This is a genomic window from Trichocoleus sp. FACHB-90 (assembly GCF_014695505.1).
GTDB classification, from domain to species: domain Bacteria; phylum Cyanobacteriota; class Cyanobacteriia; order Cyanobacteriales; family FACHB-T130; genus Funiculus; species Funiculus sociatus.
The window spans coordinates 1-57,671 of the sequence record NZ_JACJOK010000056.1 but is presented as its reverse complement, the minus strand read 5'-3'; the positions used below and the strand labels follow the sequence as shown (position 1 = coordinate 57,671).

Sequence of the window (57,671 nt, the reverse complement as noted above, 5' to 3'; positions counted from 1 at the left end):
GATTCGGGGACGCAACTACACCCCTCAGGAAATCTCCGCGATGATCCTGCAAAAACTCAAGCAGGATGCCGAAAACTTTCTGGGCGAACAAGTAGATCAGGCAGTAATCACCGTACCTGCCTACTTTACAGATGCCCAGCGGCAAGCCACAAAAGATGCTGGAACCATTGCCGGTCTGGAAGTTCTACGGATCATCAACGAACCCACAGCAGCTGCACTTGCCTACGGACTGGATAAACAAGATCAAGAACAGCGCATCCTGGTATTTGACTTAGGCGGCGGTACCTTCGACGTTTCCGTTTTGCAACTCGGTGATGGCGTTTTTGAAGTCAAAGCCACAAGCGGTAACAACCATCTAGGCGGAGATGACTTTGACAACTGCATCGTCCTCTGGATGATAGAAAACTTCAAAAAGCAAGAGAAAATTGACCTAGCAACCGATAAAATGGCTCTCCAGCGGCTGCGAGAAGCCGCTGAAAAAGCCAAAATTGAGCTTTCCAACATGGGCAGCACCTCCATAAATTTGCCCTTCATCACCGCCGATGACACCGGGCCAAAACATTTGGAGACGGAACTAAGCCGCGCCCAGTTTGAAGAACTGGTAAATTATCTGGTAGAAGGCACAATTGAGCCAGTTAGTCAAGCAATCAAGGACAGTGGTTTAACGCCAAATGAAATTGACCGCATTATCCTGGTGGGAGGTTCCACCCGGATTCCAGCCGTTCAGGATGCTATCAAGAAGTTTTTTGGTGGCAAAACACCCGATCGCTCAGTCAACCCCGACGAAGCAGTAGCACTGGGAGCAGCAATTCAAGGCGGCGTGTTAAGCGGCGAAGTTGAGGATCTGCTGCTATTAGACGTTGCCCCCCTGAGCTTGGGTATCGAAACTTTGGGAGAAGTGTTCACAAAAATTATTGAACGCAATACCACAATTCCCACCACAAAATCCCAAGTCTTTTCCACCGCCACAGACGGACAAACAAGCGTGGAAATTCACGTCTTGCAGGGCGAACGGGCAATGGCTCGTGACAACAAAAGTTTGGGGAAATTCCTCCTAGCAGGAATTCCCCCTGCCCCCAGAGGCGTACCCCAAATTGAAGTGTCCTTTGAAATCGGCGTTGACGGGATTCTCAAAGTATTAGCTCAAGACAAAGGTACTGGGCGAGAGCAGAGTATCCGAATTACCAATACAGGCGGCTTGAGTGCCACCGAAGTTGAACGGATGCGGCTAGAAGCTGAAACCTTCGCCGAAGACGACCGTCGTCGGGTGCAAGTGGTTGAGTTGAAAAACCAGCTTGATAGCCTGTTCTACAGCTATGAATCAACGTTAAATGACAACGGGGATCTCATTAGCGAGGATTTGAAGACGCAGGTGAATCAAAAGGGTATACAGGCACGAACCGCACTGGCGAATCCCTCGATTAGTGTTGAGGAAATAAAACAGCAAATTGAAGAGTTTCAACAGGCGCTGTTTGCTATTGGGGCTGCTGTTTACCAAAAAGCTAACAACGGACGCGAGTCAGTGGAGGATTACGAGAGTGTAGAAGGTGGTATACCCTCATTCCAAAACACGCCTGACGGCACAATAAACGAAGAAGACGATTTCATCAATTTTGATGATGACAATACTGTAACTGCCGACTACGAGGCAGTTGACTAAAAGAGTTAGGAGTTAAGGGCTAGGAATTAATAACTCCTAACTCCTAATTCCTAACTCCTAACTTTCATCAACCCCTATCCCCAACCAAGCAGCGTTCTATGGCCCGCGACTACTATGAAATTCTCGGGGTTTCCCGTGACACAGATAAAGAAGAAATTAAGCGTGCCTACCGCCGTCTGGCTCGAAAGTATCACCCAGACGTAAATAAAGAGCCAGGGGCGGAAGAACGCTTTAAAGAAATTAACCGAGCCTACGAAGTCCTTTCGGAACCAGAGACACGCGCCCGCTACGATCGCTTTGGTGAGGCAGGAGTAGCTTCTGGTGTCGGTGCAGGCCCAGATTTAGGCGATATGGGCAACTTTGCCGATATCTTTGAAAGCTTCTTCAGCGGTTTTGCTGGCGGGATGGGTCAGACAGCGACCAGGAAACGCAGCGGCCCAGTTCGCGGTGACGACTTGCGGTTGGATCTGAAATTGGAATTCCGGGAAGCTGTATTTGGGGGGGAAAAAGAAATTCGGATTCCCCATTTGGAAACCTGTAATGTCTGCAATGGTGTTGGTGCTAAACCGGGAACGCGAGCCAAAACTTGTCCAACGTGCACAGGTTCCGGTCAAGTGCGCCGCGCTACCAGGACACCTTTCGGTAGCTTTACTCAAGTTTCTGTGTGTCCCAGCTGTAACGGCGAGGGGCAGGTGATTGAGGAAAAGTGTGAAGGATGTGGTGGCAACGGCAGAAAACAGGAAACTAAGAAGCTGAAAATTACTATCCCTCCTGGGGTAGATAATGGAACTCGCTTGCGGGTTTCTAAAGAAGGAGACGCTGGTTTGCGCGGTGGCCCTCCGGGAGATTTGTACGTTTATTTGTTTGTCGAGGAAGACGCAGAGTTTCAGCGCGATGGGATTAACGTCCTGTCAGAAATTAAGATTAGCTACTTGCAGGCGATTTTAGGTTGTCGTCTGGAAGTTAATACAGTTGATGGGCCAGTAGAATTGACGATTCCGTCTGGAACTCAGCCGAATACGGTGCAGACGCTGGAAAACCACGGTGTGCCTAAGTTAGGAAACCCGGTGAGTCGGGGCGATCAACTGATTACTGTGGGAATTGATATTCCGACTCGGATTACGGCTGAGGAAAGGGAACTGCTGGAGAAATTAGCTAAAATAAAAGGCGATCGCACTGGCAAAGGAGGGATAGAAGGATTCTTGGGAGGATTCTTCAAGGGATGAACAATCCAACAGCTTCGCTAGGTCTGCCAGACGAAGAGATGGATTTGCGTGGGACACCTTGCCCGATTAATTTTGTCCGCACTAAACTACGTTTGGAAAAAATGGCACCGGGAGCCTTGTTAGAAGTGTGGCTAGATCCAGGGGAACCGATAGAGCAAGTTCCTGATAGTTTAGCAATGGCAGGCTACACGGTAGAGCAAGTTGAAGACCGTGCTGGCTTTTTTGCGCTGAAGGTGCGTCGTCCTCATGAGTTATGAGTTATGAGTTATGAGTTCTGAGTTAGAAGAACCACTCAGCACTCAAAACTCAGCACTCAGCACTGTGTTGGGTACTGTGCTGGCTGTGCAGGCAAATTTCTATCAGGTGAGGTTGGAGGAGAGTCGGGACGCGATTCAGGAATTGCTGTGTACTAGGCGATCGCGTCTGAAAAAAATTGGTCAGAAGGTAATGGTGGGCGATCGCGTAATCGTTGAGGAACCAGATTGGGCTGGCGGACGAGGCGCAATATCGCAAGTTTTGCCCCGCCAAACGGAACTGGATCGTCCCCCAATTGCCAATGCTAATCAAATTCTGCTGGTCTTTGCTTTGGCAGATCCACCGCTAGATCCCTACCAACTTAGTAAATTTCTGGTGAAGGCAGAATCTACTGATTTGGATGTCTGTCTTTGTCTCAATAAAAGCGATTTAGTCTCAGAGGAGCAAGTCCAGCAGTGGCGCGATCGCTTGCACGGATGGGGCTACCAACCCATCTTTATCAGCGTCCATACTCGCATGGGGATGGACGAACTGCAAGCCCAGCTCAATGACAAAATTACCGTCTTTGCTGGACTTTCTGGAGTTGGAAAGTCTAGTATTGTAAACTATTTTATTGAAGATGTCAATTTAAGAGTGGCGGAAGTTTCTGGGAAACTCAGCCGGGGTCGTCACACGACGCGACACGTAGAACTGTTTGAACTGCCGACTGGTGGACTGCTGGCCGATACTCCAGGCTTCAATCAGCCAGACTTGGACTGTGTGCCTGAGGAGTTAGTCGAGTATTTTCCCGAAGCGCAGAAGCGGCTAGAAGTGGGAAGATGTCAATTTAGCGACTGTCTGCATCGCGATGAGCCAAATTGTGCAGTTAGGGGAGATTGGGAGCGTTACGAGCATTATCTAGGTTTTTTGGAAGATGCGATCGCTCGCAGCGAACATCTCCACCAACAATCCGATCCCGATGCCGCGATGAAGGAGAAAACCAAAGGCAAAGGGCAAAACCAATACGAACCCAGGCTGAACACTAAAAAATATCGTCGTCCTTCCCGTCGCACTCAACAACAAGCGCTACAAGAATTTTATCAAGACCCGGATAATTGACGTGAGCGATCGTTAGGACACCCAACTTGACAGGGATTTAAGAGTTTTCCGTCCCATTACCGCGTCTGTTAAAGACTGGTTAAATATGTTTCAATCCCTGATAGGGATTTAGGAGTTTTCCGGCCAACCCAGCGCACACTCAGATTTAAAGTGGGTACGGTTTCAATCCCTGATAGGGATTTAGGAGTTTTCCGGCTCGTGCATGAGCGATCGCCGTGTTGTTCACCAGCGTTTCAATCCCTGATAGGGATTTAGGAGTTTTCCGGCAGAGTTGATGGAGGTGTGCGAAAGCTTGTACTCGTTTCAATCCCTGATAGGGATTTAGGAGTTTTCCGGCAACGCGATGCGGCAGGAAGCCGCAGCATCGGAGGAGTTTCAATCCCTGATAGGGATTTAGGAGTTTTCCGGCGGACGTATCCAAAATAGGGGGCATACTCAGACTTGTTTCAATCCCTGATAGGGATTTAGGAGTTTTCCGGCAGCAAAACTTAAGAGATGTCCAATCCTTGCCTTTGTTTCAATCCCTGATAGGGATTTAGGAGTTTTCCGGCAAGTGAAGTTACCGCTTGCAATAATGGGCGCGTCTGTTTCAATCCCTGATAGGGATTTAGGAGTTTTCCGGCTAATTATGAAAATACTGGGCTTTCTTTTACTCAGTTTCAATCCCTGATAGGGATTTAGGAGTTTTCCGGCTTGTACGGTTCAAGAATGCGGCGTTATGGTTGTGTTTCAATCCCTGATAGGGATTTAGGAGTTTTCCGGCATTACTTTTTGAGATCCGCCGTAGGGTCTTTGATGTTTCAATCCCTGATAGGGATTTAGGAGTTTTCCGGCCTTGGAGCAAATACGCGATCGCCTCGAAGAACTCCGAGTTTCAATCCCTGATAGGGATTTAGGAGTTTTCCGGCTTGCAATAGTCTTCGTCGAGCGACACAGTTCTATGTTTCAATCCCTGATAGGGATTTAGGAGTTTTCCGGCGCAAGCCTCACAGCTATCAACTAGCGAGTGATTACGTTTCAATCCCTGATAGGGATTTAGGAGTTTTCCGGCTTGTGACTTTCTTTGATGGCATAAATGATTATGTTCAGTTTCAATCCCTGATAGGGATTTAGGAGTTTTCCGGCACTCCCCTTGACCTTCACTCAGACATGAACCTGGGTTTCAATCCCTGATAGGGATTTAGGAGTTTTCCGGCTAGTGTTTTCTCCCTTCTGTACTCTGCCCACAAGTTTCAATCCCTGATAGGGATTTAGGAGTTTTCCGGCGAGATAGTAAGCTTACCTCTTAGTCTTCTAGCTGTTTCAATCCCTGATAGGGATTTAGGAGTTTTCCGGCCGATCGCGGGAATTGTAGACCGGATTGATGGGGTTTCAATCCCTGATAGGGATTTAGGAGTTTTCCGGCTCAGTTTTTTCTTTGAAGCTCTCCCAATCTTCCTGATTGTTTCAATCCCTGATAGGGATTTAGGAGTTTTCCGGCTAAGTTTGTCAAGCTATTAGAGTCCACCAAGCTCGTTTCAATCCCTGATAGGGATTTAGGAGTTTTCCGGCGTTAAATCCCGCATCGCCGCCTCTAGCTTGGCTTTGCGGTTTCAATCCCTGATAGGGATTTAGGAGTTTTCCGGCCAGAGGAAGAGTGGGCATATATTTCTGCTCACCCTGTTTCAATCCCTGATAGGGATTTAGGAGTTTTCCGGCCAAGGCGTACCCAAAATTCGATTAGGTAAGCGTCTGTTTCAATCCCTGATAGGGATTTAGGAGTTTTCCGGCTAAAGGGCGTACCACTTCAAACAGTTTCCCGAAGTTTCAATCCCTGATAGGGATTTAGGAGTTTTCCGGCTTAGTTTCGGGATACCAGCCACCTTCTAAGCATCTGTTTCAATCCCTGATAGGGATTTAGGAGTTTTCCGGCTGTATTGAGTACCTTACATCCGAGTATGTAAGCGTTTCAATCCCTGATAGGGATTTAGGAGTTTTCCGGCCTTCCCATGTATGAAGAAGATCAGATCACCTCTAGTTTCAATCCCTGATAGGGATTTAGGAGTTTTCCGGCTATCCTATAATGTCTGCCAGATGCTTAGAGGGCAGTTTCAATCCCTGATAGGGATTTAGGAGTTTTCCGGCTTGATCCAGAGTATCTAGGTGTAAGTGTTGTAAGTTTCAATCCCTGATAGGGATTTAGGAGTTTTCCGGCGGTATCAAGCCTCTCTACTATCGCTCTGAATGTGCGTTTCAATCCCTGATAGGGATTTAGGAGTTTTCCGGCGCAGCCAAGTTCCACCATTTCTACCTGGCTTTTGCTCGTTTCAATCCCTGATAGGGATTTAGGAGTTTTCCGGCTCTTCCTCTTCCCCCCCCTCCCTTCTTTCTTCAAAGTTTCAATCCCTGATAGGGATTTAGGAGTTTTCCGGCAAATCTAATCTGCATATAACTTAAAGCGAGGCTGTTTCAATCCCTGATAGGGATTTAGGAGTTTTCCGGCGGTTTCGGCTTCTTTCTTGGTTGCAAATCCTCCTGTTTCAATCCCTGATAGGGATTTAGGAGTTTTCCGGCCGCGTAAGCCATTGCAGCATAATCATTATTATCGTTTCAATCCCTGATAGGGATTTAGGAGTTTTCCGGCCCGATGCCAATTGCGTCACGTTCCTGGTCTTTGTTTCAATCCCTGATAGGGATTTAGGAGTTTTCCGGCACCTTGTCTCTGCTGGCTACTCTGATGGCTGCCAACGTTTCAATCCCTGATAGGGATTTAGGAGTTTTCCGGCGCTGAAGGTGTGCGGATCAGCTGCAACAACAAGCGTTTCAATCCCTGATAGGGATTTAGGAGTTTTCCGGCTCGGTGTCAAAGGTATCCGTCGCCTAAAAGATGGTTTCAATCCCTGATAGGGATTTAGGAGTTTTCCGGCACGAATGTATTTCTGTATGTAAGATCCCTTAAGTTTCAATCCCTGATAGGGATTTAGGAGTTTTCCGGCATATGTGTATGCCCACTAACACTCACATATTGCGTTTCAATCCCTGATAGGGATTTAGGAGTTTTCCGGCTGAAATAGTTATGCAGAATCTATGCTTTTTCATGTTGTTTCAATCCCTGATAGGGATTTAGGAGTTTTCCGGCAAGAATGTAGAGATCACCATAGGTGTGGATGGTAGTTTCAATCCCTGATAGGGATTTAGGAGTTTTCCGGCTCAAGATATCTGGTGATCGTATCATTGACGTTGTTTCAATCCCTGATAGGGATTTAGGAGTTTTCCGGCGGCTGGCAGTCCTTTGTTCATCTCAGGGGCTAATGATGTTTCAATCCCTGATAGGGATTTAGGAGTTTTCCGGCTTTCGCTCATGTATCTATAGTAAAGCACTTTATGTTTCAATCCCTGATAGGGATTTAGGAGTTTTCCGGCCTTTTTCCTCTTGAGTCTTAGTTCTGTCAGCTTTGTTTCAATCCCTGATAGGGATTTAGGAGTTTTCCGGCTCAGAGTCGATTTTAATGTCATATCTATACACGGTTTCAATCCCTGATAGGGATTTAGGAGTTTTCCGGCACACCAATACACCTATGTATTGCCGAAAAATTGGGTTTCAATCCCTGATAGGGATTTAGGAGTTTTCCGGCTCGCGTCCATAACAAGAGCCTCGGAAATATCCGAGTTTCAATCCCTGATAGGGATTTAGGAGTTTTCCGGCTAAATCTGTTTTTAATTTTGAGTACGTCTTAGTAGTTTCAATCCCTGATAGGGATTTAGGAGTTTTCCGGCTGTAGGTATTAAATGATATTCAGGAACATCTACGTGTTTCAATCCCTGATAGGGATTTAGGAGTTTTCCGGCGCTGTACCACCAGGAGTTGTTGAACTAAGAAAATATCTACGTGTTTCAATCCCTGATAGGGATTTAGGAGTTTTCCGGCAGCCGCATCACAAAAGCTTGATGCTTGGCTTGGAGTTTCAATCCCTGATAGGGATTTAGGAGTTTTCCGGCGGGATTTAGTGAACGTCTGTCCCAAGTAAGAATGTTTCAATCCCTGATAGGGATTTAGGAGTTTTCCGGCTCTTCAGGATCAGATTCTCTTAAATATTCCCTAAGGTTTCAATCCCTGATAGGGATTTAGGAGTTTTCCGGCTCTGTTGTCAGGAGATTCCTCATAATTATAGTAGTTTCAATCCCTGATAGGGATTTAGGAGTTTTCCGGCTCGTGGTGGCAATTGAGACTGGGCTGGGCTGGTGTTTCAATCCCTGATAGGGATTTAGGAGTTTTCCGGCTGACTCATCGCCCCAGTGTTGGTCAGGTGGGTTTCGTTTCAATCCCTGATAGGGATTTAGGAGTTTTCCGGCTGCACTCGTTCAATTTCGGCGGCGAAGTTTTTGTTTCAATCCCTGATAGGGATTTAGGAGTTTTCCGGCGGGATGGATAAAAGCTCTTGAAGTTACTGCTGTGTACGTTTCAATCCCTGATAGGGATTTAGGAGTTTTCCGGCGTTTCCTTGAACTCTTCGTGGCGGTACATCATGCGGTTTCAATCCCTGATAGGGATTTAGGAGTTTTCCGGCCGTGGATGAGTTGATGGGACGGTACAAGCAATTTGTTTCAATCCCTGATAGGGATTTAGGAGTTTTCCGGCTCGAATTCATGTAGATGGGAGCGTTGGTAATGTTTCAATCCCTGATAGGGATTTAGGAGTTTTCCGGCCTGTGGCAGTTATCTTCTTCGGTCAGGTAGTTCGCGTTTCAATCCCTGATAGGGATTTAGGAGTTTTCCGGCCATCTGGTGCGATCGCTTAAGAAGAAGGTTGTAGGTTTCAATCCCTGATAGGGATTTAGGAGTTTTCCGGCTTAACGTCAGACTCAATCTCTTCCCTTTTTTCATCGTTTCAATCCCTGATAGGGATTTAGGAGTTTTCCGGCGCGACAGATTGGTTGTTTTGGGCAAGGCAAGGTTAGTTTCAATCCCTGATAGGGATTTAGGAGTTTTCCGGCGGTTTACGGAGTCAACGGCACCGCCCGCAACAAGTTTCAATCCCTGATAGGGATTTAGGAGTTTTCCGGCCCCCTCCCCTCGCGTCACTGAGTCCGCCGCAACCCTAGGTTTCAATCCCTGATAGGGATTTAGGAGTTTTCCGGCTGTTGACATCAGCACCGGAACTTTCACAATCCCTGGTTTCAATCCCTGATAGGGATTTAGGAGTTTTCCGGCTTGTTGATGGGTTCGAGCCAGCGGGCCTCCCGCCGTTTCAATCCCTGATAGGGATTTAGGAGTTTTCCGGCCTTCTGAATATCTTAATTTGGTGGCAAACATTGCATGTTTCAATCCCTGATAGGGATTTAGGAGTTTTCCGGCTTTTCGGCAATGGCGAATTGATGGAACTTGGCAACATTGCATGTTTCAATCCCTGATAGGGATTTAGGAGTTTTCCGGCTGGTTGCGAGTGGTGGACGGTGAATTGTCCTTGTTTCAATCCCTGATAGGGATTTAGGAGTTTTCCGGCTCAACGGATGCGCTTTCGCGTACCACCTGTTGACCGTTTCAATCCCTGATAGGGATTTAGGAGTTTTCCGGCACTCTCGGCAGCGATTAGAGGTGCGCCGATTAACTGTTTCAATCCCTGATAGGGATTTAGGAGTTTTCCGGCAAGAGCCTTTTTGTGTTGGAAGGGAAATCTATTTGTTTCAATCCCTGATAGGGATTTAGGAGTTTTCCGGCTAGGGATTTTTCGCATTGTCTCACCGGGGTTCCAGGTTTCAATCCCTGATAGGGATTTAGGAGTTTTCCGGCCCTTACTTTGTAATAATCCGTCTGGTAAGCGCACGTTTCAATCCCTGATAGGGATTTAGGAGTTTTCCGGCTAGAAACTGCGGGCGCTCAGGTTTTTGAGGAGCAGATTACCGTTTCAATCCCTGATAGGGATTTAGGAGTTTTCCGGCTTGAGTTCCGGACACCAACACCGACGACAGCACCGGGTTTCAATCCCTGATAGGGATTTAGGAGTTTTCCGGCGAGTAAAACTGGCGGCAGAATATTTAGTGCTGCGTTTCAATCCCTGATAGGGATTTAGGAGTTTTCCGGCTTACGGTGGGCTGATGTCGATTGGGACACAGCACATTTGGTTTCAATCCCTGATAGGGATTTAGGAGTTTTCCGGCCCGATGCTTCTATTGAAGCCTGGGAACGGGAAGTTTCAATCCCTGATAGGGATTTAGGAGTTTTCCGGCTGAGCGCGTATTTGCGTGCAGAATTAGCTAATAAGTTTCAATCCCTGATAGGGATTTAGGAGTTTTCCGGCTATTACCGAGGTTGAGTTGGGTTGGGTTGACGTCGTTGTTTCAATCCCTGATAGGGATTTAGGAGTTTTCCGGCGCCACTCTCAGCATCTGTCTGCACACCCTGAATCCTTGTTTCAATCCCTGATAGGGATTTAGGAGTTTTCCGGCAGGGTTGCGATCGCCTCGCGCTTCTCAAGCTTCGCGTTTCAATCCCTGATAGGGATTTAGGAGTTTTCCGGCGTTTCTCCCAGGTAGCGACGCTGATTTTGCCCTGGTTTCAATCCCTGATAGGGATTTAGGAGTTTTCCGGCGCCATTTCCGCCGTCATAATTTTTTATATCTAATGTTTCAATCCCTGATAGGGATTTAGGAGTTTTCCGGCTGCTGATATCTGAAAGGCTTACTGTATGTAGTTTTCGAGGTGCAATTGCGTCAACCTGTGGAATCTTATCATCCTGGCGCGGATTAGGCAAGAGTCTCATTTAGTGAAAACGTGTGAAAAGCTTGGTACGACAGCAATACAGCAGATGCGTCAACCGTAAAATTAGATTGCATCAGTTAAATCCTTACACACAGAAGGATTCAGCGATTTTTTAGCTTTGGTGAATTTCAACACCTACAGGTTGACGCATTGAACTAAAAATCGCCTCTATGATTGACGCTTGGCTACCCAATCGCGGCGCTGTGCTTCATTGCCACCCAAATCGACACTACCAGCGATCGCATCCTCCTGAATTTTCCCATCAAACTGCATCGTTACCTCAGTTCCATTCACCGACTCGACGGTCTTGAAGCTGAGACGGTCGCCTGTTAACTTGGCATCAGTCAACTTGATTACGCGATCGCCTATACTTAGGGTTCCCTTGACGCGCTGGAACTCTTGGCTTAATTGCAGCTTGTAACGTTCTTCACCAGAAGCAGTTTGCATATTCCATTCCCAAGTTCCCGATACCTGTGCTGGAACCACCCAGTAGTAAACCAGGTGCGGACGCGAACCTACCTGCACCAGTTCAGTTTGATCCGGTTTCCATTCCCTCATATCGAACTGGTGGGAGACAAGGCGCGTCCCCGGTTTGAGTTGAAGTAGAGTAGGTCGCAGCTGTAAATTAACTTTAGGCAACAGGTAAAGTGTGATTACTGTTGCTGGGGTGAGGTCAGTTTTGAACAAATCTTGCTCAATAAACCTGACGCGATCTCTTACACCCGCCGATATAGCATTTTCCCTACTCTCCACAACTAGCCGTGTGTTAAGCTCTACACCAACACCCTTCGCGCCGAGTTTCGCCGCTTCGATAACCAGTCTTCCATCGCCAGAACCGAGATCGTAGACGACATCATCTTTGGTAACACTCGCCAGTTGCAACATTTTTGTTACCACCTCTTTAGGCGTTGGCACATAAGGCACATCTTTCTGTGCTAGAACCTCCTCAGACAGTGGTGCAGGTTCAGCTTGCGAGACGGGTGCCAATTGACCCTCTCTCCAGATGAAGACGCTGCTAACACCCACACACAACACCAAAAAGCCAAAGATTCGCTTCAAACGCATAGCAAGTGATGACCTTTGTGAATGCGACACTTCTCCTTATCTTCCCAGATGCGATCGCTTGTGAACACTTGGATTCCTACTCCCAAAGATTTCCTCAGATGACGCAAGCGTTGGCGAAAGAATCATTAACTTGTTTAAGGTAGTATTTAACGGGTTTCTAATCTGGGTTGATAAATCCCCTTGTACCCACGAACCAAAATGCAATGGGATTGAAATGCACACGCTAACGCAGCAGCAGCACAACCGTCTGGAACAACCCCACCACAAACCCCAAAATGCCGCCTAAATTGACAATAGCTTGCAACTCATTTTTCACAATTCCTTGAATTGATGTTTCCAGTTCTGCCGCAGATGTCGCCTTCACTCGGTCAATAATTACCTGATCGATATTCAAAATGGGAATTACTTGAGCGACAATATCTTCTAAATCTCGCTCCAAATAACGCTCTAAAACCAAAGCCAATTCTTTGCTGACCACTCCCAAAGAATTAGTTATAGCCGCAGAAGTTCGCAACCGATTAAGCAGCAACGAGGCAATATTTTCCCAGTCTAAAGATTGACTCAATCCCTGCATTAATTCAGTGCCACGCTCTTGAACATATTGGCGCACACCATCGCGTAGAGTTTTACGCAGCTGTCGCACTGTTGAAACTGGCAAATTTTGTAAAGAGAGATTTTGCAGCCATTCTTGCAAGCGTTGTCGAATCGCTAAAGAAACTATTAACTCCGCAAGACGTGCATTACTCGCCTCTTTTTCATCCAGGCAAAACGTCCGCAAGCGGGTTAGTGTATTGCGAAGACCAAACAAATTCGCCACTACCCAGTAAGTTCCACTGGCCTTTTCTCGAAAGCCTTCATCAATAATTTGAATATTGCGATCTGTCAAGAAATCTACTATAGTTTGCCGCAAAACATCTGGTGGTAGTACCACCTGCAATATCCAATCAGAAAGCTTTTTAGCTTGGTCTTCACTAAGCTGAAAATCCAGTAAAATCTGGTCAAAAATTTGGTTTAATTGAGCTTCCAGAAAATCTTCGCGACGAGCTAAAACTTTGATAATGCGGGGTAAGGACTGACCGAGCAAATCTCGAAGAATTCCAGCTAGAACTTTGCTGGTTTTCTGCGATTTATCGGGTTTAATTTGCTCTAGTGCCAGTTTGAGCAACCAGAGAATTGCCGATTGGACGCGCTCTGTATGCAACAGCCGCCGCGCCAGGTTTTGCAGTTCTTGTGGTGTCAGCAGCGACCCCATAATTGTGGCAGAAACCCGATTAGCTAGGCGCTCTTGATTTCGGGGAATCAAGCCGGGAGTGAAAGGTACGCGCCGCCCTCCTATGTAAAGAGTTCGATAGGGGCGGAATAACATTTTAATAGCAATATCGTTGGTGAAATAGCCAATAATTGCACCAACTATGGGGGGGCTGACGTAAAGCCAGAAGTTAGACCAATTCAAGGTAACGATCCAGTTAGACAGGGCTTAGGGGTAGGGGAGTGAGTAGGCGAGGAGTTTTATTAACTCTAATTCACGCCGAGTGCAACTTTCAGTCTTTGTCTCACCTCTTTTAAAAGGCGGCTAGGCAGGATATTGTCGCTTATGTCTAGCGTTTCGATCCCTCTAACCCTCTTTACAAGCGGCTGCTCAGAAAAAGCTGCATATCGCGCTAATTTATAACGCTTAACTCTTAACTCTCCACTCCCCCTAATTCCCATATTAGGCTTTGGCTACGACTAAAACGCCCATCATCCCACTAGCAATTTGATAGTGAGTAGCTTTGTCAAATCCAGCTTGACGGGCTAAATGAACTTGTTCGCTGCCTATGGGAAATTTATCTAGGCTGGGACTAATGTAGGCGTATTCTTCGGTCAATCCTAGTTCTTTGGCATTTGGGACGACGATGTTATCCAGATACCACTGCTGAAAGCTTCGCAGTAGGGGACTGCTGGGGCGATGGAAGTCTAACATAGCGGCTTTGGCACCAGGCTTGAGGACGCGGTGCAGCTCTTGGAGACACCGGGGAATATTAGTGACGTTGCGGAGTCCGTAGCCCATTGTGGCGCAGTCGAAGTGGCTGTCGGGAAAGGGGAGATTTAGTGCGTCTGCTTCGATCCAGGTGATGGGTAGAGGCGGGTGTTGATTTTGGGAGCGTTGGCGAGCGATCGCTAACTGCTCTGATGAAAAATCTACCCCAAAAACTTGCCCAGTTTCTCCGACGCGCTGCGCCACCAGCTGGGCTAGATCGCCACTGCCACAGCATACATCCAAGCAAACATCACCGATACTTAAATCAATCCACTTCACCGTCATCAGCTTCCAGACGCGATGCTGCCCTAAACTCAAGCGATCGTTAAGCTGGTCGTAAACTGGGGCGATGCGGTCAAATATGGCTTGAATTTGCTTTTGGTCAGTAGTCATTAGTCTGTTGCTAATTGCTAATTGTTTAAAAGCCATTAGCCATTAGCCAATGACTAATGACCAATGACTACTTATGGTATCGGGTACTGGTGAGGACTAGACCAACTTGCTGCGCCGATAAGTGAATTAGTTTCAGCTCATCTTCTCGCAATTTGCAGGGACGTTTCCACTGAAGTGATAGTACCGCCAGCACTTCACCCCGATAGACGATAGGGATAACTAGATGCGCCTGAAGACCTGAAGCTTGGTATTGGTCAATACCCGCTGGAACGGTATTTCCCGGAGCATTCACCCAAGCCTGAACTTGTCGGGATGCGATCGCCTCCTCTACTCTGGGGTCTAAAGAGAGCCAGTTTTCTGTGTCAAGAGCGGAACTGTAAATTCCTTGAGCCGCAGTCAGCGCCTCACCCTCCACCAGCTGCAAAATGCAGCCATCTGCCCAAAAGCTTTTACCAAAAGCATCAGCAATTGGCTCTAGCGTCGCTTCTAAGCTGGGGGATTCCTGTGCTACCTGCACAATGGTTGCTAGAAGTGCTGTTTGCGCCTGAGCGCGATGCAGTTCCTCTGTGCGTTGCTTCAACAAATCGTAAGTATCTGCTGCCCTTTGCACCACGGCTTTGAGTTCATTGGGGTCCCAAGGCTTCGTGATGTACTTGTAAACTTGTCCAGAGTTAATCGCTTCTACCAAATCCTCAACGTCTGTAAAACCCGTGAGGATGATTCGCACCGTATCTGGGAACTTGGGAACTGTTCTGCTCAAAAATTCGGTTCCCTTCATTTCTGGCATCCGTTGGTCAGAGATAATTACGGCAACTTCCCCTTCTGCTGACAAAACTTCCAGGGCGTGAATACCGCTTTCGGCTCTCAGAACGTTGAAATCTCGGCGGAAAGTGCGGTAGAGCAGATCGAGATTATCTGGCTCATCGTCTACCACCAACATCTTAGGCTTTTTTGGTCGCTCTAGACTCATTAACTGACGGCTGATAGTATCAAGATCCGTAATAGCATTGTCCATAAAGATACAATAAACTCTTGGTCAACTTCTTGGTGCAGATTCGGACGTACAAATCATTTTTTACTAGAGGCTAATTATTAGTAACATTTTTGTAACGAAGAATGTAACCAGGAATTTACGGTTTTTGGCTAATCGAAGGGACACTGGGACTGGGGGCTGGGGACTGGGGACTGGGGATTCCCAATTCTCAATTTAAAATTCTCAATTTCTAAATTAGTGACCCGAACGCGATACATTGAAGAACGTCGCTTGTAACTTGATAGCTTGTGAAAGCTCCTTGCGGTAATTATGACTGAAACATCTTCCTCAGACACTCCCGATCGTAACCCTCAACCAGAGCAAGCGAAAGAGAATATCGAAGATTTACTGCTTAGTCTTCGGCGCAAAGAAGGCAGCTGGGTTGAGTGGGGACAAGCCTGTGCCACATTGCAAAAAGCAGGTTACACTCCCCAGGCGATTTTTGAGGCAACTGGTTTTGAGCCTATACAGCAGAATCAAGTTATTGTCGGCTCTCAAGTTTATACGTCATTGGTGAATGGTGAAGCGTCCCTGGAAGCGCGATCGCATTATTTTCGCAAAGGTAGCGATATTTTGTATGAATTGCGTATTCTTACCCAGCTAGAACGAGTTGCGACGGCAGAATTTATATTATCCAGAAATCTGGATGCCGATGTTGCCCGTGAAGTCGCAAAAGACGTGAAAGAGCTTTCTCGGATGCGGACGTTACCCCAGGGATTTTCTAACCATCCGGGAGATGCGGTAGCCTACCAATATTGGAGACGGGCAAAACAACAAACGGATTTGGCAGAGCGATCGCGTTTTATTGCTCGTGGCTTAATGTTCGCCCACAGCCAAAGCGCCCGACAACAGATAGAACAGCTGCTTACTGAAGTTGTAGGCACTTCCAAGCGTAAAGCCCCTATTTTACCGGTGTATCGGCAGGACGAAGACGAGCAACAACCCCGCATAATCCCAGTAGCGGGTGTCCTCCCCCTAAAATCCGCTGACTTGCAAAATGTCCCGCTAGTGGAACCAATTAAGCCATTCGAGCTAGTGGAGATATCTTGGAATGGATCTTGGGTTTCTCTACCCGGTTGGCAAGTCGTTTTGAAAGCCCAAGAGCCAGTAGTAATTCTCTGCAATAGTAGCTATTTACCCAATCAATTAAGCAGCACTTCTGAACCAATCCTGCTGCTGATAGATCGAGCTAAACAGGAATGGGATGCTGATAGCTACTTTTTATTTGAAGAGTCAGGAGAATTGCAATTTCAGTGGTTCCCAGATGCTCCCAGTTTCCCTCTTTTAGGACAAGTTATCTTAGTGCTGCGTCCGAAAAAAATTCTGGATGAAGAAATGAGCAAGGATCAATGGGAACTGGAAGATTAGTTATTGGTCATTAGACATTTGTAAAAACGCCTGACGATTAAAGTCGCACCTATAGAAAAAGCCCGCGCAGGCGGGCTTTTTCTATAGCCTCTGTAGGTAGGCTTGGTTTATGTAGCCACAGGCTAGAGTCTGTGGGGTATATTTGCAATTAACTAGAGGGAACCAACCTTCTACGTAAAGATTCGGCGCGACGCTTGGCAGTAGGATTGTTCGGCGCGTGTTTGAGCGATTCCTCATACATTTCTAACGCTTGAGAAGTTAATTTCTTCTTCTCATAAACATGACCCAGGTTATTGAGCGCTGTGACATAATCTGGATCTAGCTTCAAGGCTTCTTTGTAGTTGCGAATTGCTACGTCATACTGCTCTTGAGAGAAGTTAGCAAAGCCAAGAGCATTGTATACAGGTGCAAGGTTTTCTGATTCAGCATCTTCAGCTTTTAGGGCTTTTTGAAACTGGTTTATCGCCTGTACGTACAATTTTTTATCGAGATAGATGCTGCCCAGTTCGTAATACTCTTGAGTTGTGCCTTGGTTATCTTTCAGATTCTTTTGCAGCCGCGAGAGGGCGCTTTCAATTTTGCGAGTTTTGAAAATCTGGCGCACAATTGCCACAGCAGCAGCACCAAGCAGTACCAGCAAGAACGAGAGGTAGAAAATTGGCAGAATTTCGTTATCCATGCCCTTCCATTAGATAGATTAAAATTTTGCTTCTAACTTTATTATGATGAGATGCGATTCATCGTGTCTGGAACCGTGGAGTATCGCTCTGAGGTAGCCCCCAATACTTAATCCGTTCCTGTAGCCATCCTTCTGCCTTCCAACGGGCGATCGCATCATTCACCCGCTGCCGCAAACTATCGTACTGCAATCCCTTGGGCATTACTACAGCCAAGGGTTCTCCTGAGAGTCGCACACTTAGTAGTCGATACTGAGGATACTCCTGCACCCAGCCTGTGAGAACGCTGGCATCGGCGGCAAAGGCACTGGCACCACCCGATTCTAGAAGCGATCGCGCCTCTTCATAAGAATCTACACCAACTAACTCAACTTGTGGTATAATAAACCGCACCTGTGAAATCGTATCAGAACCGTTCAGGACGGCAATCTTTTGATTTTGCACATCATCTAGCTTCTGTAAAGATGCGTCCTTGGTAACTAAGGCAGTGCCATCCAGATAGTAGGGAAGGCTGAAGTTAACTAAGCGATCGCGCGATGAAGTTGCCGTTACTCTGGCAATCGTCAGATCGACTTTACCCTCCAGCACCACCGATACGCGATCGCGGTTTGCCACTGGCTGCAACCTCACCGCATCCGGTTTCCCCAGAATTTCTGCCGCCAAACGCCGAGCTAAGTCAATTTCTAACCCTTGCAGTTTGCCACTGGCATCTGTGAAACCTAGAGGGCGCACATTGTCTTTAACTCCAACAATTAGATAGCCACGCTCCTGAATCTCTTTGAGTTCAGCGGCATGAGAAGAGGCGGTACCCCCAACCACCCACCAACAAATTTTTCTGATTTCTCCCCCGCCAGCGCGGGAGTCGGAGGGGGTGGGGGGATGCAAAAGGCACAAAGAAAAAGAAAATAGGCAAAAGGCAATAGGCAAAATTAATTTATCCTTCATCCTTTTGCCTTCATCCCTAATCTTTAGTAGCTAATTGCAGCACTTGGTCAAAACTAGATGGATCGAGGACAGCCATCTGCGCCAGCATCTTACGATTTATCTGAACATTAGCTTTTTTCAATTTACCCATCAGTTGGCTATAGCTAATGCCGTGCTGACGTGCTGCTGCATTGATGCGCGTAATCCACAGACTGCGGAAATCGCGCTTACGCTTCTTGCGATCGCGATAAGCGTTACGCAGCGCCTTCATCACCTGTTGATTGGCTGTCCGGAACAGAGTTGAGTGTGAACCTCGGAAGCCTTTGGCTAGTTTGAGAATTTTGTTGCGGCGTTTACGAGCAACATTACCGCGTTTTACCCGTGTCATGGCTAGTCGTTAGTGGTTAGGGGTCAGTAGTCAGTAGTTAGTAGTATTAGTCAGTAGTTATTAGTTATTAGCTAAAAACTAGCGACTAATTGCTTCCTTACAAATACGGCAGCATCAAGCGTACATTTTCTTCATCGCGTTCATGCACCACGGCCATTTTAGACATCCGCCGTTTCCGGTCAGAAGACTTGTGCTGTAGCAAGTGGCTTTTAAAGGCTTTGCGGCGTACTATTTTACCGCTGCCAGTAGCTCTGAAACGCTTTGCCGCTGCTTTGCGGGTTTTCAGTTTGGGCATAACCTTGTTTTAATTCGACACAATCTACAACATTAGCACTATTATGTGGTTTCCGACAAGTAATAGAGGGTTGGGGATTGGCGATTGGGGACTGGGTAAAACTTTTTCCCAATTCCCAATTGCTAATCCCCAATTCCTTTTTTATGTCATATAAGGATATTAACTAAGCAAATCAAACCTTCCATTCCCATTTTGGCAGTGTAGACAATCTGTCTGCCCTCAACACCTCTTAAATCTTCAAAATGTTTTTGAATACCAGTTACACCGCTATTTCTTAAAGCCGTTAAAAAATTTATATCGTTATTTTGACGTATATCCTGAAATCAAAAGTGACACTTTCCACACCAGTTAGGTTTCACACAAGCTATCGGCTACTTCCTCTGTGTGCCACGACTTAAGAAAAGCTAACTTTCACGCATCTACCTTAAGTTCATACCTTACTCAGCTTTACTACAACTTCATATACTTTCAGTATAACCACTTAGAGTTAGATTTCCCCCAGGTAAAGGCTTTGGTGTTTTTCTTTGCCTGGCTGGGCGTTTTAAAGTTTATTGTTTTGATAAAGATTCAGTATAACTACTAGCATTTTGTTTGAAGAGTATGTGAAGATTCCATGATAATGCGAAGTAACCCTGAAAACAAATCACCGCAAGATTGTCAGAGTATCTAATTTCCGCAAAGATTTATAGCTTTTGTTGAACGCCAGAGATATACACGGTTTCTGTTGACACGAAAATTGTAGCGATCGCGCTTTGGAACATTTCTCATACAAACATCCAGCCTTCCAGAGGGTGAATGTTTACCTAATTTAATCATTAGGGAACAATTGACGTTAGTTACCTAAATGTAGGAGAAAAACAGCCGTGAAATTAAACTTGAGCCTGCCAGCAGCATTGGTGGGATTGTGTCTGGGGTTGCTAGGAACTGGAGAAGCACAAGCTGCCAGTTTCACCTTTACGAAAATTGCGGATACCAATGGCTCCTTTAGCTCTTTCTTTGATGCTCCCGCCATCAATAATCAAGGAACTGTAGCCTTTTCGGCTTTTTTAGATGCAGAGGGTAAAGGTATCTTTACAGGCAACGGCACCACAACGACCAGCATTGCCAATACGAACAACCTTTTTGGCAGCCCCCCTGGCAGGCCAACGGTAGGCTATACTCTTACTGAACTTGGTTCCTTCTCTATAAATGATGTAGGGAACGTAGCTTTTAGTGCTAATTTTGGAAGGACAGGAATTTTTACCAGCGAATTACAAAACGAAATAGAGGGTGCGGTTGGAGATTTTTTTACGCGCGTTTATTCTCCTTCACTCAATAACGTCGGAACTGTAGCTTTCTTACAAGCAATCTCAAGGTTTAGTGGACTGACCACAATTTTGGCTGGTAAAGAATCGGTTGACAATGTTATTGCTTCCACCCGCTTCTACACCGAACCACCAGCTGCGGGTGTCTTTGAAAACATTAGCGCGCCTATGATTAATGATCAAGGAACCGTAGCCTTTAGTGCTGACGTATATCAGTCTGATAGCTTCTATGATGACCTAAGTAGCGGAATTTTCACAGGTAACGGCACCAGAGATAATGGAGAAATTATCACCAACACCATTGCTAACAGTAATGGTGCCTTTAACAGGTTTAGCGACCCCTCCATTAATAATTCAGGAACCGTAGCCTTTAGTGCTGTCCTAGATGCGGGACTTAGCGGAGTTTTTACGGGCAACGGCACAACAACGACCACCATTGCCGATAGCAGCGGCGCTTTTAACAGCTTTTTTCGTACCCCCTCAATTAATGATTTTGGAACAGTAGCTTTTTTGGCAGGCTTAGATGCTGGAGGAAGTGGCATTTTCACTGGAAACAATCCTCTCAAAGATAAGGTAATTGTTACTGGTGACACCCTATTTGGTTCGACAGTGCAAGAGTTAAGTTTTTACCGAGAGGGGTTGAATAATTCCGGTCAGGTGGCGTTTTTTGCCAGTCTTGCTAATGGCACTGGCGGAATTTTTCGCGCCGATCCAATAGTAGTTGAACCGCCAAAAGATGTTCCGGAACCTGCTTCTGTGTTGGGTTTACTGGCTGTTGGTACTTTTGGGGCTACTTCAGTGATGAAGCGCAAACAGAAAGAGCGGATAAACAGTTACCTAAATGCAGGAGAAAAATAGCCATGAAATTACACTTGAGCCTTCCAGCTGCATTGATGGGTTTGTGTCTGGGTTTGCTAGGAACTGGAGAAGCACAAGCTGCCAGTTTCAATTTTACAAAAATTGCTGACACCAACAGTTCTTTTAGCAGCTTTAGTAATAGTAACCCCAATGATAACTTCTTTGGTAGCCCTGCCCTTAATAATACAGGAACCGTCGCCTTTTATGCTGCACTAGATGTTGGTGGCGAAGGGATATTCACGAGCAACGGCACAACAACTACCACCATTGTTGACACTAATAACAGCTATGGCAATCCTAGCGGAGAGCCTATATTTAATAGCTTTAGTTCTCTCTCCATTAATGACGCAAAAACCGTAGCCTTTTCTACTAGACTTCGCTCTAGTATATCTACTACATTAATTTTTAAGGGTGAAGATGAAACCAACTTTGAATTGGTTGTGATTGCTACCCCCCGAGACGCCGTTTTCTTCCCCTCCATCAATAACGCTGGAACTGTAGCTTTCTTAGAAGAATTCACAGGGGTTTTCGTGCAAACCAGGATTCCTATAAGTAACGGAGGCTCTATTTCCAGCCGTTCCTGCGGCGGCGTTTTTTGCCAGCCCATTGCACCTGGTGTCTTTGAAAGCATTAGCATTCCTATGCTCAACGATGCCGGAACCGTAGCCTTTAGAGGTAGCGTATATCAATCTGATAATGAAAGTGATATAGCAGGTGGAATTTTCACAGGCAACGATACCCCATTTAGCTCTGAGCCTATTATCACGACCATTGCTGACACTAGCGGCATTTTTAGGGGTTTTAGCGACCCCTCCATTAATAATTCAGGAAATGTAGCCTTTATTGCGGGTCTAGATACGGGAAGTATCGGAGTTTTTACGGGCAACGGCACGACAACGACCACCATTGCCGATAGCAGTGGCGCTTTTAACAGCTTTTTTGGTACTCCCTCAATTAATGATTTTGGAACAGTAGCTTTTTTGGCAGGCTTAGATGTGGGAGGAAGTGGCATTTTCACTGGAAACAATCCTCTCAAAGATAAGGTAATTGTTACTGGTGACACCCTATTTGGTTCGACAGTGCAAGAGTTAAGTTTTTACCGAGAAGGGTTGAATAATTCCGGTCAAGTGGCGTTTTTTGCCAGTCTTGCTAATGGCACTAGCGGAATTTTTCGCGCCGATCCAATAGTAGTTGAACCGCCAAAAGATGTTCCGGAGCCTGCTGGCTTGTTGGGGTTATGGGCGGTTGGTGTATGGAGTGCAACTTCAGCACTAAAGCGCAAACAGAAACAGCCTTCTTAACGACTGATCGTATGCGATCGCATTGCACTTTTATCAACTTATAACTTTTGGAGAAATAACTCGTATGGCTACCTTAAGAGAAACATTTTCAGCCTTAACCTTCAGCACAATCTGCTCAGTTTCTTTATCTACGCTGATGGCACCTAAAAGTGTGCAGGCTGCTACATTGACCAAATTAACTTTTGATGAGCTACCGACTCAACCAGTAGATGATTTAAGTTTTAAGGGAGTCACCTTTGATTTCAAGGTAGATGGAATAGACTCAACTGCTGCCACCTACAATGTTGTAAGAACTTGGGATCTATCAGAAATAGCAGGTCGCCCGCCAGGAACTCTACTCTATAACTTGGATTTATCACCCCCCGTCTTAGCAACCGATGCCCCTGGTATCCTTACACTTGACTTCACCATACCGACGGCAGAACTTATGTTCGACGTGGCAAGCCTAGTGAATTATTCTCCATTTCCGCCTATGCCTACATTTACTATTGAACTCTTTAATGAGGCGTTAAGTTCTATTAGCATCCAGCAGGTGCTTCTGGATGAAGACATAATCGGCATTTTCCCCTCTCCGATAAGAGCGGCTGTTCTGGGTAAAACTTTTGCCTACAGCGGAACTTCAGTAAAACGGGCAGTTATAGATTTCAGCAACACAGGTTCAGTTGGATTTGACAACTTGACTTATCAAGCTGCCACTCAAACCACTCCGGTTCCCGAACCTGCTTCTGCCTTGGGTCTATTAGCTTTTGGTGCTTTCGGTGCAACGAAAGTAATGAAGCGCAAGCAAATTAACTCCGCATCCTAGATAAGGTGACAACCGATTTCGGAAACTGACTCTTCAACGCGGGTATGACCGGGCAAGGTTTTTTCTCCTGTAAGCTGTCTTGATGGCTCCAGTTGAAGGTGTTCCAGCGGAAAGGGCCTTTTTGGGAGGCGGACATCCAGAGTAGGCGCTTTGCCCGTGTCATGGCTACATAGAGGAGGCGGAATTCTTCTGCGGCTTTGAGTTGTCCTGCTTGTTCCCAGGCGAGGGGTGCTACTGGCGGTACTTGACCGTGGAGATGGGCGCGAATTTGCGCCCTAGCTACTTCTGCTAAGGTAAAATCACCCAAAAACTGGGCAGCTGTTGGCACCCAAGGGCTACCAGGAATGCTATCCTCGTGCAAAAACGGGATAAACACGTAATCCCAATCTAGCCCTTTGGCTTTGTGCATGGTGATGATGGTGACTTGACCGGAACGGATATAACGAGCGTCTGTGTCTTCGGTTTCTACGGGTTCAAATCGTTCCGAGTTTACAATTTCGCTCAGTACCTCTAGTGTGGCGCTCATGGAACTGTTGCCAGAGGTAGCGATCGCAATTCGTTCTGCTAATTTATCTGCTGTGGCTAGCTCGGATTGGCCGTATTTTAAGGTTAGCGCCAGGAAAGTTGGCAGTTGGTACTGTGGCAGTTCTAGGCGGGCGCGAAGTAAACTGCGACAGTAACGCGCCGCTTGCTGGACTGGTGGTGTCTGTGCTGGGTCGAGGGGGCCTGGATAGAGAAATTGCTCTGGAAAGGTTGCGAGGGCGTTCAGGTCTTGGGTGGGAATTAGTTCGCGTTTGACCAAGACTTCTAGTGCGGCTTTTAAGTAGTCTGGGGAATGAGGGCGGTCGAGAAATTGCAGCATGGCGAGGATTTCAGCGGGAACGCGGGAGTGGCGATCGCTTTCTCCTACCTCGAACACTTTAATATCGTGCTGACGTTCCAGATAATCTAGTTTCTCTTTAACAAATCGGGCTTGCCGATTTTCCCGCACCAAAACAGCTGCCCGACTATTTGGGGTTTTCCCAAATAATTCAATAACTCGCTCTCCTATTAACTCGACTGTATGATAAACATCGCGGGGACTATAAATTTCCAGTCCCCGACCTGTGGCGCTAGGGTTGGCATCAGTTTGCGGATCGCCTGCATCAACGGAGCGAATTTCTTGCTGACGAAAGGGGAGTTCGGCTGTTGGTTGTTTGTTGTCCCTTGTTCGTTGTCGGTTGACTGCTGCCGATTGTTGATTCACCCAGTCTAAAACAAAGTTAGCGGCGGCGATGACAATGGGGGTACTACGACCAGCTTGATCCATTGTTGCCAAGCGGTTGAGGTGCTGACAATCTTCGCAGAACCGCCGGAAATAAATTGGGTCGGCTGGGGTGAAGGTGGAGTTGATGGCTTGGTTAGGATCTCCTACCCGCACCAAATTAAGATTGTAAAGACGGGATACATCGCTGGGGTTTGAATCTAAGGCGGTTGGGTAATCTGTAGTAGCGAGAATTTCTAACAGCTGACTTTGGAGGGGGCTGGAGTCTTGGGCTTCGTCTTCAAAGACGGCAAAAACTTGATTTTGCCACAATTGGCGGGCGCTGTCGTTTTTCAGTACGCGCAGTGCGCCTAAAATCATTTCGTCGTAGTCAATTAAATCGCGCGATCGCAATAATGCTTGATACTGCTCGTACAATCCAGCTGCTACGCTCAAAATCCCATAATCATCCGGTGTCTGCCTTGCCAATGCCCACAAATCTTGCGGCAAGAGTCCAGAGCTTTTCGCTTCGTGAATCACTGTGTTGGCGATGCTAGGCAGCACCTCAGTCCGTAAAACTGCCTGACGGCGTAACCGCTCAGTTTCTTCCCCATCAAATTGAATGCCTTCTAGCAGCGTCCCGTAGCGCCCATGATTAGCAGAAATCCATCGCTCTACACAGTCTCGAATTAACCGATGACTTTGGTTGGGAGAAACCACCGTCGCCGTTTCCAAATTCAAACCTGATAGTTCTGGATGGCGAGTGGCAATATTCAGCGCCAAACCGTGTAAAGTATGGACAATAAAGCCTGTTTGTGGTAAGAGTAAATCTTCCCGGAGACACTGACGAATTTTTGCTTTGATATTAGCAGCAGCAGATCGGGTAAAGGTGACGATGACTAAATAGCGTCGCGTATGCAGTTGTTCACGAGCGATCGCTAAAGCAGCTGCTACTGCCATCCCCGTTGATTTACCTGCGCCAGGGACAGCAGAAACCGCCAACGGCCCAGAACGCCAGTCAGCCATGCTTTGCTGCCCTTCCCGCAGCCCATCGCGGAGTCGCAGCATTGCCTCCTCCCGTACAGGTGCAATAGACGGCTGGGGTGTACCATCGGGTGAAATTAGATTATCGTCGTTCATGGAAGGATGGCTAATGGCTAATGGCTAATGGCTGATGGCTTTTGAAAAAGCGAGCAATTAGCAATGGACAACGGACAAACATGAATCAATCTATTAATTTCTTTCTACATTATTTAGCGCTGGCTGCGGTAATTGGTGTGGGAGCTGCTTTGCGGTTTTGGCATCTCGACCTGAAACCTCTCTGGTTGGATGAGGTAATTACGGCTTTATTTAGCTTGGGACGCACCTATGATGACGTACCGCTAAATGTAGCTTTTCCCCTCTCAACATTATTAGAGCAAATTTTCACGCTTAACCCAGAAGTCACATGGTTGGAAATTGCACAAACACTTGCTACTCAGTCTACCCATCCTCCCTTATTTTTTTGCTTGATGCACAGCTGGCTTTCCTGGTTAAACTCAGTTGATGCCGATGCTTTAAAGTCGTGGGTGTGGGCTGTGCGATCGCTTCCAGCAATATTTGGAGTAGTTGCGATCGCCGCAATTTACTGGCTGGGTAGCGTCGCTTTCTCCAGAACCACTGGTTTAATTACCGCCGCCATAATGGCTGTTTCCCCTTTTGGAGTTTACCTTTCCCAAGAAGCAAGACACTATACTTTGCCAGTATTACTAATTACCTTAGCTCTTTTAGGATTAATTCAAATTCAGCAAAACCGGGAAAAGGGTATTTCAACACAAGTCCTTGTTTGTCTAGCCTGGGGAATATTTAACAGCATTGGTTTCTACGTCCACTACTTTTTTATCCTCGCTTTCATCGCCCAACTCTTCGCCCTCATTTTCATGCAAGTTACAAGGCTTCATGGGATATCCCCAACTTCCTTTAACGATGGGCGCAGCAAAACTAAGAATATAAGACTCTTATTTTTACCTCTTGCCTTTGCTTGCTTGCCTTTTTTATTCTATCTGCCGTGGCTGCAAGTTTTAATGGCACATTTTAACCGTCCAGAAACCAGTTGGCTACCTTCTCCACATAATATTGCTCCCCTATACCAAACTCTTGCTGGGTGGCTGTTGATGGTAGTTTCTCTACCAGTAGAAAATCAACCACTCTGGATTGCAGTTACAAATGGAGTGCTGATGCTTCTATTTGGTGTTTGGCTCTTAAAATACGTTATTTTTGATGCTTTCAGAGTACAGTCAAAAGTCATTACTAATACAGGTCGTTATTGGGCAATTTTAACTTTTGTTATTTTCAGCCTGTGTGTGCTGCTCCAATTCTTCGCTATTGTCTACCTTTTGGACAAAGATATCACTATTGCTCCTCGTTATAACTTTGTTTATTATCCAGCTATGTGCGCTATTTTGGGAGCTATTTTTACTATTCATCTGAGCAAAGTAAAAATTAAAAAGGCAACAGGATATAGAAACGCGAATGGCTTCTTTACATTTTACTTTTTAGTTTCCTTTATAAGTTCTGTATTTGTGGTTTTCAACCTAACCTTTCAAAAACCCTTCAACCCGCAGCGAGTCGCCCAGAACATGAACATACAACCTGATGCTGGGTTGATGGTTGTGGTGGGATACGACAGTTCTCAGGATGTAGCGTTGGGATTAAGCTTTGCACTAGCACTCGATAAAATACGGACACCTAATATAGGCGCTTTAGAGTTGAAGCGATCGCTTGAAAATGAAAAAGCATATTTTGCTTTCTTAGATAGGAAAACTGGTTATGATAAAGTTTGGCAAAATCTGTCTGTTATCCAAACTCCTTTAGAAAAACCGCTCAACTTGTGGGTAGTTGCCCCTGGACTCAAGCGGAGGGATTATCCCCAAGATTTAGCCCTTTCTGATAAATACACTTGTAACATTGAGCAAACTGAACATTATCGGATCGGGGTTCCGTATCAACTGTATCGGTGTCGTTAGTTCTTATGTTTATTCGGTGATTAAAACAGTTTTTTTCGGAGTCTAGGCATCCCAATTATGAATCTTTGCCAATTGCCACCAGCCCTACAACCAGGGGATTTGCTACGAGTAATTGCCCCCAGTGGTGCAATGCGTGAAGTTGAGGCGTTTGAAAAGGGTGTGGAGATATGGCGATCACGTGGCTATCAAGTAAAAGTAGATGATAATGTGAGCGATCGCTATGGCTACCTTGCTGGAACAGATGAAAACCGTCGTCGCCAGTTGCAAAAAGCATGGCATGACCCAGAATGCAAGGGTATCCTCTGTGCTAGAGGTGGTTACGGGAGTGCCAGATTATTAGAAGATTGGACTTGGCAAGCCAGGGACAAGCAAATCCCAATCCCCAATCCCCAATCCCCAATCCCCAATCCCAAGTGGTTAATCGGCTTTTCTGACGTTACAGGCTTGCTATGGAGTCTTAGCAAGGAGGGGATTGCAGGCGTTCATGGGCCGCTGTTGACGACGATTGCAGCTGAGCCTGAGTGGTCAAAACAGCGACTATTTGACTTGGTGGAAGGGCGTTCTGTAGAACCTTTGAAAGGTACAGGTTGGGGTGGTGGTAAAGTGAGTGGCATTTTACTACCAGCAAATCTGACAGTAGCGACGCATTTTTTAAACACACCGATACAACCTGAACTTGATGGCGTTATTTTGGCACTGGAAGATGTCACTGAAGTTCCTTACCGCATCGACAGATTGCTGACCCAATGGCGACTTTCTGGCGCTTTTAAGAAAGTTCGAGGAATTGCTTTGGGACGCTTTAGCCGATGCGAGGCTCCGCCTAATATTCCTAGTTTGACAATTGAGGAAGTTTTGCGCGATCGCTTGTCTCTTCTCAACATTCCGATTGTCTCCGATCTCCCTTTTGGTCACGATGGTTGCAACGCAGCTCTACCTATAGGAATACTCGGTTTACTAGACGCAGACGAAGGCATTTTAAGCCTACGATCCCAGTAAGAAGAAGTTTTACTTAATGGGAGATGACAAAATAATGTCCGGTAAGTTTTTCCAAACACTCGCGACAACCTTTGCTGTCACGGGTTTGATGCTATCAAGCGTCCCGAATATATCATCTTTAGCAGCAACCCCACTGAGGAATGATCAAAGCGTATCTGGGGTGATCCGTCCTATTTCTCCCACATTCCGCTATATAAACACAGCTAGGAGAGGTAATCCGGTTGAGATAGGGTTTGGTGAAGAATACACTCTTAACGCCAAACAAGGTGACACAATCCAAGTCTCAGTTGGAACTGATAACCGCACTAATCTCCAGCCAGTGTTAGTTCTGTTTTCTTCAGAAGATGGCAAACAAGTTGCTTTTGAAGATAGAAGCAATACGCTGCGATATCAAGTACCAACAAGTGGAGAATATAGACTGTTGGTGTTGGGACAAAATAACTCTAAAGGTAGGTATACGCTTTCACTGTCAGGAATTACAGAAACTGCGGCTACTCAAACTCCAACTACTCAACCTACAGCGACAGATCCTCGAAGACAGGTTTTGCAAAATGAGTATGGTTTGAGGACTTTAGATAACTGTCCTGAAAACAAAAATTCTTTGGTCGCTGTCACTTTCCGGGAATATGGTCAAACGTATACGTACTGTGCCAATCCCAACCGCTTTGTCAAAGCAGGAGAATATAACTATGACATTAGCAGCGGTGAGTTAAAGCCGAGAACGGTTGCGACTCAAAACCCAACTACTCAAGCCACAGTCACAGATACCAGAAAACAACGCCTACAAAACGAGTTTGGATTGACAGTTATGGACAATTGTCCGGCTGCAAGGACTTCTTTAGTTGTCGTCTCTTATCTCGAAGGCGGACAAACGTATACGTACTGTGCCAATCCCAACCGCGTTTTCCCCGCAGGCGAGTACAGCTATAACCCCAACTCTCGCACCCTAGAAGCTGCTAGAAAACAGCAACAATGCACGGTGGAAATCGGTGGCGTCTGCTTGGTTAGGTAAAAAAAGGGGGATTAGCTGCTAGTCTGTCAAAGGCTAGTGGCGAATAGAGAGTTTAGATTTTGGGTTGTCGAGAGCGGAAATAGTCTAAACGTCCATCCGAGAGTGATAAGCTAAACGAATGTGTTTAATAAAGTCTTTAGGTGAAGTTTAGATGACCGTTGCAACCCAAGTACCGTATCTGCTGCGGGCAGCTCGTGGAGAAGTTTTAGACCGTCCGCCAGTGTGGATGATGCGGCAGGCGGGTAGATATATGAAAGCTTATCGGGATTTAAGAGATAAGTATCCTGCGTTCCGCGATCGCTCTGAAAAAGCAGAACTCGCTATCGAAATCTCGCTACAACCGTTTCGCGCCTTTGAGCCAGACGGGGTAATTTTATTTTCCGATATCTTAACCCCCCTGCCGGGACTCGGCATTCCCTTTGATATCATCGAAAGCCGTGGACCAGTAATCGATCCGCCCATCCGCTCTTTGGAGCAAATCGATAAACTGCATCCCCTGGAACCTGAGGAATCTCTGCCTTTCATCCGCGAAATTTTGCAAACTTTGCGTCAAGAAGTCGGAAATAAGGCAACTGTGCTGGGTTTTGTCGGTGCGCCTTGGACGCTGGCAGCGTATGCAATTGAAGGCAAAAGCTCGAAAGACTACACGATTATCAAGAGCATGGCTTTCACAGAGCCAGCAATGCTGCATAAATTTTTGGGGAAATTAGCAGACTCAATTGCTACTTACGTCCGCTACCAAATCGACTGCGGCGCTCAAGTTGTCCAGATGTTCGACTCTTGGGCGGGGCAACTCAGTCCTCAAGACTACGAGACTTTTGCTTTACCATATCAGCAACAGGTTGTCAAGCAGGTGAAGGCAACTCATCCAGATACCCCACTGATCCTATACATTAATGGCAGTGCTGGGATACTTGAGAGGATGGCACAATCCGGCGTAGATATCGTCAGCGTAGACTGGACGGTGGATATGGCTCAAGCAAGGGCAAGACTTGGCTCAGATATGGGAGTGCAGGGAAATATGGACCCGTGCGCCTTATTTGGCTCGAAAGAGTTCATACGCGATCGCATTTTAGACACGATTCGCAAAGCCGGGAAAAAAGGTCATATCATGAACCTCGGTCACGGAGTTTTACCCAGCACCCCCGAAGAAAACGTGGCATTCTTCTTTGAAACTGCCAAATCAGCTAAGAGCTAATAGCTAAGAGCTAAGAGCTTCACGATTAGCTCTTAGCTCTTAAGCAACTTACTAATGACTAACCCCTTATGACCCCGAAGCGGATTTTGGTGACTGGTGCGAGTGGCTGCATTGGTCACTACATTAGCGAAAGCCTGATTCAAAACACAGAACACGAGCTGTATCTGCTGGTCAGAAACCCAGATAAACTGGGAATTGACTACGAAGCAAGACCGGGCGTTACCATCCTGCACTATGACCTGCGAGAAGTTGAGCGAATAGGCGATTTGCTCAAGACAATGGATGTTGCAGTTTTGGCAGCTACAGCTTGGGGCGGGTCGCAAGAGGTGTTTGATGTTAACGTTATCAAAACCATCCGGTTGTTGAACCTGCTTGACCCAGCAGTGTGCAAACAAGTAATTTACTTTTCCACCGCCAGCGTCCTCGACCGTTCCAACGAACCACTCAAGGAAGCGTCACAACTGGGGACAGATTATATCCGTTCTAAGTATGACTGCTTGCAGCGGTTATCGAAACTAGCGATCGCGCCCCGCATCACCACCCTGTTTCCTACCCTGGTACTGGGAGGAGATACCAACAAACCTTACTCCCATCTTTCCTCCGGTTTGCCAGGAGTAGCGAAGTGGATAGACTTGATTCGCTTTTTCAAAGCCGATGGCAGCTTCCATTTTATCCATGCGCGGGATATTGCGACTGTGGTGCAATACCTCATCGACAATCCCCCAAAACCTGGAGAACCGCGACAGTTAGTTTTGGGACAGGAAGCGCTGACGGCAAATCAAGCCGTAGAAGAAGTCTGCGCCTACTTGGATAAAAAGATTTATTTCCGCGTGCCTTTGACTCTCTCACTTGCCGATTTATTGATCGTCTTGTTCCGAATTCAGATGGCACCTTGGGATCGATTTTGCTTGCGCTACCGTAATTTCACCTACCAAGATCCCGTAAACCCGACTACCTTTGGTCTGCCGAATTACTGCGCCACCTTCACCGACGTGCTGAAAATTAGCGGAGTCGAGAGAAAACCGCCCGCAATTAAAGGCGAGTAGACACTCAAGAAGGGTTTTTTAACGCAAAGGTAGTGCTGTCGCGCTGCAACCCTTACCCAAAGGCGGCTAGAAACTAGCGAACAAGAGGAAGGATTAGATTAAAGACCTATAACTTATATCTTGCACCTACGCTGTTAGCCCGCCAGCGATTCAAATCACTGGCTAATAGCTGAAGTCCATTAAAATGGACTGAAGCTCTTTCTTAGTCCTCTTCAGAGGACTTTCGCTATTAGCCCGGAACTTGAGTTCCGGGCGGGTTATCGGGTTGGTGCAAGATATCAGATAACCTACCCTTTGCTACCTAGAGCCTTAAAAAAACAATTATATTAACCAGATTAGCCGGATTCAGCTAAACTCTTATGCTATGAATTAGCTAATAGCTAAAAAATTAGAAGAGTGTGAGGGTTTAGATTCAATGAGAGTTTTATTAGTTTATCCTCTTTTTCCTAAAACATTTTGGTCTTACGAGAAAATTCTGGAATTAGTCAACCGTAAGGTTTTGCTACCGCCGTTGGGTTTAGTGACCGTGGCGGCGATTTTACCTCAAGAGTGGGAATTTAAACTGGTAGACAGAAATATTCGCTCTGTGACAGACGCAGAGTGGGAATGGGCAGATGTGGTAATTCTCTCCGCTATGATTGTCCAAAAGCCAGATTTACTTGACCAAATCCGGGAAGCGAAGCGGCGCGGTAAACTGGTGGCCTGTGGTGGCCCTTATCCAACTTCTGTACCGGAAGAAGTTCAAGAGGCAGGTGTAGATTTCCTGATTTTAGATGAAGGGGAAATTACGCTGCCGATGTTTGTCGAAGCAATTGAGCGCGGCGAAAAATCGGGCATTTTCCGCGCCATCAATGGGGAAAAACCAGATGTCACGACAACTCCAGTTCCTCGCTTTGATTTGCTAGAATTTGATGCTTACGATTCGATGTCAGTGCAGTTTTCGCGGGGTTGTCCCTTCCAGTGCGAATTTTGCGACATCATTGTGCTATACGGTCGCAAACCCCGTACTAAAACCCCAGCGCAACTTTTGGCAGAGTTGGAGTATCTCTACCAACTGGGATGGCGGCGCGGCGTGTTCATGGTGGATGACAACTTTATTGGGAATAAGCGCAATGTCAAATTATTTCTCAAGGAGTTGAAAGTCTGGCAAGCTGAACACAAATATCCTTTCAAATTTAATACGGAAGCTTCTATCGATTTGGCGCAAGATCCGGAATTGATAGAGCTGATGGTTGAGTGTTATTTTGATGCTGTGTTTCTGGGAATTGAAACGCCGGATGAGGAAAGTCTGTCGATGACGAAGAAATTCCAAAATACGCGCAGTTCCCTCGCCGAAGCTGTGGAAATGATTACACGCGCCGGGTTGCGACCGATGGCTGGGTTTATCATTGGCTTTGATGGCGAGAAAAAAGGCGCAGGCGATCGCATTGTTCGATTTGCCGAACTGACTGCTATCCCTACCACAACTTTTGGAATGTTGCAAGCTCTCCCCAATACAGCTTTGTGGCACCGACTAGAGAAAGAAGGGCGACTGGTGGGCAAAGAAGGCAACCTCAACCAGACCACTTTGATGAATTTTATCCCGACTCGCCCTGTAGAAGACATCGCTAGAGAATATGTCGAGGCATTTAGTGATTTGTATGAACCAAGTCGCTATCTGGATCGCATCTATCGCTGTTTCCTAATGCTAGGCGCACCAAAAGTAAAAGCTCCCTTCAAAATGCCCAGCCTGATAGATTTGAAGGCACTTTCGATTGTAATCTGGCGTCAGGGCTTCAAACGCCAGACTCGCTGGAAATTCTGGCATCATTTGTTTAGCATCATTAAGAACAACCCGGCAGTATGGGAACATTACCTCACCCTCTGCGCCCACAATGAGCATTTCATGGAGTATCGGCAAATTGTTCGCGACGAAATTGAGGCTCAATTAGTTGAATATCTAGCACCCCAGCCAAAACAGAAAACTGAAGTTTCTGAGGTGAAAAGTAAGCCAGAAGAGTCATTAGTTAGTAGCCATTAGTTATAGGGACACGGGCCGCCGTGTCCTTACCAAAAACTAAGAACTAATGACTAATGAATAATGACTTTTAATAAAGTGAGGATTGACATTTCATGCGAGTTTTACTTTTATATCCGCTATTTCCCAAAAGTTTTTGGTCTTTTGAAAAAACCTTAGCTTTGCTAAATCGCAAAGCCATGCTACCGCCTTTAGGTTTAGTAACTGTAGCAGCAATTCTCCCCCAAGAGTGGGAATTTAAGCTAGTAGATAGAAATATCCGCCCGGTAACTGAAGCTGAGTGGGAATGGGCAGATTTGGTGATTCTCTCAGCAATGATTGTCCAGCAGGAAGATTTTATTGACCAAATTCAAGAAGCAAAAAGACGCGGTAAAGCTGTGGCAGTAGGCGGCCCTTATCCAACAGCGTTACCCAAAGAAGCAGAAGCAGCGGGTGCAGATTATTTGATTTTGGATGAAGGGGAAATCACTCTGCCGATGTTTGTGGAAGCAGTTCAACGGGGCGACACTGCTGGTATTTTACGGTCTGGGGGAGAAAGACCGGATGTCACTATTACGCCTATTCCCCGCTTCGATTTACTGGAGTTTGACGCTTATTCTGAGATGTCAGTCCAGTTTTCTCGCGGGTGTCCTTTTCAGTGCGAATTCTGCGACATTATTGTTCTCTACGGACGCAAACCCCGAACAAAAGCCCCAGCCCAATTAATAGCTGAATTAGAACGCCTTTATGAGTTGGGTTGGCGACGCAGTATTTTTATGGTGGATGACAACTTTATTGGGAATAAGCGCAATGTTAAGTTGTTCCTAAAAGAGTTGCAACCTTGGATGGTTGAACATCAGTATCCTTTCTCTTTTGCCACAGAAGCATCAGTTGATTTGGCAAAAGATCAAGAACTGATGGATATGATGGTTCAGTGTAATTTTGGGGCAGTGTTTTTAGGAATAGAAACGCCAGACGAGGACAGTTTAGCGCTAACTCAGAAGTTTCAAAATACACGAGATTCTTTGAGCGATTCTGTTGAAGCGATCGCGCGTTCGGGGCTGCGGGTGATGGCAGGGTTTATTATTGGCTTTGATGGGGAGAAACCGGGAGCAGGCGATCGCATTGTCCAATTTGTTGAGAAAACCTCAATTCCCACAGCCATTTTTAGTATGCTGCAAGCTTTACCCGATACCGCCCTCTGGCATCGGCTAAAGAAAGAAGGACGACTGCGAGGAGAATCAGCGAACATCAATCAAACCACATTGATGAACTATGTCCCTACTCGTCCCCTCGAAGAAATTGCCCGCGAATATATCAACGCCTTCTGGACACTTTACGATCCAGAGCGTTTTCTAGACCGCACTTACCGTCACTTCCGCATTTTAGGAGAAGCAACTTATCCTAATAAAGGAAAACGTCCCAAAAAGAAACTAGATTGGGTGGTAATTCGGGCGTTTCTAACAATTTGTTGGCGACAAGGTGTTGTCCGCAAAACTCGCTTAAAATTCTGGCGCAACCTGTTTAGTATGTATCGGCACAATAAGGGCGGAATCAGCAGTTATTTAGCCGTGTGCGCTCAAATCGAGCATTTTGTGGAGTATCGCCAGATTGTCAAAGAGCAGATTGAAGCTCAGTTGGCTGATTTTATGGCAGAGGAGGCAAAATTGCAAAAACTCCCACAAGAGGTAAAAACTCCTGTGAGTGCGTAATGCAAAATCGTTCATTTTAATTTTTTGGGTGCGTTACGAGAAATCGCTTAACGCATCCTACGCATTTGATGTACGCAGAAAACGCGATCGCTCTCACAAAATAGTATGTACATTTGAAAGTTGCTTTGCTAGATTTAACACTTCCTCTAGGGTTACAACCTTGTCCATGCTTCACCTCAGCAATTCTTAGATTCCTCTATGATGTCTTGAAACCAGTTTAAGAAGCGATCGCCCAAAGCCTCCAATGAATACTCGGCTTCGGCTTGTTGGCGACAAGCTAGGCGGTCAATTTGATCCAATCGTCCAATTGCCTCTACTAAACCTTCCACGCTATCCGGTTCCACCAAAAAGCCCGTTTTCCCATCTTGGATAATTTCAGTAGGGCCACCTCGACTGTAGGAAATTACTGGCACCCCACAAGCCAACGCCTCAATTACCACATTGCCAAACGCTTCCACCCAGCGAGGAGTCATCAACAGCGCCCGACATTTGCCTAATTCTTGCTGCATTTGGGCTGTGGGGAAAAATCCCACATATTCCACAGGAGCATCTGGATAATCTTGACAAATCTGCTGCCAGTATGCTTCATCCTGCATCTTTCCCAATATTTTCAGGGGGATGCCAGTTATATTCGCAGCTGCGACAGCATCCTCCAAACCTTTTTCGGGAGCGATTCGACCCAGCCAAGCTAAGGCGGGTGAGGGTTCTTTGACAAAATCATACAGGGATAGATCCAGCCCACCACCCAGAATCCGGCACTGCTGGGCAAAAGGAAACGTTTCTGCCTGGGTGCGAGTGTAGACACCAATAGTACCGGGAAACTCGACAGCAACCTTTGCGGCGATTTGATCCATTGCATCGGAGAGGGAACCCATACTGATGAAATGAGCGATCGCGCACTCAAAAAATGGTGTCAGGTAAAACGGCAACCAATCGTAGGCAATGTTGAAAATCAGATCGTAATCAGCCTGCACTTGCCGCGCATAGTCGCACATATTGCCTAATACCGAATTTTCCGGCATGACAATCGGCGTACTGCGTCCCTGACTCTGAGCCGTAGTTTGGAGTTCTCCAGCAATCTCGACAATGGGAATCTCCCCCAAGACAGATCCTTGGGGAGCGACAATTTTTAGAGTATGACCCCGGCGGATCATCTCTTGGGCAACGTTAAGCAGCGTTAGTTCGACACCTCCCCCTAGCCCTGTGCCAAGAGCGCCAACTGGGGTTGAGAGCAATAACAGTTTCAAAGAGCGTTGAATGTGTTTTGGGTTAAGTTCTGAGTTATTTTAATTCAATCAAAACTTCATTGCGATCGCTCGTCTGATTTGTCTTCAGGGGAATTAGGCAAAGCTGCCTTATTATCGGCACCAGGGATACTGCGAATCCGATTTAACTGACCCATAGCCCACCGCGCTGTTTCCTGAACATCGGAATTTTGATCCTCAGCAGCAAGGCGCAACAGTTGGCTAACTTGGGAAATTGTGTCATAGATTCTCGTCAAATCGCGAATCGCATTTTTCCGCACTTCCGGGCTTTCATCTTGCAACGAAATTGCCAGCGCCCGGTTCATGGGTTTGAGAGTGCGCGTGCCAATTTGCGATAGAGCCTCCAATATTAAGCCGCGTTGCTGGGAATCTGAATCCATCAACAGATCCACCAATGGCTGTACTGCCCTAGAGTCTCCCCGTTGCGCCAGTTCCCAAATTGCCTTGCGTCGCTTTGTAAGATCGTTTCCCTGTAAATCTTTGACTAATTCTTCAACAATGTCGATTTTAGCCAGGCGAGTAGTTTCCCTGATAGGCGGTGTTGTTTCTTTAGGCGGCTGGGGAGTTATTCCTTCCTCTGGATTACGTTTATCTAAAACGGTGAAAACAGGGGAATGGAAGCCGTTTTTGCTGTCGTTTTCTAGCGGTTGAATGTGGGTGTCGATGCCATTATTACTGGCATCTTCCAAGTCTAGATAATTGATTTCATCGGATACATCAGATGAGGCTTCTGGCTCCTCCTCGTCCCTGGTAGCTTTTTTCAACCATGACACAAAGAAGTACACTGCCAATCCTACCCCAGCAGATGCTAGAGTCAAGCCCAGCGCCCACAACAGCGGATTAGGGCGAGGTTTTGCCGCTTTGGGTTTTTGTATAGGGGATGGTTTGGGCTGTGCAGCTAGAGATGTCTTGATATTCTCCCTAGTTGTTGAGCCAGCAACGCCGTCAGCCGCTAACCCAGCAGATGTTTGAAATTTGGAAACTGCAACCGCTGTAGTTCGCCCATACACTCCATCAACTGCCCCGTCGTAGTGTCCCAAACGCTTGAGTGCCTTTTGTAATTCGGCTACTTCCAAGCCTTGAGAGCCAACTGTGAGGACAGGTTGCGCGTCTGCGGCGTTTGGAGAACTTCCCTGAGCTAATTCTAGGGATTGCGAACGGGTTGGTAAAGTGGCGATCGCTTGCTCAACACCTGAAAAGTTTTTGCCTGAAATGGGGATAAAACCCAAACAGGTGACAGATGTGACTAGAAGCAACGTTGAGCGATAGAGTATCATTTTGGGGAAACCTGTCTAAGCGATCCAAACCCGACAAGATCCTTTGCTAAGAGTTTTTTCTTTAGCTTCCAGTGCCAGCATGAAATTATAATTTCTATACAGTTAGTAAGCTTTTTACCCACAAGATTTGGGGGAAAAGCTCGTTTGGTGGAATTGAAAATGATGCGCCGATCATAGCAAAAACTATTAATTTGCTCTCACATATTAACTTCTGCTTGGGAGCGATCATCTTCATTCCTACCGATTTTGCCACATCTCGGCTTCAGATTCTTTCAATTTTATCGGCAGTGACGCATAGGGTCGTTGTTCTGCGGCACCTAACAGGGGAATTTGCTCCTCAGAGGTGGTTTCCTCACCGGAGACAATAGCCTCAACAGATGAGGAAGCCCAGAATCTGCGATCGCTCCACTTTTGGGCTAGCGTCTCCCGCTGATTAATTAGATATATACTCACCAGGGTAAGACTGACTCCTGCCCACTGGAGGGGAGTCAGAACTTCCGACAACAGCAGGTTGCCAAAGAGTAGGGCAAACACTGGTGTCAGAAAAGTTAGAGAACTGAGGCTGGTAAGACTGCCACTAGAGGCAAAGTAAAAGAATAAACCGTAAGCGATCGCGCTGCCAAATATTGTCGAATAGCTCAACGCCAGCCAGCTTAAGCTATCTAAATGCACCCACTGTTGGGTTTCCCCAATAGCAGACAGCGCAAATAAAGGCAACCCGCCCAAAATCATGTGCCACCCTGTTGCCATCACCGGGTCGGCATATTGGCACACCTTCCTAATTGTCACCGTTCCCACAGCCATAGACAGGGCCGCCAACAGCATTAGCCACTGCCCATTTTCAAATAGATGCACCAAAGACACTAAATTTAGGGTTTCTACCATCGATTGGGCGATCGCGTTTGGGTGTGAAAGATTGAAAATCCACTCTTGGGGCAACCCAATCAAACTAATACCCAGCACTCCCACTAATAATCCCAGCCAACCCCACAAACCAATGGTTTCACCAAACAACCAGCACGATAGCAAAGCTACTGCCAGCGGCTGAGAGTCAATCATTACCGATCCCAAACCCGCACCAGTTCTCACTAATCCCAGCGCCAAAAATCCCTGAAACAAAGCGCCATCAACCAAGGCAAACAAGCTAATCCACAGCCATGCACTAATACCTTTTGGTTGAGGTTTCCCCATCAAAAAGCCTGCTACCAATACCAAAACACCCGCAGGCACCAACCGCACACCAGCCATAAACAGAGGTGTCGTGTTTGGGATAACGCCTTTCATCGCTACCATAGCCGTTCCCCACAGAAAAAACGGGGCAATTAGTAGCAACGGTGCGAACGGGATTTTGGATTCTGTGAATTTTAGCTGCATAGAAGGGCTGGGGATTGGGGATTGGGGATTGGGGATTGGGGATTGGGGAAGAGGAAAAAGTCTTACCTAGTCCCTAGTCCCCAGTCCCCAGCCCCCAATCCCCTTATTGTACTTAATATGTATTTCTGTTAAGCAACTTATATGAATTGTTGTGAGTATTACAAAAATATATGTATTTGCTATAAAGCACCAGCTATGTTAAGGGAGCGATGGAAATAGACCAAGAAGCCCAGGCACCAGTAGCCCACCTAAACAGATGCGGATCGTGCAAACTAGAGAAAGGATCGGCATTTATGTGGAAACGCTTACTGTTTCTAGGATTTGCTCTTTTACCTAACTCGGCTCATCCAATTATTCAAGATTCATTGCTTGACTGCTCATGATCTGGCCTTTTAAGCCCAAATTTCAAAAACAAATTGCTCGGATTGAAGTTACAGGCGCGATCGCTGCTGCCACCCGCAAACGGGTTTTGGAAGCTCTGAAAACCATTGAAGAACGACGCTTTCCCGCCTTACTGCTTCGCATAGATAGTCCAGGCGGGACTGTTGGCGATTCGCAAGAAATCTACGAGGCGCTCAAACGTCTGCGCCAGAAGGTCAAGATTGTTGCCAGCTTCGGCAATATCTCGGCATCCGGAGGAGTCTACATCGGCATGGGAGCCGACCACATCGTCGCCAACCCAGGCACGATTACTGGCAGTATCGGTGTAATTCTGCGAGGAAACAACCTGGAGCGCTTGCTAGAAAAAATCGGCGTATCTTTCAAGGTGATCAAATCCGGCCCCTATAAGGATATTTTGGCTTTTGACCGGGAACTTACAGAGCCGGAAGAGAACATTCTCCAAGATTTGATTGACAACAGTTATCAGCAGTTTGTCGAAACGGTTGCTGAGGGGCGAAAATTAGCAACAGAAAAAGTTAAAAGCTTTGCTGATGGTCGCATTTTTACTGGAGCGCAAGCTTTAGAACTGGGCATCGTAGACAGACTCGGAACTGAGGAAGACGCACGCCGCTGGGCAGCAGAATTGGTGGGTCTTGACCCGGAGAAAACCAAGTGTTTCACTATTGAAGAACGCAAACCCTTTTGGAATCGCGTGGTATCAAGTAAAGTTCAGGGGGTATCTGGTCTATCAGCTGGGATAGACTGGTTAGAATTTGAACTATCTACCAGTGGCCAGCCGTTGTGGCTATATCGACCATAGTTAGTGCTGAGTGTTGAGTAAATTAAAACTCAGACGCGATATATCGCGTCTGGAACAACTCAAAACTTAAAACTATTTTAATATTCGGAGGACTTTTGCGTGGAGTGGCGAGTTAGAGCGATTCGCGGGGCAACAACTGCCTCAGAAAACACCGTTGAGGCGATGCGAGAAGTGGTGACAGAACTGCTGGATGAATTGGAAAAGCGAAATCAACTGCACCCAGATGAGATTATCAGTGCTACGTTCTCGGTTACTCGTGATTTAGATGCTGTCTTTCCCGCAGCGATCGCTCGTTCTCGTCCTGAATGGGACAATGTTCCCCTGTTAGATGTTCAACAAATGCACGTAGAGGGCGGACTGGAACGCTGCATCCGTTTCCTAATCCACGTCAATCTTCCAGCTTCTCACCCCCCCATTCACCATCCCTATCTGCGCGGTGCCAAAACCCTAAGACCAGATTGGGCCTTAGTAATAGGTAATAGGTAATGGGTAACTGGTGAATAGGAAAATATTTTTCCCAATCCCCAATCCCCAATCCGTATTAGCTAACACTTTTTTTGTGAAAGCGGATACCCAAAAAAACGTCATATAGGAAGCTCCGGAAATCTTTTCCTTGCAGCAGTCCTAGGGATTGATGACAGCCTTTTTCGTCTAACAGTGGTTTGGTGGCGTAATAAGCGTTCTGGTAGTTGTACCAGGGGATAGCAGGCCACAAATGATGAATTAGATGGTAGTTCTGCCCCATAATCAGCACGTTGAGAACTGAATTGGGGTAAACTCTGGCATTTTTCCAGCGATCGCGCTCTTGATGCGGACGATGCGGTAGATAATCAAAAAACAATCCTAGCGCCAATCCCACCACGCCAGCCGGTATGAACCAAAAATTCAGAATGTAGCCTAAAAAGTGATACTGAATTGAGATATAGAAAATAGACCCGACAAACAAGCGGCTTAAAAACCATTCCCAAAGTTCATGCTTGCGCCACAGCTGCCGTTGAAAGAAAAATATCTCGTGGTACAAAAAGCGTACCGGAATTAACCACAGGGGCCCTCCCGTAGAAACGTAATGATCCGGGTCGTTTTCCGGGTCATTCACATGAGCATGATGCTGCAAATGCACCCGCGTAAACACGGGGAAGGCAAAGACTAACATCAGCGCACTGCCATGTCCCATGATGGCATTAACTACCCGGTTACGATGGGCAGAATTGTGGCAGGCATCGTGAATCACCGTTCCTGCCATGTGCAGGGCCAGTGTATTAGTGGTAAAACAACACCAGTGAGGCCACTCCCACAGCCAGTAACCGAAGTTTGAAACTACTAGCATCGCTACGGATGATAAAAACATGAGTAGCGTTGGATTGAACTCTCCTGGCGGTTCCAAGTATTCGCGTGGAACTGTCAGCGGCTTTTGTGCCTCCGACATTGGTTTTTTCTCCTTTTATCTTCTATTTAAGGACTGCGCGGGAACTTTAGAGCGGTTTTTCCCGTCATTGGTATTTAGGGGACACCGTAGACAATTACCGCTTGCCCGGATTTCTTTCAGGGCATAGAGGTTATAGTCGCACCCTCGTAGTATACGCTACAAATGTCCATTTATAAAGATTTGTGAAAACAGCTCATTTTTTAAATGATGCTGACAATAGTCAAGAAACTTCCTAAGAGGGTTGATATGTCACCACGGCTGTGTAAGTTGGCTTTCGTGCTTGGGTCTTCAGTTTTTCAAAGTCTGGCTTTATCCGTTGGGGTAACAATCTTACTGAGTAGCGGTGAAGCCAATGCAGGTTATCTGATTCAAGCGCAACTACCAGATGTAGAAGACCAAAAGAAGACATCGCCTGGGGATGTTGAGGTAGAAACCAAGCCTGAGAGTAAAGAGTCTACCACAACCCAACCGGATGCGGAATCAGATAGCAAAACTGCCGACGAGTCGCGATTTACCTGTCAGGTTATGAGCGGGCAGTATACGGTGATGTACCATCCCAAGAGCCAACCAAGTCAATCTTATGCTTGGGCAACTCCGAGTCCTTTAGGCGGTGGTTGGACATCAGAGCGACGCTGTAACGAAATTAGCCGCAGGTTAGAATCTTATAGACCTGATGGTTTGCAAGAGATGCAGGCATCTGTGGAAAACAACTACAACGTTGTTTGTATCACCACTCAGAAAAACCCAGATTGTCGAATTGTGCTGACAGTACCGCCGGGACAAGATCCACAACAAACGCGCGATCGCGTGTTTCAAAACATTAGCATCGCCGACACCGGACAGGTAACTCAAGGCGTGAATACTTTTGTCGGTGGTAGGGATGCTCAGATGCTCAGCGACTTATTAAACCTGGGTTTGTCTTCTCTGGGCGGCAATTCCCTAAATCGTCCATCCCAAAATATTAACCTGCGACCTTTCTTAGATCCATCTGACGGCGGTACTGGCACCCAGTTGAGACGCGGAATACCCGCACGATCCAACCCTCGGCTGAATCCCAATAATTTCCGTTAAAGACTGATCCCTGATTTTTGCTTTGGTTGAGAAGCGATCGCTTCTCAACTTCTCAAGCTATTGAGTGCATATTCTCAGAAAGTTAGGATGAAATATTCGCGAGATTTTTTTCCCGACTTTCTAAGAAATTTTCCGCTTTCATAATTTCGTAGAGGTTGACATCTGCTTCCAGAAGGCAGGCGTGACCGCAACGAGGCAAGACAAGCATTTTGGCGTTGGGTAGGACGGAAGCTAAATGTTGAGCCTCAGCTACAGAAGGCAACAGGCGGTCTGCGCCACCAGCGATCGCCAGTACAGGTAAGTTAAGGCTACGCAGCTTGCTTTCCTCCATGTAAAAGTCTCTCACTAAGGAAATTCGCCAGATAATAGTTTTCGGCGGTACTGACCGAACGGCATCTAGAAGCGCTTGGCGATCGCTTGGTAAAATTCTTTCCAAATGAGCCAAAAACGGTAAAAGCCAAACTGCTCCCAGACGATAAATTAACTCTGGCACCAAGTGAGTTAGTTGCGATCCCAATCGCAGCCACGGTCTTTGATTAAGAGAAGAAGCTGGGTTAACTAGAATCATCCGGTCAAACAGTTTAGGCGATCGCAGTGCCACTTTCATCGCCAAGCAGCCGCCAAATGACTCGCCACACAGGTAAACTGACCGATTTGGTTGTTTTTTTAGTTCTGCTTCCACCAGAGCCACTACCTGCTCTGTGAGTTCTTCCCAGCTGGTCAAATCATCGGCGGGGATTGCCAAACAGCGGATATCAAAGCCTGATTCTAATCCAGTCGTTTGCGATCGCAGCAGCTGACCTGTACCATCCATACCTGGAAGGAACACAAACAGCGGGTGATCTTGATTCATCCGGCTGGGGGTAAGGAAACAAGGACGGCTTTTAACTTCTGGCATTTTTTAACGTCCGTTTAAAAAACAACTTGTGAAAAATTAGAATCAGTTGCTAATTGCTCGCTGGTTGAATAGCCAATCTGGTAGGTATTTATCCTCATTTTACGGGATAACTCCCACCCTCTTCCACTAATAACAACCCTGACGCAGTAGATCAGCAATTTCCTGATGACAGTAATCAGACAGATCGGCAACAACTGATTTTGCCTGCTTTCCTTGATATTGTTCCCGCATTTGGGGAGAAATCCAACGCGGACGACCAATTAAAACGTTAGTCCGACGATAAATCACCATCGGGTGCCAGCCGGGGCCGGCGAAAAGCGGCTCTGAAGGGTCAAAGAAACTTAACAAACGCAGTGGCACCGCTGAGTTGGTGGTTTCTTCCAGGGATGCGATCGCCACTGGCAAAACGGCTAAATTCTGCACAGGCGCTCGTATTGCCAGATGAGCAAATCCCCGTTGGAAATCCCCCATTTTATTAGGCGGTGTCACCTGCACCATCGGTTTAGCCCCCTCTGGAAACACCCCAACAACCTGACGATGCTGCAACAGTTGAATCGCTTTCTCAAAAAAACCTTTCTGCCGATGTTCAGGGGCTTCTAAAGGAAAACACCCCAACTGATTAACAATCTCCCGCATCACAGGCACTTGCCCCATATAGTGATGGCAGGCAAAGCGAATCGGACGTTTGATTGCTGCCATCAGTAGCGGTGCATCGATAACACTGCGGTGATTGCTCACAACCAGTACAGGACAGTCATGAGGAACCCGATCCTCATGGTATACATACATCCGCGTCGAGAGAGTCGAGAGCAGAAATTGAGAAATTTGTAAAGGGCTATCTGAAGACATTCTTTAAATGTAAGCAATAATCGACAGGCGCAAGGAACAGTAGAGCGGATAGTAAAAGGAATGGATGCGATCGCAACGCCACCTTTAACAGGCAAGACTTGCTGTGCTTAGGCTAGAGGCATTTTCCTCAGTTCAGTCAGGGTACGGCACTGCCGTCTTCCAACACTTAGCACTCAACCCTTACTTTCCCAACGCCAACTCATTAACTTTTCTTAATACAATTATTAACCTTATTCTCCTGGGGTTTACGAATCTCTTAAGGCAGAACTTTCTAGTAAAGAGTGTTTAAGTGTTCTGGGCAATTTCTTAGTCATAAAAAGTATAAATTTATACTTGTCTAACTAAATTTACTTAAAAACATCTAGAAAAGGTAACGAAAAAATCCAAAATAACCGTACCCTTGGATATGATCGAAAGCAAATAATCTGGTTGTTTTTTATATCTATGAGTGTTAACGATACAAGTAAAAGCACATTTGCTATTACCACACCCCTGTATTATGTGAACGACGTACCCCATATCGGCAGTGCCTATACAACCATCGCTGCCGATGTCGTGGCTCGGTTTGAGAGACTACGCGGCAAATCCGTGTTATTGATTACAGGCACGGATGAGCATGGACAGAAAATTCAGCGGACAGCAGAAGCTAATGGACTTGCCCCGCAAGCTCACTGCGACAAAATTGCTGATACTTTCAATACACTTTGGCAAAAGCTTCACATCAAGTACGACCGATTTATCCGCACTACAGATTCCCGCCATCAAGCGATAGTCAAAGAATTTTTCCAGCGAGTCTGGGAGAAAGGCGACATCTACCTTGGTCAACAAAAAGGTTGGTACTGCGTTGCCTGCGAAGAATTCAAAGAAGAACGTGACCTCCTAGAAGGACACCGTTGCCCTCTGCACCCAAACAAAGAAGCCGAGTGGCGAGACGAACAGAACTACTTCTTTCGACTCTCCAAGTACCAAAGCCAGCTGGAACAACTTTATCAAAAGCAACCGGATTTTCTCCAGCCAGAAAGCCGCCGCAACGAAGTTTTGAACTTTGTCAGCCAAGGACTTCAAGATTTCTCTATCTCGCGAGTAAATTTAGACTGGGGTTTTCCAGTACCAGTCGATCCCAGCCACACCATCTATGTCTGGTTTGATGCCTTGGTTGGTTACATAACAGCATTGCTCGATCCTGATATGGAACCAACGTTAGAGAATGCTTTATCCAAGTGGTGGCCGATTAATATGCACCTGATTGGTAAAGACATTCTGCGGTTTCATACAGTTTATTGGCCGGCAATGTTAATGTCAGCTGGTTTGCCTCTACCTGGCCGGGTGTTTGGGCATGGCTTTCTCACCAAAGACGGGCGGAAGATTAGTAAAACTCTGGGTAATACTGTCGATCCGGTCGATTTAGTAAACCGTTACAGCGCTGACGCTATTCGTTACTACTTTCTCAAGGAGATTGAATTTGGACAAGACGGAGATTTTAATGAAACCCGGTTTATCAATACCCTGAATGCAGACTTAGCAAACGACTTGGGAAACTTGGTTAACCGCACCTTAAACATGGCGAAAAAATACTGCAACAGCGAGGTTCCCAATTGCTCAGGAGAAGACATTCCCGCTGACAATCAGCTCAAAGCGGTTGGCTCTGTTCTAGGTGACAAAGTTACTCAAGCTTATGAATCCCTGGCTTTCAGCCAAGCAAGTGAAGCCATCTTCACTTTAATTCGAGCCTGTAATAAATTTATTGATGAGCAGGCTCCCTGGAAGTTATACAAGCAGGGACAACAGCAGGCAGTAGAACAAGTGCTGTATGCTGTTCTTGAATCTGCTAGACTGGCAGCTTATCTACTTTCCCCAATTATTCCCAACATCAGCAACGACATCTACCAACAGCTAGGCTTTTCAATTGACTTTAACAACAAATCGTTAACAGATGTTACAGAACCGTTCGTTACTCATAGCGCTTGGGGAACACTAACTCCAAGACAGAAGTTGGGGGAAGCTAAACCAGTCTTCGCCAGACTGGAACAACCCCAAGCTGTTTCGTCTTAGCTACTAGCTGTTAGCTTTTTTCTGCTGTCTTTTGTCTTTTGTAGCTTAACTAATGACAAATGACAACTGACAGCTAATTACTTTTTTCATAAAAAACCGAGGCATAACAATCATGTTGAATAATTTCACCAGTAATGATTCCGTCTTCACGCCGGAACAAGTTTTAGAAAATCGGGGCCGGGTTGCCATTTTTATTGATGGATCAAATCTGTTTTATGCAGCGTTGCAGCTGGGGATTGAAATTGACTACACAAAGCTGCTGTGCCGCCTAACGGCAGGATCTCGGCTGCTGCGCTCTTTTTTCTACACTGGTGTTGACCGCACCAATGAAAAGCAACAAGGCTTTCTGCTTTGGATGCGTCGCAATGGGTATCGCGTCATTGCTAAAGACTTGGTGCAGCTGCCTGATGGCTCTAAGAAAGCCAATCTAGATGTGGAAATCGCGGTTGATATGATGGCTTTAGTGGGGTCTTACGATACAGCAGTTCTCGTGAGTGGGGATGGCGATCTGGCTTACGCGGTTGATGCTGTTAGTTATCGGGGTGTCCGGGTCGAGGTTGTGAGTCTGCGTTCAATGACCAGTGACAGTTTGATCAATGTGTCAGACCGTTACATTGACCTCGATGGTATCAAAGAAGATATCCAAAAAACGCCCCGACAAAACTACACTTACCGTCCGCTTTCTGGGATCGGTTTTATGGACGATCAGGAAGAAAGGTAAGCTCAAAGACAAAAAAATAATTGATATAAAGGCAGAAGGAATGAAAAACTTACAAGTTAGTAAAAAACTATTTCTTTTGCCTTTTGCGTTTTGCCTTTTACCAGTTTTATTGGTTGGTTGTAATCCGCAAAAACGTGCAGAAAAAAAGTTAGAGAAAGATACTTCCTTAGTGACAGATTTTGAGGGGAGTTTGGTATTTAACGATGTAACTTTGGATCAGGCGGATGAGCAGGGACGACCACTATGGAAAGTGCAGGCGAAGAAGGCGGTTTACACCAAAGATAAGAAAACTGCCCGCATTCAGAATCCAACAGGCGATTTGTTTCAGGATGGGAAACTGGTTTTGCAGATCAAGGCAAAGAGTGGAGAAATTCAGGAGGATGGAAAAAAAGTATTTCTCAATGGTCAAATTGTAGCTACCGATCCCCGTAATGGTGCGGTGCTAAAGGGAGATCAATTAGAGTGGAGGCCGAAGGAAGACCTGTTAATAGTTCGTGACAATTTGGTAGGAACTCATAAACAGCTGGATGCTACGGCTAAGGAAGGAAGATATTTTAGTCGATCGCAGCAACTGGAATTAATCGGTCAGGTTGTGGGAACGTCGAAAGACCCAGTGTTACAAGTGAGAACGGAACACTTGATTTGGCAGATTCCTCAAAAGATGGTTATAGGCGATCGCCCACTCCAAATTAATCGCTACAAAGGTCAAGCTGTGACAGACCAAGCTTTCGGTAACAGTGGTCAGGTAAACCTGAACACAAAGACGGCGACGCTGAAGCAGAATGTCCAGATAAATTCCTTGGAACCGCCGATGCAAATAGCTGGTAATTCTGTCACCTGGGATTTAACTACGGAAATGGTAACGTCAAACGAACCATTAAAGGTTTTCCATCGGCAGCAGCAAGTGACGCTGACCGGAAATCAGGGACAGGTAGATTTGAAGGGAAAAGTTGCTCGTCTGAGTGGAAATGTCAGAGGCGTTGGTACTCGAAATCAATCCCAACTTCAAGCAGATCGGGTGAGTTGGAATATTTCTACTGAGGAATTTGATGCTGTAGGTAATGTGACTTATAAACAAGTTAATCCGCCGCTGCACTTGACAGGCCCGCAAGCTGCCGGGAGGTTACAGGATCAGACGGTTGTCGTTACTGGCGGCGGTGGTGCTAACAGCGGCGGCAGGGTGGTGACGGAAATTATTCCTTAGTTAGTGGCTAATGGCTAATTGGGAAGAGCAGACAATTAGCCATTAGCCATTAGCGAATCAAAATGGCACCTGGACACCGGAGATAATTTCGTTACGGGTAGGTTCTCCGAGGTGCTTGGGGGCATCAGAGGTGCCGGGGCTGGGGGCGAGGGCAACGGGTAAGGTAGGTGCCATTCCCCACTGCTTGACAAGCTTTTGCACGATGATGTCTTGTTGGGTGCGGAAGTTATCGACGTTGCCGCCTTTGTTGATGATGGCAAACCAAACGGGGCCGCGATCGCGTGTTGGAACTACTCCAGCTAAGGCACTAACTTCTCGCAGGGTGCCAGTTTTGATAATTGTGCCTGGTGGAAGTTTGCGATATGCCATCGTTCCCCGGCGATCGCGTCCCGCGACAGGGAATAAGTCGGCAACGGTTAAATTGTGGGGCTGTAGATAGCGCTCCATTGCCATCAGCATCCCACAAACAGCACGGGGAGAGATGCGATTTTCAACTCCCAGCCCGGAACCATTTATAAGTTGAATTTCCTGCTGGGGAACCCCCGCAGATTTAGCCCCCAACTGGGCTACAACTGATGCGCCGCCGAGGGAATTGGAAAGCATCTCTGCCATCTCGTTGTTGCTGTAGATGTTCATCTCCTTGAGGATATGAGCCAGAGACATTGAGTGGTGGCGCAACAATAAGATTTGTTTCGGGAATCCGCCAAAATCTACCTGACTAACGGGGCTTGGGGGAGTTAGCACTTTCACACCACCAGCGATCGCTATTTGAGGTTTTGGTGTTCCTGACGGCATTAAGTTGTAGAGATATTGGGCATCTCTGGGCCACAAGCGGGGGTTAAATGCGGCTTTTAGCATTTGACCAGCCAAGACGGGGTTAGATTGGTAATTCATGTAGAAATTGCCCACAATCACCAAATTGCCGTTAACTTGGCGGATACCGCGCTTATTTAAAGCATTACCAACAGCGATCGCTTCCTCCCAAACAAAGAACGGATCGCCACTACCAGTAATCACCAAATCTCCCTGCAACACCCCATTTTTAATCGGCCCCGTGGCACCGATCAAAGTTTCAAACTGATGAGCTGGCCCCCAAGTTTCTAAAGCAGCTACAGAAGTAGCAATCTTAGTCAACGAAGCCGCAGGGATGGGAATAGTCCCTTGGTGATTTGCCAGTGTCACCGCCCCAGACTGAAGCCACACCCCCTGAGAAGCTGTAACAGCTCCTTTGGCTGACAAGCCTTTCAAGTATTGCCGCATAGCGATTTCAGCTGCGGGATCGGTTGCGCTGCTCAGGGCAAACAAAGGAACGCCCCGCCACGCCATTAGTTGGGCAGTATCGACTCCAGTTGTGTTCAACCCAGCCATATTCAGCCACAAAGTAACCAATCCAGAGCCAAATAATTCCAGCATTACTCACTTTCCTTTCTTAGTACAAAGAGCCTGCAAGAGCGTGCAAGCTAGAAATTAGACGAACGACCCAAGCGACTTCCGCCTGAATTTACCAATTTTTGGGGATTGGGAACTGGGAAAAGTTTACCCCACACCTGCCCTCTGGCCCCTAGTTTCTCTTATTTTTGCTTTTTACCTTTCCATGATTGCCTTCTTCATCGGTCATCGGTACTGGTAGAATTTTTAAGGTTTCTATCATTTTGATCAATGGGATCGACTCGCGCACGGATCGCAATTGACGCTATGGGTGGCGACCACGCCCCCGCCGAAATCGTTGCAGGGGCGCTTAGAGCACAGGAAGAATTGGGCGTAGAGGTTTTGCTGGTGGGCGATCCTCATCAGATTGAAGCCACTCTCAAGCAACACACCAGTTCTCATCTTCCTCAAATTGTGCCTTCTGAAGGCACAATTGAAATGCACGAGGAGCCTCTAAGCGGGTTAAAACGCAAGCCCAAGGCTTCGATTAACGTGGCTATGGATTTGGTAAAACAAAAGCAGGCGGATGCAGTGGTTTCAGCAGGACACTCAGGAGCCGCTATGGCATCCGCACTGCTGCGACTGGGACGACTGCGGGGCATCGACCGTCCGGCAATTGGTGCAGTTTTGCCGACAATGATAGCAAGTAAGTCGGTGCTAATTCTTGATGTCGGCGCAAATGTCGATTGTCGTCCTAAGTTCTTAGAACAGTTCGCACTGATGGGGTCAATTTATAGCCAGTATGTGCTGGGTGTTGATGAACCCAAGGTAGGACTGCTCAACATTGGGGAAGAAGAATGTAAAGGTAACGAATTAGCAATTCGCACTCATCAAAAGCTGCAAGAAAATTCGCAAATTTCCTTTATCGGCAATGCTGAAGGTCGAGATGTCCTCACGGGACGCTTTGATGTAATTGTTTGTGATGGTTTTGTAGGCAATGTTTTGTTGAAATTTGCCGAAGCGGTTGGTGAGGCGGTGTTGCATATCCTCAAGGAGGAGTTGCCTCAAGGACTGCACGGACAGATAGGCACGGCTTTGCTAAAACCGAATCTGAAGCGCATTAAGCAGCGCGTAGACCATGCGGAACACGGAGGTTGCCTATTGCTGGGAGTGGCAGGAATTTGCGTTATCAGCCACGGTAGCTCCCAAGCTCCCTCGATTTTTAATGCAGTTCGCTTGGCGACAGAAGCTATTGATAATCAGGTACTGGAGCGAATTCAGTCTCAAGGTCGGATTATTCAGCAATCAGCAGTTAGCGGTCAGGAAGAAGTGTGAAGTCTGTTAATGGCTAATTGGGGAACAGCTAAGGTCAGGATTTCTGATTGCTAATTGTTCATTAGCCATTAGCCATTAGCAAACAACGATTGATGGAGTGTAATGATACAGCAATTAGGTGTCGGTGTCGCCATTACAGGGAGCGGTTCCGCGATACCGACAGTTTCCCTGGATAATCACCAACTGTGTGAGTTGGTGGAAACGAACGATGAGTGGATAACATCGCGCACTGGCATACGTAAGCGGCGGATAGCGGCTACTGAGTCGGTAAGCGATCTCGCTACGGTTGCGGCTCAAAATGCGATCGCTATGGCGGGAATTTCTCCAACTGACCTGGATTTGATTATTCTGGCAACCTCAACTGCCGACGATTTGTTTGGCAGTGCCTCATCAATTCAGTTTCGGTTAGGGGCAACTAAAGCGGTAGCCTTTGATTTAACAGCCGCTTGCTCTGGGTTTGTCTTTGCTTTGGCGACGGCATCGCAATTTATCCGCACTGGCGTATATCAAAATGTCTTAGTGATTGGGGCTGATATTCTCTCGCGCTGGGTAGATTGGTCAGACCGGAAAACCTGCGTATTATTTGGGGATGGTGCGGGTGCTGTCGTGATGCAGGCTTCGACTAGCGATCGCCTCCTGGGTTTTGAACTCAAGAGTGATGGCACTCAACACCAGTCTCTGAACCTAGGATATAAACCACAGCCTAAAGAACTTGTTGCCGATGTCGCCGTCCAAGAAGGTTCCTACCAACCCATCACGATGAATGGCAAAGAAATTTACCGCTTTGCCGTCCAAAAAGTGCCGGAAGTGATAGAAAAAGCCCTGTTTAGAGCAAACATGAGCGTTGACCAAATTGACTGGCTGATCTTGCATCAAGCCAATCAACGCATTCTTGATGCTGTCGCCCAACGCCTAAATATTCCTGCTGATAAAGTCATCAGCAATCTTGCCAACTATGGCAATACTTCGGCTGCAAGCATCCCCTTAGCGCTGGATGAAGCAGTGCGAGAAGGAAAGATTAAACAGGGTGATGTAATTGCTACTTCTGGTTTTGGGGCTGGGCTAACTTGGGGCGCGGCGATTTTCCAATGGGGAAGATAATTCGATTTTGGATGCTCTTGATTTTGGATTGGGAATGTTATGAATTTTTAATTAATAACTTCTAACTCCTCGCCTCCTAACTTTTTTCAACTAACAACTGACAACTGACAATGACAAAAACCGCATGGGTATTTCCGGGACAGGGTTCGCAAGCAATTGGAATGGGAACGGATTTATTAGACTTGCCAGATGCTAAGGCTAAATTTGAGCAAGCAGAGCAAATTTTAGGCTGGTCTGTTCCGGAAATTTGTCAAAGCCAGGAAGATAAGGTATCGCGTACTTTCTACACTCAGCCTTGTTTGTACGTGGTAGAAAGTATTTTGGCGGATATGATGCGCTCTTCGGGACACCAACCCGACTTGGTTGCTGGTCACAGTTTGGGAGAATACGTTGCTCTCTACGTTGCTGGTGTGTTTGACTTTGAAGCTGGTTTAAACTTGGTCAAGCGCCGCGCTGAATTGATGGATAATGCCTTTGAGGGCATGATGGCTGCCTTGATTGGGTTTGACCGCACCAAGCTGGAACAACTAATTCAGGAAACTCCCGACGTTGTAATCGCTAATGACAACAGTTCTGCTCAAGTTGTCATTTCTGGAACAGTAGAAGCAACAGAGGCACTGCTGTCTCAAGTAAAAGCCAAGCGTATTGTCCGCTTGAATGTTTCTGGCGCTTTTCACTCCCCGTTAATGGCTCAAGCTGCTGCTGAGTTCCAGCAAGTTTTGGAGTCTGTACCATTTAATTCAGCCCAAGTGCCTGTGCTGTCGAATGTGGAACCCATTCCTGCTGTAGATGCGGATGTTTTGAAGGATCGCCTGATTCGCCAAATGACAGGATCGGTGCGGTGGCGAGAAATTTCCCTACAATTGCCATTAGAAGGGATTTCGCGGGTAGTGGAAATTGGCCCCGGCAAAGTTTTGACTGGTCTGATTAAGCGCACTTGTCCCGATGTCATCTTGCAGAATGTTGGTAACGTTGCCGAATTACCAACAGCAAAATAAACTTACTTTCAGTCTCCCATTGGGAACGACTGACTCTCAAAGAGGCTCTGCCTCGTGTGATGCAAAAACAACTAATTGTGAATTGTGTGAGGCTCCGCCGCGCTTACGCGCCGCTTCCCTAACACAGAAGGCATTCCAATGCAGTGCCTTAGAACGAGAAAAAATCCTTATCACCGCTACCCTCTATGGGCAAAGATCGCGAACCTGTTTCGAGTTTAGTTCTGTATCATGTCTTCAAATGGTCGGTGGTAAGTCCTGTGCTGCACGGATACCTCCGGGGGCGCATCTATGGGGCCGAACAGGTGCCTGCTACGGGGCCATTGGTGGTGGTGAGCAATCATGCCAGTGACTTTGACCCGCCGATTTTGTCCTGCTGTGTACGGCGACCTGTGGCGTATATGGCAAAGGAGGAACTGTTTAAGGTTCCGGTTTTGAAGCAGGCAATTCAGTTATACGGTGCTTATCCGGTGAAGCGTGGTTCCGCAGACCGGAGTGCGATTCGTTCGGCGCTGTCTCTGCTGGAGGAAGGATGGGCTGTTGGTCTATTTTTGCAAGGGACGCGGACACTAGATGCCCGAATTACAGACCCTAAACTTGGGGCGGCGCTGATTGCGGCTAAGGCGAAAGCCCCGCTACTTCCGGTTAGTTTGTGGGGTACGGAGGCGATTTTTAGGAAAGGTTCGCCTGTACCGCGTCCGGTGCCTGTGACAGTGCGGATTGGTCAGGTAATTGATGCTCCCAGTTCGACAGATAGGGACGAGTTGCAGGAAATAACTCAAAAATGTGCGGCGGCGATTCATGCCCTGCACGACTTAGGGCGTTGAAAAGATGAGCGAACCATTAGGCAAAAATTTGTGGGAACGGCTCAACAATTCGGCTTTAGTGAGATTTCTGCTATTGTTTGCCTGTGGCTGGGCTGCGGTAGAGATTTTAGAATATTTTGAGACGGTTATTGTCATTTTTACATTTGCAGCGATTGTAGCTTTTTTGTTGAGTTATCCCGTGCGATCGCTACATCGTTTTGTGCCTCACGGTGTAGCTGTGACTGTAGTTTTTATTTTCGGCATGACTTTGATCGTTGGTCTGACGGTTACAGTGGGGATATCAGTTGTATCCCAAGGGCAACAATTAATTGAAAGTTTGACTACGTTTTTCAATTCTATGTTGCCGCTACTAGAGCGATTAGAAAACTACCTTCGACAACGAAATATACAAGTAAACTTAAATCTTATCGAAGAGCAGTTTAGAGAGCAGTTACTCGCTGGACTTGGAATAGGGCTTGGTTACAGTCTGGCAACAATTCAAATATTTTTTGCAAACTTTCTGAACTTGATATTAATTGCTGTTGTTTCTTTTTTCATGCTCTTAGATGGGGACAGACTTTGGAATTTACTAATTAAATTTGTTCCCAATCACCTACAAAACCGAGTTACACTTGTAATAAAAAGGAAGTTTTTAGGCTTTTTTAGAGGACAATTATTGTTAAGTTTGTTTCTGACTACTTCTAGTTTTATTGTATTTTTAGTTTTAAACGTACCTTTTGCATTGCTTTTAGCAATAATTACGGGATTATTTGACTTGATTCCTGGGATTGGAGCGACTTTAGGAGTAGGGATAGTTTTTATTATTTTGCTATCTCAAAATGTTTGGTTGGCAATTCAAGTAGTAGCAGCGTGTATTGTACTTCAGCAGCTACAAGATAATTTGATCTCCCCTCGGATTATGCAAAATTCGCTCAATATTAATCCAGTAGTGGTATTTTTTGCCTTGTTAGTAGGTGCAAGAGTAGCAGGATTATTAGGTATTTTTATTTCGATTCCTATTACTGGGGTAATAGTAAGCTTGTTTGAGATTGACGAAATGAAAGCCGAAGTATAGATAAAGTACCAGAGGATTTTAAAGTTTCATCTTATTGGTAAAATACCTTAAAGGTAGGGTTGAGGCTATTAAGTATAGCCTTGTAAACTAAAATAAAACAGGATAAAAAAATGTCCGATTTAAGAGCAGAATTAGCAGAGTTGCTGGATGAGGCCGAGTGGAATTGGCTGATGCCTCATGCTGAACGCGATGCTGTGGTTGTTGTGGATAAAGGTTTGGATTTGCTGGATGTGGGGGTAGCGATCGCGTCTGATGATGTTTCCTCGGTGCAGCATTGGATTGTCGAACAACTAATTTACAAGCCTTCCCCAGAAGAGAAGCAAGATTGGAACGTCAACCACAAGAAGCGATTCAACGCCCTCATCGTGTCGCCTTACGTTTTGGTGCAAGAATACATCCCCGAAACTCCCCTGAGTCCCCAAGAATAAAAGCTCCTCATCGTAGTTTTTTGAGTTACCTCTAGCTTGGAAAGCGCGATCGCGCTGTGTAAATTTGGTCTAGGTGTAACAAAGTTTGTAGCAGCACATTTGCGCCTTGAGTACATTGTTCTGGCGAGGTATATTCATTTTCTGCGTGACTGATACCTGCTTTGCTAGGGACAAAAATCATACCCATATCGGTGAAATGTCCTATTTCTTGTGCATCGTGACTGGCACGGCTAGGCATTGTACAGTGGGTAAGTTTCAATGATAAACAAGCTTGAACAATTGCCTGTTGAATCTGTGGTGTTGCGAGAGTTGGTATAGTTTGTAAAATCGGGGCGATCGCTATCTCGGTTTGTGTTGCACTAGCGATCGCTTTCAATCTTTCTTGCAACTCCTCTGCTATTCCCTCAACATGAGTTTGAGATAAGTCGCGGATATCTACCGTCATCTCAACTCGTCCCGGTACAATATTGGCAGCATTAGGAAAGACATTCAAGGCTCCCACTGTTGCCACTTGTTGACCGGGCGTATTCTTAGCTAGATCATTTACAGCTAAAATTACTTGAGCGCCTGCTACTAAAGCATCCTGTCGCTGGTGCATTGGGGTAGTTCCAGCGTGATTTGGGCAACCTGTGATGGTAATTTTATACCGATGCTGGCTAACAATACCCTCAACAACACCAATTTCTCTACCCAAACTCTCCAGCACTCCACCCTGTTCAACGTGTAATTCGACGTAAGCAGCGATATCAGAGCGAGTGCGTTTTGCTGTGGCAATTTTATCCCAATTTCCACCAATGAGTTCTAAACAAGTTTCAATTGAGGCGCGATCGCGGCGACTATAATATTCTGGGTCTTTTACAACACTACCCGACATCGCCTTAGCACCTATCATTGTGCCTTCTTCGTCCGCAAATACAATTACTTCCACCGGATGAGTTAAGGCGATACGATTTTCGTGCAATACTCGCACAGCTTCAATTCCCGCCAACACCCCCAAAACGCCATCGTAGCGTCCGCCAGAGGGTACTGTATCAATGTGGGAACCTGTAGCTAATGCTGGTGCTTGCTGCTGACCGAGATAAGTGCCAATAATGTTACCAGCGGCATCTATGCGAACTGTCATACCTGCCTCAATCATCGAAGTTTGCACCAGTTGACGCGCTTGTAAATCTTCCTGAGAGTAAGCAAGACGACGCACGCCGTTGTTAGGGAGTTTGCCAATTTCTGCGAGGCTGGCGATGCTGCGGTTGAGGCGATCGCTATTCACCGCTAGCGGAGAAATAACTGTCATATACAAACTCCCTTATCCAATTTTCTTGTATTCTGGCTCAGTCTGGTAAAGAAGTTTTGGAGGCTCTGCCTCCGATTGTTGATAATAGTGCTAAATGTAAGTTAGAAATTAATATTTTTCAGCAGCCTTAATAAGAGGCAGCGCTTCTATATTTTTTTCCCAACTCAGACTAAAAACAACTGTACTTTTTTATTAACACATTTTTATATAGGAATCCGGTTTGATTTTTGAAAAAGATTACGAGAAAATACATAGGAGTACACAAGTATAAGAACAGACAATGATAAACCAGCATCTACAAACCGAAATTGTCTCACC

The 57,671-nt window shown here is 46.4% G+C and carries 43 protein-coding genes, 1 pseudogene and 1 CRISPR repeat array (1 of these 45 running past the window's edge); of the genes and pseudogenes, 27 read left to right on the top strand and 17 right to left on the bottom strand.

Features of this window, described 5'->3' with window-relative positions; translation table 11 throughout:
- The 4 genes from dnaK to rsgA all read left to right on the top strand — a co-directional run.
- Window positions 1-1,660, top strand: partial view of a molecular chaperone DnaK gene (gene dnaK, locus H6F74_RS16315; protein WP_190442923.1) — the 3' portion only. It extends 305 nt beyond the left edge of the window; only the last 1,660 of its 1,965 coding nucleotides appear in the window; its start codon lies off the left edge, out of view; it ends in the stop codon at window positions 1,658-1,660.
- 98 nt (window positions 1,661-1,758) lie between these two features.
- The gene (dnaJ, locus tag H6F74_RS16310) at window positions 1,759-2,886 is read left to right on the top strand and encodes a molecular chaperone DnaJ (RefSeq protein WP_190442916.1); all 1,128 of its coding nucleotides are present in this window, start codon (window positions 1,759-1,761) and stop codon (window positions 2,884-2,886) included.
- Window positions 2,883-3,143, top strand: coding sequence for a sulfurtransferase TusA family protein (locus H6F74_RS16305; RefSeq protein WP_190421604.1), 261 nt, complete (start codon window positions 2,883-2,885; stop codon window positions 3,141-3,143). Before dnaJ ends, H6F74_RS16305 begins: the two co-directional genes overlap by 4 nt.
- Before the next feature lie 10 nt (window positions 3,144-3,153).
- Window positions 3,154-4,239, top strand: coding sequence for a small ribosomal subunit biogenesis GTPase RsgA (gene rsgA, locus H6F74_RS16300; protein WP_190442914.1), 1,086 nt, complete (start codon window positions 3,154-3,156; stop codon window positions 4,237-4,239).
- A gap of 16 nt (window positions 4,240-4,255) precedes the next feature.
- A CRISPR array of direct repeats spans window positions 4,256-10,878; the repeat unit is 37 nt; unit sequence GTTTCAATCCCTGATAGGGATTTAGGAGTTTTCCGGC.
- 567 nt (window positions 10,879-11,445) lie between these two features.
- On the opposite strand, the pseudogene H6F74_RS16295 reads toward rsgA, so the two are convergent.
- The 4 genes and pseudogenes from H6F74_RS16295 to H6F74_RS16280 form a co-directional block, all read right to left on the bottom strand.
- Window positions 11,446-12,042 (bottom strand): annotated as a pseudogene (locus H6F74_RS16295) (class I SAM-dependent methyltransferase); the annotation flags it as partial.
- A 223-nt stretch (window positions 12,043-12,265) separates the two neighbouring features.
- Complete coding sequence (locus H6F74_RS16290; protein ID WP_190442911.1) at window positions 12,266-13,495, bottom strand: DUF445 family protein; 1,230 nt, start codon at window positions 13,493-13,495, stop codon at window positions 12,266-12,268.
- A 258-nt stretch (window positions 13,496-13,753) separates the two neighbouring features.
- Window positions 13,754-14,455 (bottom strand): bifunctional demethylmenaquinone methyltransferase/2-methoxy-6-polyprenyl-1,4-benzoquinol methylase UbiE, encoded by a 702-nt coding sequence (ubiE, locus tag H6F74_RS16285; protein WP_190442909.1) that lies wholly within the window; start codon window positions 14,453-14,455, stop codon window positions 13,754-13,756.
- A gap of 67 nt (window positions 14,456-14,522) precedes the next feature.
- Window positions 14,523-15,470 carry a response regulator gene (locus H6F74_RS16280; RefSeq protein WP_190442908.1) on the bottom strand — a complete coding sequence of 316 codons (948 nt, stop codon included), beginning with the start codon at window positions 15,468-15,470 and terminating at the stop codon, window positions 14,523-14,525.
- A gap of 288 nt (window positions 15,471-15,758) precedes the next feature.
- Between H6F74_RS16280 and H6F74_RS16275 the strand changes: the two genes are divergently transcribed.
- Entirely contained in the window at window positions 15,759-16,856 is a 1,098-nt protein-coding gene (locus H6F74_RS16275) for a RuBisCO accumulation factor 1 (RefSeq protein ID WP_190442906.1), read from the top strand.
- A 148-nt stretch (window positions 16,857-17,004) separates the two neighbouring features.
- On the opposite strand, the gene H6F74_RS16270 is transcribed toward H6F74_RS16275, so the two are convergent.
- The 4 genes from H6F74_RS16270 to rpmI all read right to left on the bottom strand — a co-directional run bounded on the left by H6F74_RS16270 (window position 17,005) and on the right by rpmI (window position 19,140).
- Window positions 17,005-17,535, bottom strand: coding sequence for a tetratricopeptide repeat protein (locus tag H6F74_RS16270; RefSeq protein ID WP_190442904.1), 531 nt, complete (start codon window positions 17,533-17,535; stop codon window positions 17,005-17,007).
- A 58-nt stretch (window positions 17,536-17,593) separates the two neighbouring features.
- Window positions 17,594-18,478 carry a transporter substrate-binding domain-containing protein gene (locus tag H6F74_RS16265; protein ID WP_190442903.1) on the bottom strand — a complete coding sequence of 295 codons (885 nt, stop codon included), beginning with the start codon at window positions 18,476-18,478 and terminating at the stop codon, window positions 17,594-17,596.
- Between the two features lie 16 nt (window positions 18,479-18,494).
- Window positions 18,495-18,845, bottom strand: coding sequence for a 50S ribosomal protein L20 (gene rplT, locus H6F74_RS16260; RefSeq protein WP_190421582.1), 351 nt, complete (start codon window positions 18,843-18,845; stop codon window positions 18,495-18,497).
- Between the two features lie 97 nt (window positions 18,846-18,942).
- Window positions 18,943-19,140, bottom strand: coding sequence for a 50S ribosomal protein L35 (gene rpmI / locus H6F74_RS16255; RefSeq protein WP_190421580.1), 198 nt, complete (start codon window positions 19,138-19,140; stop codon window positions 18,943-18,945).
- 863 nt (window positions 19,141-20,003) lie between these two features.
- On the opposite strand from rpmI, the gene H6F74_RS31070 reads away from it, so the two are divergent.
- From H6F74_RS31070 to H6F74_RS29415, 3 genes are all read left to right on the top strand, one after another.
- Window positions 20,004-21,302 carry a choice-of-anchor tandem repeat NxxGxxAF-containing protein gene (locus H6F74_RS31070; RefSeq protein WP_190442900.1) on the top strand — a complete coding sequence of 433 codons (1,299 nt, stop codon included), beginning with the start codon at window positions 20,004-20,006 and terminating at the stop codon, window positions 21,300-21,302.
- Window positions 21,303-21,304: 2 nt separating this feature from the next.
- Entirely contained in the window at window positions 21,305-22,603 is a 1,299-nt protein-coding gene (locus H6F74_RS16245; RefSeq protein ID WP_190442898.1) for a choice-of-anchor tandem repeat NxxGxxAF-containing protein, read from the top strand.
- Between the two features lie 64 nt (window positions 22,604-22,667).
- Window positions 22,668-23,408 carry a PEP-CTERM sorting domain-containing protein gene (locus H6F74_RS29415; RefSeq protein ID WP_199301298.1) on the top strand — a complete coding sequence of 247 codons (741 nt, stop codon included), beginning with the start codon at window positions 22,668-22,670 and terminating at the stop codon, window positions 23,406-23,408.
- On the opposite strand, the gene H6F74_RS16235 is transcribed toward H6F74_RS29415, so the two are convergent.
- A complete protein-coding gene (locus tag H6F74_RS16235) occupies window positions 23,392-25,791 on the bottom strand; it encodes an ATP-dependent helicase (RefSeq protein WP_190442896.1) in 2,400 nt (799 codons plus the stop codon). The two genes, H6F74_RS29415 and H6F74_RS16235, sit on opposite strands and share 17 nt — an antisense overlap.
- 80 nt (window positions 25,792-25,871) lie before the next feature.
- On the opposite strand from H6F74_RS16235, the gene H6F74_RS16230 reads away from it, so the two are divergent.
- From H6F74_RS16230 to H6F74_RS16200, 7 genes are all read left to right on the top strand, one after another.
- Window positions 25,872-27,656 (top strand): glycosyltransferase family 39 protein, encoded by a 1,785-nt coding sequence (locus H6F74_RS16230; protein WP_190442894.1) that lies wholly within the window; start codon window positions 25,872-25,874, stop codon window positions 27,654-27,656.
- A gap of 57 nt (window positions 27,657-27,713) precedes the next feature.
- Window positions 27,714-28,652 (top strand): LD-carboxypeptidase, encoded by a 939-nt coding sequence (locus H6F74_RS16225; RefSeq protein WP_190442892.1) that lies wholly within the window; start codon window positions 27,714-27,716, stop codon window positions 28,650-28,652.
- Window positions 28,653-28,686: 34 nt separating this feature from the next.
- Complete coding sequence (locus H6F74_RS16220; RefSeq protein ID WP_190442891.1) at window positions 28,687-29,664, top strand: hypothetical protein; 978 nt, start codon at window positions 28,687-28,689, stop codon at window positions 29,662-29,664.
- Window positions 29,665-29,815: 151 nt separating this feature from the next.
- Entirely contained in the window at window positions 29,816-30,862 is a 1,047-nt protein-coding gene (gene hemE / locus H6F74_RS16215) for a uroporphyrinogen decarboxylase (RefSeq protein ID WP_190421562.1), read from the top strand.
- Between the two features lie 68 nt (window positions 30,863-30,930).
- Window positions 30,931-31,908, top strand: a complete 978-nt coding sequence (locus tag H6F74_RS16210) for an NAD(P)-dependent oxidoreductase (protein ID WP_190442889.1) — start codon at window positions 30,931-30,933, stop codon at window positions 31,906-31,908.
- 415 nt (window positions 31,909-32,323) lie between these two features.
- Window positions 32,324-33,928 carry a B12-binding domain-containing radical SAM protein gene (locus H6F74_RS16205; RefSeq protein WP_190442887.1) on the top strand — a complete coding sequence of 535 codons (1,605 nt, stop codon included), beginning with the start codon at window positions 32,324-32,326 and terminating at the stop codon, window positions 33,926-33,928.
- A gap of 92 nt (window positions 33,929-34,020) precedes the next feature.
- Complete coding sequence (locus tag H6F74_RS16200; RefSeq protein WP_190442886.1) at window positions 34,021-35,616, top strand: B12-binding domain-containing radical SAM protein; 1,596 nt, start codon at window positions 34,021-34,023, stop codon at window positions 35,614-35,616.
- Between the two features lie 176 nt (window positions 35,617-35,792).
- Here H6F74_RS16200 and H6F74_RS16195 read toward each other — a convergent pair whose 3' ends face one another.
- The 3 genes from H6F74_RS16195 to H6F74_RS16185 form a co-directional block, all read right to left on the bottom strand.
- Entirely contained in the window at window positions 35,793-36,863 is a 1,071-nt protein-coding gene (locus H6F74_RS16195) for a glycosyltransferase family 4 protein (RefSeq protein ID WP_199301296.1), read from the bottom strand.
- Between the two features lie 56 nt (window positions 36,864-36,919).
- Complete coding sequence (locus H6F74_RS16190) at window positions 36,920-38,158, bottom strand: peptidoglycan-binding protein (protein ID WP_190442884.1); 1,239 nt, start codon at window positions 38,156-38,158, stop codon at window positions 36,920-36,922.
- Between the two features lie 237 nt (window positions 38,159-38,395).
- On the bottom strand, window positions 38,396-39,532 hold the full coding sequence (locus H6F74_RS16185) for a DMT family transporter (protein ID WP_190442882.1): 1,137 nt from the start codon (window positions 39,530-39,532) through the stop codon (window positions 38,396-38,398).
- Window positions 39,533-39,911: 379 nt separating this feature from the next.
- Between H6F74_RS16185 and sppA the strand changes: the two genes are divergently transcribed.
- Both sppA and aroH read left to right on the top strand, forming a co-directional pair.
- The gene (gene sppA, locus H6F74_RS16180; protein WP_190421552.1) at window positions 39,912-40,733 is read left to right on the top strand and encodes a signal peptide peptidase SppA; all 822 of its coding nucleotides are present in this window, start codon (window positions 39,912-39,914) and stop codon (window positions 40,731-40,733) included.
- Between the two features lie 99 nt (window positions 40,734-40,832).
- On the top strand, window positions 40,833-41,219 hold the full coding sequence (aroH, locus tag H6F74_RS16175; RefSeq protein ID WP_190421551.1) for a chorismate mutase: 387 nt from the start codon (window positions 40,833-40,835) through the stop codon (window positions 41,217-41,219).
- 55 nt (window positions 41,220-41,274) lie between these two features.
- Here the strand turns inward: aroH and crtR are convergent, their stop codons facing one another.
- The gene (gene crtR / locus H6F74_RS16170) at window positions 41,275-42,159 is read right to left on the bottom strand and encodes a beta-carotene hydroxylase (RefSeq protein WP_190442880.1); all 885 of its coding nucleotides are present in this window, start codon (window positions 42,157-42,159) and stop codon (window positions 41,275-41,277) included.
- Between the two features lie 246 nt (window positions 42,160-42,405).
- Between crtR and H6F74_RS16165 the strand changes: the two genes are divergently transcribed.
- Window positions 42,406-43,230, top strand: coding sequence for a COP23 domain-containing protein (locus H6F74_RS16165; protein WP_190442878.1), 825 nt, complete (start codon window positions 42,406-42,408; stop codon window positions 43,228-43,230).
- Between the two features lie 82 nt (window positions 43,231-43,312).
- Here H6F74_RS16165 and H6F74_RS16160 read toward each other — a convergent pair whose 3' ends face one another.
- Together H6F74_RS16160 and H6F74_RS16155 are read right to left on the bottom strand one after the other, a co-directional pair.
- Window positions 43,313-44,128: an alpha/beta hydrolase gene (locus H6F74_RS16160; protein WP_190442876.1), complete on the bottom strand. Its 816-nt coding sequence runs from the start codon at window positions 44,126-44,128 to the stop codon at window positions 43,313-43,315.
- Between the two features lie 126 nt (window positions 44,129-44,254).
- A complete protein-coding gene (locus H6F74_RS16155) occupies window positions 44,255-44,977 on the bottom strand; it encodes a lysophospholipid acyltransferase family protein (protein WP_190442873.1) in 723 nt (240 codons plus the stop codon).
- Window positions 44,978-45,421: 444 nt separating this feature from the next.
- Between H6F74_RS16155 and metG the strand changes: the two genes are divergently transcribed.
- From metG to lptC, 3 genes are all read left to right on the top strand, one after another.
- Window positions 45,422-47,029: a methionine--tRNA ligase gene (metG, locus tag H6F74_RS16150; RefSeq protein ID WP_190442871.1), complete on the top strand. Its 1,608-nt coding sequence runs from the start codon at window positions 45,422-45,424 to the stop codon at window positions 47,027-47,029.
- 112 nt (window positions 47,030-47,141) lie between these two features.
- Window positions 47,142-47,750, top strand: coding sequence for an NYN domain-containing protein (locus H6F74_RS16145; protein ID WP_190442870.1), 609 nt, complete (start codon window positions 47,142-47,144; stop codon window positions 47,748-47,750).
- A 40-nt stretch (window positions 47,751-47,790) separates the two neighbouring features.
- Complete coding sequence (lptC, locus tag H6F74_RS16140) at window positions 47,791-48,954, top strand: LPS export ABC transporter periplasmic protein LptC (protein ID WP_190442868.1); 1,164 nt, start codon at window positions 47,791-47,793, stop codon at window positions 48,952-48,954.
- 57 nt (window positions 48,955-49,011) lie between these two features.
- Here the strand turns inward: lptC and H6F74_RS16135 are convergent, their stop codons facing one another.
- Window positions 49,012-50,367, bottom strand: a complete 1,356-nt coding sequence (locus H6F74_RS16135; RefSeq protein WP_190442866.1) for a D-alanyl-D-alanine carboxypeptidase — start codon at window positions 50,365-50,367, stop codon at window positions 49,012-49,014.
- Window positions 50,368-50,613: 246 nt separating this feature from the next.
- On the opposite strand from H6F74_RS16135, the gene plsX reads away from it, so the two are divergent.
- From plsX to H6F74_RS16105, 6 genes are all read left to right on the top strand, one after another.
- Window positions 50,614-51,657, top strand: coding sequence for a phosphate acyltransferase PlsX (plsX, locus tag H6F74_RS16130; RefSeq protein WP_190442864.1), 1,044 nt, complete (start codon window positions 50,614-50,616; stop codon window positions 51,655-51,657).
- Window positions 51,658-51,759: 102 nt separating this feature from the next.
- Window positions 51,760-52,758, top strand: coding sequence for a beta-ketoacyl-ACP synthase III (locus H6F74_RS16125; RefSeq protein ID WP_190442862.1), 999 nt, complete (start codon window positions 51,760-51,762; stop codon window positions 52,756-52,758).
- Between the two features lie 110 nt (window positions 52,759-52,868).
- Window positions 52,869-53,756, top strand: a complete 888-nt coding sequence (gene fabD, locus H6F74_RS16120; RefSeq protein WP_190442861.1) for an ACP S-malonyltransferase — start codon at window positions 52,869-52,871, stop codon at window positions 53,754-53,756.
- Between the two features lie 185 nt (window positions 53,757-53,941).
- On the top strand, window positions 53,942-54,580 hold the full coding sequence (locus H6F74_RS16115) for a lysophospholipid acyltransferase family protein (protein WP_190442859.1): 639 nt from the start codon (window positions 53,942-53,944) through the stop codon (window positions 54,578-54,580).
- A 4-nt stretch (window positions 54,581-54,584) separates the two neighbouring features.
- On the top strand, window positions 54,585-55,634 hold the full coding sequence (locus H6F74_RS16110) for an AI-2E family transporter (RefSeq protein WP_190442857.1): 1,050 nt from the start codon (window positions 54,585-54,587) through the stop codon (window positions 55,632-55,634).
- Window positions 55,635-55,744: 110 nt separating this feature from the next.
- Window positions 55,745-56,062, top strand: coding sequence for a DUF2288 domain-containing protein (locus H6F74_RS16105; RefSeq protein WP_190421528.1), 318 nt, complete (start codon window positions 55,745-55,747; stop codon window positions 56,060-56,062).
- A gap of 31 nt (window positions 56,063-56,093) precedes the next feature.
- Here H6F74_RS16105 and H6F74_RS16100 read toward each other — a convergent pair whose 3' ends face one another.
- Complete coding sequence (locus H6F74_RS16100; protein WP_190442855.1) at window positions 56,094-57,353, bottom strand: Zn-dependent hydrolase; 1,260 nt, start codon at window positions 57,351-57,353, stop codon at window positions 56,094-56,096.
- Between the last annotated feature and the right edge of the window lie 318 nt (window positions 57,354-57,671).

What these genes read in the sequence shown, in the direction of transcription:
- H6F74_RS16135 (WP_190442866.1), bottom strand. Translation starts at nt 50,367, where the DNA reads ATGCTGGAATTATTTGGCTCTGGATTGGTTACTTTGTGGCTGAATATG.
- rplT (WP_190421582.1), bottom strand. Translation starts at nt 18,845, where the DNA reads ATGACACGGGTAAAACGCGGTAATGTTGCTCGTAAACGCCGCAACAAA.
- crtR (WP_190442880.1), bottom strand. Translation starts at nt 42,159, where the DNA reads ATGTCGGAGGCACAAAAGCCGCTGACAGTTCCACGCGAATACTTGGAA.
- H6F74_RS16275 (WP_190442906.1), top strand. Translation starts at nt 15,759, where the DNA reads ATGACTGAAACATCTTCCTCAGACACTCCCGATCGTAACCCTCAACCA.
- hemE (WP_190421562.1), top strand. Translation starts at nt 29,816, where the DNA reads ATGACCGTTGCAACCCAAGTACCGTATCTGCTGCGGGCAGCTCGTGGA.
- sppA (WP_190421552.1), top strand. Translation starts at nt 39,912, where the DNA reads ATGATCTGGCCTTTTAAGCCCAAATTTCAAAAACAAATTGCTCGGATT.
- H6F74_RS16100 (WP_190442855.1), bottom strand. Translation starts at nt 57,353, where the DNA reads ATGACAGTTATTTCTCCGCTAGCGGTGAATAGCGATCGCCTCAACCGC.
- ubiE (WP_190442909.1), bottom strand. Translation starts at nt 14,455, where the DNA reads ATGACTACTGACCAAAAGCAAATTCAAGCCATATTTGACCGCATCGCC.
- H6F74_RS16160 (WP_190442876.1), bottom strand. Translation starts at nt 44,128, where the DNA reads ATGCCAGAAGTTAAAAGCCGTCCTTGTTTCCTTACCCCCAGCCGGATG.
- H6F74_RS16245 (WP_190442898.1), top strand. Translation starts at nt 21,305, where the DNA reads ATGAAATTACACTTGAGCCTTCCAGCTGCATTGATGGGTTTGTGTCTG.
- H6F74_RS16230 (WP_190442894.1), top strand. Translation starts at nt 25,872, where the DNA reads ATGAATCAATCTATTAATTTCTTTCTACATTATTTAGCGCTGGCTGCG.
- H6F74_RS29415 (WP_199301298.1), top strand. Translation starts at nt 22,668, where the DNA reads ATGGCTACCTTAAGAGAAACATTTTCAGCCTTAACCTTCAGCACAATC.
- H6F74_RS16190 (WP_190442884.1), bottom strand. Translation starts at nt 38,158, where the DNA reads ATGATACTCTATCGCTCAACGTTGCTTCTAGTCACATCTGTCACCTGT.
- fabD (WP_190442861.1), top strand. Translation starts at nt 52,869, where the DNA reads ATGACAAAAACCGCATGGGTATTTCCGGGACAGGGTTCGCAAGCAATT.
- lptC (WP_190442868.1), top strand. Translation starts at nt 47,791, where the DNA reads ATGAAAAACTTACAAGTTAGTAAAAAACTATTTCTTTTGCCTTTTGCG.
- dnaJ (WP_190442916.1), top strand. Translation starts at nt 1,759, where the DNA reads ATGGCCCGCGACTACTATGAAATTCTCGGGGTTTCCCGTGACACAGAT.
- H6F74_RS16145 (WP_190442870.1), top strand. Translation starts at nt 47,142, where the DNA reads ATGTTGAATAATTTCACCAGTAATGATTCCGTCTTCACGCCGGAACAA.
- H6F74_RS16205 (WP_190442887.1), top strand. Translation starts at nt 32,324, where the DNA reads ATGAGAGTTTTATTAGTTTATCCTCTTTTTCCTAAAACATTTTGGTCT.
- H6F74_RS16105 (WP_190421528.1), top strand. Translation starts at nt 55,745, where the DNA reads ATGTCCGATTTAAGAGCAGAATTAGCAGAGTTGCTGGATGAGGCCGAG.
- H6F74_RS16305 (WP_190421604.1), top strand. Translation starts at nt 2,883, where the DNA reads ATGAACAATCCAACAGCTTCGCTAGGTCTGCCAGACGAAGAGATGGAT.
- H6F74_RS16125 (WP_190442862.1), top strand. Translation starts at nt 51,760, where the DNA reads ATGATACAGCAATTAGGTGTCGGTGTCGCCATTACAGGGAGCGGTTCC.
- H6F74_RS16110 (WP_190442857.1), top strand. Translation starts at nt 54,585, where the DNA reads ATGAGCGAACCATTAGGCAAAAATTTGTGGGAACGGCTCAACAATTCG.
- plsX (WP_190442864.1), top strand. Translation starts at nt 50,614, where the DNA reads ATGGGATCGACTCGCGCACGGATCGCAATTGACGCTATGGGTGGCGAC.
- H6F74_RS16270 (WP_190442904.1), bottom strand. Translation starts at nt 17,535, where the DNA reads ATGGATAACGAAATTCTGCCAATTTTCTACCTCTCGTTCTTGCTGGTA.
- H6F74_RS16280 (WP_190442908.1), bottom strand. Translation starts at nt 15,470, where the DNA reads ATGGACAATGCTATTACGGATCTTGATACTATCAGCCGTCAGTTAATG.
- H6F74_RS16200 (WP_190442886.1), top strand. Translation starts at nt 34,021, where the DNA reads ATGCGAGTTTTACTTTTATATCCGCTATTTCCCAAAAGTTTTTGGTCT.
- metG (WP_190442871.1), top strand. Translation starts at nt 45,422, where the DNA reads ATGAGTGTTAACGATACAAGTAAAAGCACATTTGCTATTACCACACCC.
- H6F74_RS16155 (WP_190442873.1), bottom strand. Translation starts at nt 44,977, where the DNA reads ATGTCTTCAGATAGCCCTTTACAAATTTCTCAATTTCTGCTCTCGACT.
- H6F74_RS16165 (WP_190442878.1), top strand. Translation starts at nt 42,406, where the DNA reads ATGTCACCACGGCTGTGTAAGTTGGCTTTCGTGCTTGGGTCTTCAGTT.
- H6F74_RS16210 (WP_190442889.1), top strand. Translation starts at nt 30,931, where the DNA reads ATGACCCCGAAGCGGATTTTGGTGACTGGTGCGAGTGGCTGCATTGGT.
- H6F74_RS16115 (WP_190442859.1), top strand. Translation starts at nt 53,942, where the DNA reads ATGGGCAAAGATCGCGAACCTGTTTCGAGTTTAGTTCTGTATCATGTC.
- H6F74_RS16235 (WP_190442896.1), bottom strand. Translation starts at nt 25,791, where the DNA reads ATGAACGACGATAATCTAATTTCACCCGATGGTACACCCCAGCCGTCT.
- H6F74_RS16220 (WP_190442891.1), top strand. Translation starts at nt 28,687, where the DNA reads ATGTCCGGTAAGTTTTTCCAAACACTCGCGACAACCTTTGCTGTCACG.
- rpmI (WP_190421580.1), bottom strand. Translation starts at nt 19,140, where the DNA reads ATGCCCAAACTGAAAACCCGCAAAGCAGCGGCAAAGCGTTTCAGAGCT.
- H6F74_RS16225 (WP_190442892.1), top strand. Translation starts at nt 27,714, where the DNA reads ATGAATCTTTGCCAATTGCCACCAGCCCTACAACCAGGGGATTTGCTA.
- H6F74_RS16185 (WP_190442882.1), bottom strand. Translation starts at nt 39,532, where the DNA reads ATGCAGCTAAAATTCACAGAATCCAAAATCCCGTTCGCACCGTTGCTA.
- H6F74_RS16265 (WP_190442903.1), bottom strand. Translation starts at nt 18,478, where the DNA reads ATGAAGGATAAATTAATTTTGCCTATTGCCTTTTGCCTATTTTCTTTT.
- rsgA (WP_190442914.1), top strand. Translation starts at nt 3,154, where the DNA reads ATGAGTTCTGAGTTAGAAGAACCACTCAGCACTCAAAACTCAGCACTC.